The following is a 57,671-nucleotide window of genomic DNA, read 5'->3' as shown; positions in this document are numbered from 1 at the left end:
ATAACCTGGTCGCCCTCTGCTGAATCCTGGGGCCGGTGCCCGCCCGCGGCAATGCGGTGCAGGGCGCCGGTCTCGCGGAGGTAGCCGGCGATTTCCTCGTAGAGCGGCTCCCAGCCGCCGGTCAGGACCAGGGTGGGAACTCCCGGGACAATGTGCAGCGGGGCTTCCCACGGCGGTGCTTGCAGCCGGAGCCGCCGGGCCGCCCGGAGGCCCTCCGGGGTGATGTCCCCGGTTGCCTCGGCCGAGAACACCCGGCGCACGAATTCCCGCTCGAAATCCTCATTGCTGAGGTGGTGCCGGACGTCGAACAGGGGCTGCATAAGCGCCCGGTGCGCCGCCGTCGCCGGAAGTTCCGCCGTGAGCGAGAGGCAGGCCGGCTCCACCAGGGTCAGGGAATGTACGAGGTCGGGGCGCTCGACGGCGGCCATCATCGCCGCGATGGCGCCCTGCGAATGCGCCACGACGTGACCGCCCGAGGCGCCGCGGCCGTCGTCGGCCAGGGCCCCCAGCACGATCGCAGCGTCCGCGGAGAAATCCGATTCGAGCGGTTCGGCGACGGCGTCAAAGCCGTGGCGGCGCAGGAACAAGGCGTCGTAGTCCAACGCCATTCCATGCTGTTTCGGCCACGCCGCGGCGCCAAAGCTGCCGGCCCCGTGGACGAAAACTACGCGCTGCTTGAACATGATCCAACCCTATTGCACCGGTCTGACCTTGCGCCCCGGCGACATAGCGGTCCCGGCACGGGGATTGCCGGATCTGCTACTTGCTGCCGCCGAGGAACTTGTCGAAGCCCTTGGGCAGGTTCAGCTGGGAGGGATCGAAGTCTTCCCCCTGCTGGCCGAACGATGCGCCGGTGGGCAGCGCCTTCGGTCCCGCGGCACGCCGGGCCTCGGCGTCCTTGAGTTCCTGTGCGGCCTTGGCCGGGTTTCCGGAGCGGGCCTTCTTCTTGGGCGCGCTCTTGGCACCCTTGCGGGCACCTCCGCCGCCGCCCATGCCCGGCATTCCGGGCATTCCCGGCATGCCGCCGCCGGCCGCCATCTTCTTCATCATCTTCTGTGCTTGGGCGAAACGCTCCAGCAGGCCGTTGACCTCGGAGACGTGGACACCGGAACCACGGGCGATGCGGGCGCGGCGGGAGCCGTTGATGATCTTCGGCGCCACGCGTTCGTGTGGCGTCATGGACCGGACAATCGCCTCGACGCGGTCGATTTCACGTTCATCGAACTGCTCCAGCTGCTGCCGGATGTTCTGCGCTCCAGGCATCATCATGAGCATTTTCTTCATGGAGCCCATGTTGCGGATCTGCTGCATCTGGGCGAGGAAGTCGTCCAGGGTGAAGTCTTCCTGGTCGGCGAACTTCTTCGCCATCCGGGCGGCCTCGTCCTTGTCCCAGGACTTCTCGGCCTGCTCGATCAGGGTGAGCACGTCACCGAGGTCGAGGATGCGCGAGGCCATCCGGTCCGGGTGGAAGAGCTCGAAGTCGCTGAGGCCTTCACCGGTGGACGCGAACATCACGGGCTTGCCGGTGACCGAGGCGACGGAGAGCGCGGCACCGCCGCGGGCGTCGCCGTCGAGCTTGGAGAGCACAATGCCGGTGAAGTTGACGCCTTCATCGAAGGCGAGGGCCGTGTTGACGGCGTCCTGGCCGATCATGGAGTCGATCACGAACAGGACTTCGTTCGGGACGATCGCCTGCCGGATCTGGCGGGCCTGTTCCATCATTTCGGCGTCGACGCCGGTGCGGCCGGCGGTGTCAACGATCACGACGTCGTGCAGCGTGCGGCGGGCTTCCTCGACGCCGGAGCGGGCGACGGAGACCGGGTCTCCTGCGGGGTGCTCGAGCTCGGTGGAGGTGGCACCGGGGTGCGGGGCGAAGACGGGTACGCCGGCACGCTGGCCGACGATCTGAAGCTGGGTGACCGCGTTGGGGCGCTGCAGGTCGCAGGCGACCAGCATGGGGCTGTGACCCTGGGCCTTGAGGTACCTGGCGAGCTTGCCGGCGAGGGTGGTCTTGCCGGCACCCTGGAGGCCGGCCAGCATGATGATGGTCGGCCCGGTCTTGGCGAGGCGGATCCGGCGGGTTTCGCCGCCGAGGATCTCGACGAGTTCCTCGTTGACGATCTTCACGATCTGCTGGCCCGGGTTCAGCGCGGCAGAGACCTCGGCGCCGAGGGCGCGCTCGCGCACGCGTCCGGTGAATTCGCGGACCACGGGCACGGCAACGTCGGCGTCCAGGAGGGCGCGCCGGATCTCGCGGACCGTGGCGTCAACGTCCGCCTCGGTCAGGCGGCCTTTGCCACGTAGGTTCTTGAAGGTTGCTGTCAACCGGTCAGAGAGTGAATTGAACACGCGCCGTGCACTTCTTTCAGTGGATCTACAGATGGCGGCCGGTCCGGCACGCCAGCGTCGCGACTGAAGTTCGCCTGAACGAACCGCCTCGACAACGGGACTCGACTATCTAGGGTACCAAGACCCGCCCTCAAGATGGCATGCTGACTTAGATGACCAGCCAAACGACTGTGAAAACACTGCTCATCCTCGGCGCCTCGGGCGACCTGACCGGAAGGCTGCTGCTGCCGGGGCTGGCCCGGCTCGTGGCCCGCGGCCGGGCCGGGGGCCTGACGCTCGTGGGCGCCGGCTCCAATCCGTGGACGCAGGAGCAGTGGCTGGAACGCGTCGACGCGAGCTTCGCCGACGCCGGGTCCCAGGCCGATGCCAACGGCAAGAGGGAACTGAAGCGGATCCGGGGTACAACCAGCTACATCCAGCTTGACGTGACGGCGGACGGTGAGCTGGCCGGGCAGCTGGCACAGCTGGAGGGACCCGTGGCGGTGTATTTCGCGCTCCCTCCGCAGATCAGCCAGAAAGCCTGCGAGGCCCTCACCCCGGAGCAGGTCCCGCCCGGAACCCGGCTGGTGATGGAAAAGCCGTTCGGTTCCGACCAGGAGTCCGCGCGGCACCTCAACAAGACCCTGGCCAGTCTCGTCCCGGAGGACCATATCCACCGGGTGGACCATTTCCTGGGCAAGGCGACGGTGCTCAACGTCCTGGGCCTGCGGTTCGCGAACACCTTCCTTGAACCCGTCTGGAACCGGGAGCACATCGAAAAGGTGGAGATCGTCTTCGATGAGGACCTTGCCTTGGAGGGACGCGCGCGTTACTACGACGGCGCCGGCGCCCTCCGCGACATGATCCAGAGCCACCTGCTCCAGGTCATGGCCCTGATGGCGATGGAGCCCCCGGCCTCCATCGATGAGCGGGATCTCCGCGACGGCGTGGCGACCGTACTGCGCGCCAGCAGCATCAAGGCGCCTTACGCGAAGAACACCCGCCGCGCCCGGTACACAGCAGGGTCCATCAACGGACGCAAGGTCCCGGACTATGCCAAGGAAGAGGGCGTGGACGCGGCCCGGGGCACCGAGACACTCGCCGAGGTCAAGGTGGAGATCGACAACTGGCGCTGGCGGGGCGTCCCCTTCATCCTGCGCTCCGGAAAGGCGATGGGAACCAAGCGCAAGGAAGCCGTGATCACGTTCCGGCCCGTGCCGCACCTGCCCAAGGGGTTCACCGGGGTGGACTCCCCCAACCAGCTCAGGATCGGATTCGGCCCGGACACACTGCAGCTCGACGTCGATGTGAACGGGCCGGGTGACTTCCTCAGCCTGGACCGGGCCACGCTCCTGGCCGAGCTGAATGCCTCGGAGGTCCTGCCGTACGGCGAAGTCCTGGAAGGTGTCCTGACCGGCGATCCCCTGCTGTCCGTGCGGGGCGACACCGCAGAGGACTGCTGGCGGATCGTCGACCCGGCGCTCAAGTCGTGGGAGCGAAACTCGGTGCCGCTGGAGGAGTACGCCGCCGGCAGTTCCGGCCCGGACAGCCCGCTGGCCTGACCGCCGTCGTCCGCTGGACCTTGCGCAGCAAAAAAGCGGGCCGGTTACCTGTCCAGGTAACTGGCCCGCCTTTTTTGTTGCTTGGGTCTAACACGCTGCCTAGATGGCGGCCGATCCGCGTTCGCCGGTGCGGACCCGCACCGCTTCGAACACATCCATCGTCCAGACCTTGCCGTCGCCGGCCCGGCCGGTGTTCGAGCTGGCGATGATGACATCCAGGATGTCATCCGCCTGTTCGTCGGTGGCCAGGACCTCTACCCGGATCTTGGGCAGCAGGTCCACGTTGTATTCGGCTCCGCGGTACACCTCGGTGTAACCGCGCTGCCGGCCGTAGCCGCTGGCCGCGCTGACCGTGAGGCCCTGCACACCGTAGGCCTCAAGGCCTTCCCGGATTGCATCGAGCTTTTCCGGCCGGACGATTGCTGTGATCAGTTTCATGCCCCCACACTTTCCTTGCCTGCTGCTGTCTTTTTGCCGTTGGAGGACGGGACGGCTTCCCCGGCGGCCGGGGCGGCGTCCTCGCCCTGGGGCTTGCCGGTGATCAGTTCATGCAGCGGCTGGAAGCTTCCGCCGTGGCCGCCCACACCGAACTCGTAGGCCGTCTCTGCGTGCAGGCTGAGGTCCACGCCCACCACTTCCTGCTCCTGGGAAACCCGGAAGCCCATCGTCTTGTGGATGGCCAGGGCGATCACGGCGGTCAGGATCGCCGAGTAGGCGATCGCGATGCCGGCTACTGCGAGCTGTGCCCACAGCTGGGTGAAGCCGCCGCCGTAGAAGAGGCCGCCACCGACGCCCTCGACCGGGAGGGCGATGAAGCCCAGCGCGACGGTGCCGATGATGCCGGAGACCAGGTGGACGCCGACGACGTCGAGCGAGTCGTCAAAGCCCCAGCGGAACTTGAGGCCGACGGCGAGCGCGGAGGCCACACCGGCCACGACGCCGAGGCACAGTGCACCGACCGGGCTGACGTTTGCGCAGGCCGGGGTGATTGCGACGAGACCGGCAACCACGCCGGAAGCTGCACCGAGCGACGTCGGGTGTCCGTCACGGATGCGCTCCGTGACGAGCCAGCCGAGCATGGCCGCGGCGGGGGCTGCGAGGGTGTTGACCCAGATCAGGCCGCCCTGCTCCGCCGTGGTGGCTGCGCCGCCGTTGAAGCCGAACCAGCCGAACCAGAGGATTGCCGCGCCGAGCATCACGAACGGGATGTTGTGCGGGCGGTGGTTGGGGTCCTTGCCGAAGCCCTTGCGGTTGCCGATGATCAGGACGAGGATCAGCGCGGCAACACCGGCGTTGATGTGTACGACCGTGCCGCCGGCGAAGTCAATCGCGGGGCCCAGGGCCTTACCGATGGTGCCTTCCGGGCCGAACAGCCCGCCGCCCCAGACCATGTAGGCCAGCGGGCAGTAAACCAGCGTGACCCAGACCGGTACGAAGACCGTCCACGCGCCGAACTTGGCGCGGTCTGCGATCGCGCCGCTGATCAGTGCCACGGTGATGATTGCGAAGGTGGCTGCGTAGCCGACCTTGATGAGTCCGTCAGGGGTGGTGATGCCCTCCAGCCCGAAGGTGGCGAACGGGTTCCCGACAATCTCCAGGAAGCCTTCTCCGGAGCTCATAGAGGCGCCCCAGAGCACCCAGACCACACCGACCATGCCGATGGAGATGAAGCTCATCATCATCATGTTCAGTGCAGCCTTGGCGCGCGTCATGCCGCCGTAGAAAAATGCGAGTCCTGGTGTCATGAACAGCACGAGTGCCGCCGCCACCATCAGCCATACGTGACCTGCGGTAAGTTCCATGGTGCACGTCCTCCCTTGCTTAGATGCGATCTAAGGTTTGTCCTTGCGGATTGCTCCGCCTGCCCCAACGCGTTTTGCGTTCTAAGAAGAGTTTTGCCGGGCCGTGTTTCACCGGCAGAGGATTTAGATTGCCGGGTTGTTACAAGAACCTCCCGGAAGTAAATGGTGCGTCTCCGGCTTGTTACGGTTATGTTTCACACCTTCAATTCCGCCTCCCGCGGTCCCCCGATCGAGGACGACAGCACCATGAGTAAGACTCCCCGCCCCGCCGGCGGCCCGGAACCGGGTTTCACCGGCCAGGCCGACGGACGCCCCCCGGGCCGCGCCCGGCTCCCACGGGACATCAAGGTGATGTTGGTTGCCGCCTTCCTGATCGCCCTCGGCTTCGGCCTGGTGGCGCCGGTCCTTCCGCAGTTCGCCACCACGTTCGACGTCGGCGCGACGGCCGCCGCCGTGATCGTGAGCATCTTCGCGTTCATGCGGCTCGTGTTCGCCCCGGCCGGCGGGGCACTGATCGTGCGGCTGGGCGAACGGCCGGTGTACGTGGCCGGACTGCTCATCGTGGCGGCGTCCACCGCGGCCTGCGCCTTCGCCCAGGACTACTGGCAGCTGCTGGTGTTCCGTGGCCTCGGCGGCGCGGGTTCGGTGATGTTCACGGTGGCATCGATGGCCCTGGTGATCCGGCTGGCACCGCCGGAAAGCCGCGGCCGCGTCTCCGGCGCCTACGCCTCTGCCTTCCTGATCGGCAACGTCTGCGGCCCGATTGTGGGCGGCCTGCTCGCCAGCTTCGGGCTCCGGGTCCCGTTCCTGGCGTACGCGGCTGCCCTGGTCCTGGCGGCCCTCGTGGTGCAGACCCAGCTCAGCCACGTCCCGGCCGCGTCGCGCCCCGAAGGTGGCGCGGCCCCGGCCATGGAGCTCCGCGAGGCGCTGCGGGACGGCGCCTACCGCGCAGCCCTGCTCTCCAGCTTCGCGAACGGCTGGGCCACCTTCGGGGTGCGGATGGCCACTGTGCCGCTCTTCGCCGTCGCGGCGCTCGGCGCGGGTCCGGAGTCGGCCGGCTGGGCGCTGGCCGTGTTCGCGGCCGGAAACGCCGCGGCCCTGACGTTTTCCGGCCGGCTCGCCGACACCCTCGGCCGGAAGCCCCTGATGGTGGCGGGCCTGCTGGTCACCGGCACCGCCACGGCCGCCATCGGCTTCACCGGGCACCTGCCCTGGTTCCTCGTGGCGTCCGCCGTCGCCGGCATTGGCTCCGGCCTGCTCGGCCCCGCCCAGCAGGCGGCCATCGCCGACGTGATCGGCAACGAACGTTCGGGCGGCCGCGTCCTCGCCGTGTTCCAGATGACCGCGGACAGCGGGGCCATCATCGGTCCCGTGTTCGCCGGTGTGCTGGCGGACCGCCTGGGCTACGGCTGGGCGTTCGGCGTCACCGGCGGCATCCTGATCGTCGCGGCCGCCGGGTGGCTGCTGGCCCGGGAGACCTTCCGGGGGCAGTCTGCGGCGAAGGCCTGAGGCCGGGGGCGGCGCCGCGGTCCACGGGGTGCCCCGGCCTTGGCTAAGCTGGGAGGGACTTGCCAAATCTTCCGGAGGTACTGCCTTATGGCGCCAATCGACCATGCACGTGGGAATTCAGCCGCCCCCGAGCCCGACGATCATGATTCCGCGCCAGCGGGGAACAAGAAGCGGGCACGGCTGATCGCCGCCGGCGGGATCGTCGCCGTCGTGGTGGCCGCGGCGGTTGCCATACCCCTGACGTTCGGGGCGCCGGCTCCGCAGCCCGTGGCCTCCAGCCCGGCAGCCACCACCGAAGCCGCGGTCGAAACCCCGGAAGTGGGCCCGCCTGTCACGTATTACGACCAGGCCGGTCCGCCGGCCGGGTCTCCGTTGGAGAAGGTCGACCCGCTCGCCGTGAACGTGTCCAATGATCAGGTGGGCACGTCGCTGACCAAGGGGCTGACGGGAATCTCGCTCGAGGCCACCGACTTGGCCGACCCAGGCCTGAGCAGCGACAACCCCACGATGGTCAAGCTCCTCAAGGAGATCGACCAGCCGGTCCTGCGCTTTGGCGGCAACGCCGTGGACCGCCGCTTCCTTTGGACGTCCACCGGCGAAGGCCTCCCCGCCAGCTACCAGGGGGACAAAGCACACCCGGGCAGGACCGTCGGACCGGCGGACCTGGCGCGGTTGATGACGCTCCTGGAGGCAACGGACTCCAAGGTCAGCCTCACGGTGGACCTGGGCCACTACGACCCCAACCGCGCGGCGGACATGGTGAAGCACGCCTCGGAGATCTTCGGTAACCGGCTGCTCAGCATCACGGTCGGCAACGAACCCAATGGTTTCGTGTTCAACGACGTGAAGTCCAGGTCCGGCGGCTACAGCCTGGACCAGTACATCCGGGAACTGAAGGATTACGCCAACGCCATCTATGCTGTGGCTCCCAACGTCCCGATCTCCGGTCCTGGCGCGTACGACCAGAAGTGGTGGCAGCCGTTCATCGATGCGGACATCCCGCAGAAGAAGATCCTGACCTTCCACAACTACCCGCTGTACAGCTGTAACGGAGCCGACCCGAAGGGTTCGCCCACCATGGCCAACCTCATGAGCCGGCTCATGCACGACCGCGCGGCGGACTACCAGCAGAGCGCCCTCAAGGTCGGCCAGGCGGCCGGTGTGGAAACCTGGCTGCCGGAGACCGGCATTGCCGCATGCCCGGGGTCGAACGAGACCTCGCGTACCCATGCCTCCGCCCTCTGGACGGCCGACTACGCCCTCAACGCCGCGCAGCTGGGTGTTACGCGGATCGGTTTCCACAGCTCCCTGCTCACCTGCAAGGGCGGTCCGCCCATGTCCGCCATCTGCAGCGCCGGCGCCTACCCGCTGGGCAACGGCCAGATTTCCGGCCGCGCCAACTTCTACGGCATCTCGATGGTCGCCGAACTGGAGGGCGGAAAGTTCCTAAAGCTTGACAGCTCCGGCGGCGGACTGGCTTACAGCTACGCGGTGCAGAACGCCAACGGCAGCACCACGGTGATCGTGGTCAACGAGAACAACCCGGAAACCGCGGCGCAGACGGACGTGACCCTCAAGCTCCCCGGCAAGCCGCTGACAGGCACCATGACCCAGCTCACCGGACCCAGCTACGGGGCCGAGGACAGCACGTTGATCGACGGGGCGAAGACCGAACCGACCCCGCTGGCCGACCGCACCACGGTTCCGGGCTTCCAGTACAAGTCCGGGACGCAGAACTTCAAGCTGACCGCCGGCACCGTGACGGTGCTGAACTTCACCTACTGACAGTTCCTGTTCCACACAAAAATGCCTCCGTTTCCCGGCCGGGAAACGGAGGCATTTTAGTGTCCGGGGAAAGAGGCTACTAGTTCAGCAGCGCGTCGACGAAGCTTTCGGCGTCGAACGGGGCGAGGTCGTCCGCGCCCTCGCCGAGTCCGATCAGCTTGACGGGAACGCCGAGCGACTTCTGGATGGCGACGACGATCCCGCCCTTGGCGGTGCCGTCCAGCTTGGTCAGGACGATGCCGGTGATGTTGACGACCTCGGCGAAGACCCTGGCCTGGTTCAGGCCGTTCTGGCCCGTGGTCGCGTCCAGGACCAGCAGCACCTCGTCCACATCGGCCAGTTTTTCAATGACGCGCTTGACCTTGCCGAGCTCGTCCATCAGGCCCACCTTGTTCTGCAGGCGCCCGGCCGTATCGATCATAACGACGTCGACTTCCTGGTCGATGCCGGCCTGGACCGCTTCATAGGCGACGGACGCCGGGTCCGCGCCGTGGACGTCGGACTTGACGGTGGGGACGCCGACGCGCGCGCCCCAGGTGGCCAGCTGCTCGGCGGCAGCGGCACGGAAGGTGTCAGCGGCGCCCAGGAGCACATCCTTGTCCTCGGCCACGAGGACGCGGGCAAGCTTGCCCACCGTGGTGGTCTTGCCGACGCCGTTGACGCCGACCACCAGCACGACGGCGGGCTTGTCGCCGTGCCGCTCGACGCGCAGGCTGCGGTCCATCGTGGGGTCCACGAGCTTGATGAGTTCCTCGCGCAGGAGCGCCTTGACCTGCTCCGGGGAGCGCGTGCCGAGGACCTTCACCCGTTCCCGGAGGGCGTCCACCAGCTGCATCGTGGGTTCGGTGCCGAGGTCGGCGAGCAGGAGGGTCTCCTCCACCTCGTCCCAGACGTTCTCGTCTATCTTGTCCGCGGAGAGCAGGGCCAGCAGGCCCTTCCCGAGGATGTTGTTGGACTTCACGAGACGTTCGCGCAGGCGGGTCAGGCGGCCCGCGACAGGCAGCGGCGTCTCGACCGGGACAATTTCCAGGCCGGCAACGTCGTCCGGGACCTCGAGCGTTTCGAGGCCTTCAAGGTCGGTGGCCTCGGGCGTCCCGGGTTCGCGCGTCGGCGCCGGCCGGTCCTCAACGAGAGTTCCTCCCGCGGAACCTGACTCCACGGGATCGTTCTCGTCCCGCGTCCCGGGGTACCTCGTGATGTTTTTCCGGGTCTTCATGAGGACCGGAATCAGCGCACCGAGAACCACCAGGGCAGCGAGAATGGGCAGGATAATGGGGAGGATGTCGTTCACTCCCCTAGCTTCTCACACACGGGAAAGCGGCCGCGGAGGCACCGGCGGCCCGGCGGAGCCGCGGTTCAGGCCTCCGCGCCGAGACGCTGGCTGATGACAGTGGAGACGCCGTCGCCGCGCATGGTGACACCGTAGAGGGCGTCGGCGACTTCCATGGTGCGCTTCTGGTGCGTGATGACGATCAGCTGGCTGGATTCGCGCAGCTCCTCGAAGATGGTGATGAGCCGTCCCAGGTTGGTGTCGTCCAGGGCCGCCTCCACCTCGTCCATGACGTAGAACGGTGACGGCCGGGCCTTGAAGATGGCGACGAGCAGGGCCACGGCCGTGAGCGAGCGTTCCCCGCCGGAGAGCAGCGAGAGGCGTTTGATCTTCTTGCCCGCGGGCCGGGCTTCGACTTCGATCCCGGTGGTGAGCATGTCCGAAGGGTCGGTGAGGACCAGCCGGCCCTCGCCGCCGGGGAACAGCCGGGCGAAGACCCGGACGAACTGGGCGGCCGTATCCTCGAACGCTTCGGCGAAGACCTTCTGCACGCGGTCGTCGACTTCCTTGATGATGTCCAGCAGGTCCTTGCGGCTGGACTTGAGGTCCTCCAGCTGCGTGCTGAGGAACTGGTGGCGTTCCTCCAGCGCGGCGAACTCCTCAAGGGCCAGCGGATTGACCCGGCCCAGCGCCGAGAGATCCCGTTCGGCACGCTTGAGCCGTTTCTCCTGCTCTTCCCGGACAAAGGGCAAGCCGCCGACGATCTCGCGGCCGTCTTCATCCACCGGGGCGCGCAGGGCGGCCCATTTGTCCGCCGACTCCCCGGCCGGCAGGGGCACGGGCTGGTCCGGGCCGTAGTCGGCGACGAGCTGGTCGGCCGTGAGCCCCAGTTCCTCGACGCTCCTGAGCTCGAGGGCCTCGATCCGGAGCCGCTGCTGCGCGCGGGCCAGTTCATCGCGGTGCACGGAATCCGTGAGTTCAGCGAGTTCCCGGGCCAGGGCGTCATTGCCGGCGCGGACCGCGGCGAGTTCGCGGTCCATCTGCTCGCGGCGTTCCTCGGCACCGTCCCGGTCCTGGCGGGACAGCTCGACGGACACGTCGAGAAAGCCGATGACCTGACCCACCGCGGTGGACACGGCGGCGGCGCGGCCGGCCTGGAGCCGGCGGCGTCGCGCACGTTCCGCGGCTTCCTCGCGGGCACGGCGTTCGGTGGCGGCGGCGCGTTCGAGTGAGGACGCGCGGTTGCGGGTGGCCGTGAGCTGTTCCTCGGCACTGCGCAGCGCGAGCCGCGCCTCCATTTCGGCGCTGCGGGCCAGCGAGGCGGCCAGCGCCAGGGCATCACGATTCTCGGCCGACGGCTCTTCCTCGGCGGGCGCTTCCTGGGCCGCGGCGAGCCTCGCGGCCACCGCTTCGAGTACTTCCTGTTCGTTGACGATGTTCGCCCCCGCCTTGGCGAGGGACGCGGCAAGCCGTTCACTTTCGCCGACGGCGCTGCGCAGCACGGAGTTCAGGTGCCCCAGCCGCTCGGCCACGGCCGCGAGCCGGGCGTCCGAATCATGGAGTTTCTCCAGGGCGGCGTCCGCACGCTCCTGCGCGTCGGCCCGCCGTGCCTGCGCCGCGGACAGGGCGAAGCGGTTCCGTTCGAGCCCGGCCGTCACCGCGGCCAGCTGCGCGGACGCGTCGTCGACGGCGGCCTGCACCTCGAGCAAGGAGGGCGCCTTGGCGGACCCGCCACTGACAGTCCATGCGGTAAAGACGTCCCCCGCCCGGGTGACTGCCGTCAGCCCGGGCCGTTCCGTGATCAGCCGCGCGGCGGCGCCGAGATCGTCGACGACCGCGATGCCCGCCAGCAGGCCGGCCAGCGGCAGGCCGGCGTGCTGCGCCCCGGCCGACGTCACCAGCTCCGACGCCCAGCGTGCGCCAGTCGGCAGTTCAGGATCCGGCAGTTCAAGGTCAGGCAGTTCCGGGTCCGGCAGGCCCGGGGCGTCCGGGGGCGCGGCCGCCAGCAGGAGCGAGGCCCGGCCGGCGTCGTCGTCTTTCAGCCGCCGGACCGCTGCGGCGGCGGCCTCCGCATCCTGCACGACGACGGCGTCGGAGGAGGCGCCGAGGGCGGCGGCGATGGCGGCCTCGAACCCGGCTTCCACCCTGATCATTTCGGCCAGGGACCCCAGGACGCCGGGCAGTCCGGCACCGAGCACGTGCCCGGTCCCGTCCTTCCGGTTCAGGCCCAACTGCAGGGCGTCCCGGCGCGCCACGAGGGCACCGCGCTCCCGGTCGCCTTCGCGCTCGGCCGCCTTCAGGGCGTCAATTTCAGCGGTGATCGTGTCGAGGGCTTCGCTGGCGTCCTCGTAGTCGGCGTCGAGGGTTTCCTCGCCGTCCTCGACGCCTGCCACCTGGGTTTCCAGCGCGGTGAACTCGCTCTGGGCATGCCGGCGGCGCTCGTCCCCTGCCTTCTGGGATTCGCGGAGCCGGCCGAGTTCGGCCTGCGCCGACTCGACGCGGGACCGTGCCGAGCCGACCTGGCCGGCGAGCTTCGCAAGGCCCTCCCGCCGGTCCGCGGCAGCCCGGAGCAGGGCCGCGAGCCGTTTGTCTTCGGCGGAGGCGGCGTTTTCGGCGTCCTGTTTCGCGGAGCTGGCAGCGTCCAGTGCGTTGCGCCGGTCCAGGATCTGCTGCTCCAGGGTGGCCTGTTCCTCGCGGACCCGGGCGGCCTGGCGGTCCAGCTGGTCCGGGTCGCGGCCGGTGTCCGGGACGGCGTCGGAGGCGCCGAGCAGCCGACGGCGTTCCTCGGCGAGTGAGCCGAGCGAGCGCAGGCGTTCCCGGCCGGCGGAGAGCTGGTACCAGTTGTCCCGGGCCGCGTTCAGCTTGGGTGTGGCCTCTGCCGCGAGCTGTTCCAGGCGGGCCTGCCGCTGCCGTCCGAGGTCCAGTTCCCGCTCGACGACGCCGCGCCGGGTTTTGAGGGCCGACTCGTCCGCGACGTCCTGTTCCAGCGCGGACGCGAGCTGCACGAGGTCGTCGGCGAGGAGGCGGGAGCGCGCATCGCGGACCTCGAACTGGACGGTCTGGGCCCGCCGGGCCACCGCGGCCTGCTTGCCGAGCGGGGTCAGCTGCCGCCGGATTTCAGCGGTCAGGTCGCTGAGCCGCTGCAGGTTGGCCTGCATCGCCTCGAGCTTGCGGACCGTTTTTTCTTTGCGCCGCCGGTGTTTGAGGATGCCGGCGGCTTCTTCGATGAAGCCGCGCCGGTCCTCGGGCGTGGCATGCAGGACCTTGTCCAGCTGGCCCTGGCCCACGATCACGTGCATTTCCCGGCCCAGGCCGGAGTCGGAGAGGAGTTCCTGGATGTCCAGGAGCCGGCAGCCGGCGCCGTTGATGGCGTATTCCGAGCCGCCGGTCCGGAAGAGGGTGCGGGAGATCGTGACTTCGCTGTAGTCGATCGGCAGTGCGCCGTCACTGTTGTCGATGGTCAACGAGACGTGGGCGCGGCCCAGCGGCGGGCGCCCGGACGTACCGGCGAAGATGACGTCTTCCATCTTGCCGCCGCGGAGGGTCTTGGCGCCCTGCTCACCCATGACCCAGGCCAGGGCGTCCACCACATTGGACTTGCCCGAACCGTTGGGGCCGACCACGGCGGTCACGCCTGGCTCGAATTCGAAAGTCGTCGCCGAAGCGAAAGACTTGAATCCCCGGACGGTCAGGCTCTTGAGGTGCAAGGTGGTTCGGTTCTCCTGCTCGGCGGACGCGGGTGGTGGGGACAGCCACGGATACCTACAATCTACTGCGGGGTAGGGACAATTCCGCGCAAAACCCCGGCAAAGACTGCGCAGATGTGCCAATCTGCATATGCAGGAATGGATCGGCACCGGGCATAGTTAGGCTCTTGGGCTTGTGCTTGACGGAGCGGTAACCCGCCGGAGCGCAGGACGGACACGAACAGAGGCTTGATTTTGATAGGGAATGCAACATTCCGGCACCGCAACACCGCCCTGCTTTCGGTGACCAGCGTCGAAGCTCCGAGGATCGTCAGTTCCACAGAGTTCGACCTCAAGTTGGCGTCGACCCTGCGCCGGTTGAAATTCCCCCCGAAGCTGCTCGAACGGGTGGCTGGCGTCACGCACCGGCGGTGGTGGGCCCCCGGGACCTCGTTCGATGACGCCGCCATTGAGGCGGGCGCAAAAGCCCTGGCCGAATCCGGCATCGAAGCGTCCGAGGTGGGCCTGCTGATCAACACGTCCGTAACGCGGCGGAACCTCGAACCGTCTGTCGCGGTGAAGATCCACCACGGACTGGGCCTGCCCTCGTCCGCCATGAACTTCGACCTCGCCAACGCCTGCCTCGGATTCGTCAACGGCATGACCTTGGCCGCCAACATGATCGACTCCGGCCAGATCAAGTACGCGGTGATCGTCAACGGCGAGGATGCACAAGCCACGCAGGAGGCCACGCTAGCCCGGCTGCAGAGGCCGGAGACAACCCGTGAGGACTTCAACCGCGAATTCGCCACGCTGACCCTGGGTTCCGGGGCCGCTGCGGCCGTCCTGGGACCGGCGGACGAGCACCCGGGGGCGCACCGGATCCTCGGCGGTGTGATGCGCGCCGGGACCGAGCACCATGAGCTGTGTGTCGGCGGCATCGACGGCATGGCCACGGACACGAAGGGCCTTCTCGACGGCGGCCTGCAGCTCGTTGTCGACGCCTGGCACGAGGCTCAGCAGGAGTGGGACTGGGCCTCGATGGACCGTTATGTCACGCACCAGGTAAGTACGGCCTACACCCAGGCCATCGTCGACGCTATCGACTTGGACCCGGACAAGGTGCCGATCACCTTCCCGCACTGGGGCAATGTGGGCCCGGCGTCCCTCCCCATGACGCTGGCCGCCGAAGCGCAAACTCTCGGAACCGGGGACCGCGTGCTGTGCATGGGCGTCGGTTCGGGCCTCAACACCGCAATGGTGGAAATCGTTTGGTAGCCGCCGACTGGCCGGGCGTCGACCCGGAATGGTCACGCGAGATCGAGGTGGCGTCCACTTCCGCCGCGGATGAGCCCGGATCCGTGCGCCGCTGGCACTTGCTCGACAACGGCGCCCAGCTCCGCCGCCGCGGCTTAACTCCTGCTGGCACCCTGCTGTGCGTGCACGGCAACCCGACCTGGTCCTACCTGTGGCGAACCCTGTTGGCCGCCGGATCCGGCCCGGCGCAGCCCTGGCGCGTGGTGGCGGTGGACCAGCTGGACATGGGCTTCTCCGAGCGCACCGGCACGTTCCGGCGCCTGGCGGACCGGGTCAACGACCTCGGCGACCTCACCGCGGCGCTCGGGCTGGACGGCCCGGTGGTCACCGTCGGCCACGACTGGGGAGGCGTGATCAGCCTTGGTTGGGCCCTGGCCCATCCGCAGCAGCTGGCCGGTGTGGTGCTGACCAACACGGCCGTCCACCAGCCGTCCGGCTCGCCCATCCCGCCGGCGCTGCGGCTGGCCCTGCACCCCGCAGTGCACCGCTGGGGCACGACGACGTCGGACGCATTCCTGCGGGTGACGCATTCCTTGGCCCACCCGCCGCTGGCCGCGGAGGTCCGCCGCGCCTTCATGGCCCCCTACCGGGGCGCCGGCCGCCGCGACGGTGTGGGGAACTTCGTCGCGGACATTCCCGCCGATGCTTCCCATCCCAGCTTCCCTGCGCTCAGCCGTGTCGCTGAAGGGCTGCGCGGGCTGCGGGTTCCAGTGCTGATGCTCTGGGGACCGAGGGACCCGATCTTTTCCGACCGGTACCTGAAGGACCTCATTGGTCGGCTACCGTCCGCGAAGGTGCACCGCTTCGAGGGTGCCGGCCACCTGGTCGCCGAAGATCGGGATATCGCCACTCCTGTCTTCGATTGGCTCGCCGGGTGCGGCCGGGACAATGGACCGGCCGACGCCCGGACGGTTGCCCCGACGGGGGCGGCCGGCACCGGGTCCCCACCCCTGTGGGCGCCGCTCACGGAGCTTGCCTCGGGACCGGCCGGCGGGGACACTGCCGTCGCGGAAATGGCCGCAGACGGCACTGTCGCCCGCTCGCTTAGCTGGCTGGAGCTGGAACAGAACATCGCCGCCGTAGCAGCGGGACTCCGGCAGGCCGGCGTCCGGCGAGGCAGCCGGGTGAGCCTGATGGTTCCACCCGGCGTGGACCTGACCGTGGTCCTCTACGCATGCCTCCGGCTCGGCGCGGTGGTGGTCGTGGCCGATGCCGGGCTAGGCACCCGCGGCCTGAGCCGCGCCATCAAGGGCGCCACCCCGGATTTCCTGATCGGCATCGACAAGGCCCTCGCCGCCGCATCGGTGCTCGGTTGGCCGGGACGGCGCATCAGTGTGCGGGACCTGCCGGCCGCCCGCCGCCGGCTCCTCGCCGTTGAGACCTCCCTCGCCGCCTTGGCCCGCCGCGGAAAGCTCCAGACTGGGACGGCGCCGGCACCGCAGGACCCGGACGCGCCCGCGGCAGTGCTCTTCACATCCGGATCCACCGGCCCCGCCAAGGGTGTGCAGTACACCCAGCGGCGGCTGGCCGCGATGCGGGACACCGTGGCCGCGACGCTGGGGATCCGCCCCGGCGCACGCCTGGTGGCGGGCTTCGCGCCCTTCGCCCTGCTGGGACCAGCCCTGGGGGCCGCCTCCGTGACGCCAGCCATGGACGTGACGGCTCCGCGCACCCTTACGGCTGGCGCACTGGCAGATGCCGCCGCGGCCATTGACGCCACCGTAGTCTTCGCCTCCCCCTCAGCGCTGCGCAACGTCCTCGCGACCCGGGATGGCCTGAGCCGGGCCGGTCACCAGGCCCTGGGACGCGTCGAGCTGCTCCTTTCAGCCGGCGCGCCCGTCGCCGAATCCCTCCTCGCGGACGTGCAGCGGCTGCTGCCCGAGGCCTCGCTGCATACCCCGTACGGGATGACCGAGGCGCTGCCGGTCACTGACATCAGCTTTGAACAGATCCGCGCCGCGGGGGCCGACGCGGCCGACGGAACCATGGCGGGGGCCGGCAACGGCGTGTGCGTGGGCCAGCCGGTGCACGGCGCCCGCGTGGCCGTCATCCCGCTCGCCGCGGACGGCACCGCCCCTGGGGACCGCCCCGTCACGGAGGCGGGAGTCTCCGGCGAGATCCTGGTGAGCGCCCCGCACGTGAAGGAAACCTACGACAGGCTCTGGCTGACCCAGCGTGAGAGCACCCGCACGGCCGGCTGGCACCGCACCGGCGACGTCGGCCACTTCGACGCGGCCGCCCGGCTCTGGGTGGAAGGACGCCTCGCGCACGTCGTGACCGCACCGGGTACCGTGGTGACGCCCGTGGGCGCCGAACAAGCCATCGAACGCCTGGACGGCGTGGGACTGGCCGCCGTCGTTGGTGTCGGCCCTTCCGGGACGCAGGTCGTCGTCGCCGTCGTCGAAACGGTGCCGCCCGCCCGCGGGGCTGGCCCTGCCTCGCCGCAGCTCGCAGCGCGCGTTCGGGAGGCGGCCCGTCAGGCAGGCGCCAGCGTCTCCGCCGTCCTGGTTGTTCCCGCCCAGCCGACCGACATCCGCCACAACGCCAAGATCGACCGGTCCCGGCTGTCCCGTTGGGCTTCGGCGGTGCTGGCCGGCGGCCGGGCCGGCACGCCATGAGGGTCCTCGTCACCGGCGCGAGCGGCCTGCTTGGTCGCGAGGTGGCCCGGCTGCTGGTGCGCCAGGGCCACGCCGTCACCACCTTCCAGCGCCGTTCCGCCGACGTCGAGGGCGGGACGGACCTCGCCGGTTCCATCACGGACGACGACGCCGTCCGCCGCGCCGTCGCCGGTGCCGAGGGCGTCGTCCACCTGGCAGCCAAGGTCTCCTTTACCGGCCAGACCGCGGAATTCGACGCGGTGAATGTGGAAGGCACCCGCCGCCTGCTCCGGGCGGCCCGCGAGGCCGGTGTGCTGGACCTGGTGTTCGTCTCCTCCCCGTCCGTGGCCAACTCCGGGGCCGCGATCGCTGGACTGGGCGCCGAGCCCGCGGACCCGGCCCGCGCGCACGGCGACTACTCCCGTACCAAGGCCGAGGCCGAACTGCTGGCGCTGGCTGCCGACTCTCCGGAGTTCAGCGTCGCGGCGGTGCGTCCGCACATCGTCTGGGGCCCCGGGGACACCCAGCTCGTGGAACGGGTACTGGACCGTGCCGGCCGTCGCCAGCTGCCGCTGCTCGACGCCGGGGCGGCCCTGATCGACACCACCTACGTGGACAACGCCGCCTCGGCCATCGTCGCCGCGCTGCACCGCATGGAGCACATCCACGGCCGGGCGCTCGTCGTCAGCAACGGCGAACCACGCCCGGTCGGCGAGCTGCTGGCGGGCATCTGCGCCGCGGGCGGCGTCCCGGCACCGTCCTGGTCGGTGCCGGGCGGGCTCGCGCGGACGGCAGGATCGTTGCTGGAAAAGGTCTGGACCCGGGCCGGCCGGGCAGGGGAACCGCCGATGACCAGGTTCCTCGCTGAGCAGCTTTCCACCGCCCACTGGTACGACCAGCGCGAGACCCGCCAACTCCTCAACTGGGTCCCCGCTGTGTCACTTGACGAGGGCCTGGCGAGGCTGGCCGGGCACTACCGCCCGCAGTAGGCCGCCTGAATCACCGGCGCCGCCCTGTGCTAGGACTCCCTACCAGCGGCCGTTGCGGGGCTTGGGCTGGCACACCGGGCAGGTGTAGGAGGACCGGTTCATGAACTGTTCCCGCTTGAGCAGGCTCACCAGTCCCGCGGCCGCGCAGCGTTTGCATTCCTCGCCGGCGCGTCCGTAGGCGTTGAGGGAACGGTCGAAGTAGCCGGAGGCGCCGTTGACGTTGACGTAGAGCGCATCGAAGCTGGTCCCGCCGGCGGCGAGGGCCTCCGTCATGACCTCGCGGGCAGCCTCGAGCACCCGCTCGGCGTCGGCCCGGCGCAGGGTGTCCGTGGGGCGGGCGTAGTGCAGCTGCGCCTTCCAGAGGGCCTCGTCGGCGTAGATATTGCCAATCCCGGAGACGAGCCCCTGGTCCAGCAGCGCCCGTTTGAGTCCGGTCTTCCGTGCCCGGAGGCGGCGGTAGAACTCGTCCAAGGAGAAGTAGGGGTCCAGCGGGTCACGGGCAATGTGGGCCGCTTCCTCGGCGATCAGCGGAAGCGGGGTTTCGGCGAGCCCGCCGGGACCGCCGTCGGACGTGGCGATCAGCGAGGTGAGGAACAGTCCGCCGAATATGCGCTGGTCCACGAAGCGGAGCTGGTCAGGCATGCCGTCGGCCGGGCTGAGCCGCAGCCGCACTTTCAGGTGTTTCGCGTCCGGAACGCCGCCGTCCTGCATGAGGAGCTGGCCGGACATGCCCAGGTGGGCCATGAGCGCCACGGCCGGCGGGGCAGCCGCGACGGCTCCGCCGTCCAGTGCAGCTCCGACGGGTGCGCCGTCCGGTGTATCGGCCAGCGGCAGCCACAGGAACTTCCCGCGCCGGACCACGTCCAGCACGCGGGCGCCTTCGAGGTTGCCGGCGAAGTCCTCCGGGCCGAGCGCGTGCCGGCGCACGGAGCGCGGATCCACCACATCAACGGACGTGATGGTCCGGCCCCGTACCCAGCTCACCAGGCCGCGGCGGACAACTTCGACCTCGGGCAGTTCGGGCACGGAGTGTGCCTAGCTGCCGGTCTGGCTGTTCAGCTGCCGCGGATCGGACGCCGTCCCGGACGGTGCCGAGAGCCGGCGCCAGGCGTCGGCGGCGGCTTCCTGCTCGGCTTCCTTCTTGGAATTGCCCGAACCGGTGCCGTAGTCGTTGCCGCCGATCCGCAGTACGGCCTCGAAAGTCCGTGCATGGTCCGGGCCGGAGCCCTCGACTGCGTAGTTGATCGTCCCGAGCTGGCGGCTGGCCGCAAGCTCCTGGATGCTGGTCTTCCAGTCGGTGCCGGCGCCAAGCGCGGCGGCGTCCATCAGGAGGGGCCCGATCAGCCGCATCACCAGTTGGCGTGCGGTTTCAATGTCGTTGGAGACATAGGTGGCACCGATCAGTGCCTCCATGGTGTCTGCCAGGATGGACGCCTTGTTTTTGCCTTCGGTGAGCTTTTCGCCCTGTCCGAGGTAGATGTACTCCCCGAGGCCGATGCTCCGGCCGATGCCCGCGAGGGCACGCGTGCTGACGACGGCGGAGCGGCGCTTGGCCAGGTCCCCTTCGGGCAGCGTCGGGTTGTCACGGTACAGGGCATCCGTCACGGAGAAGCCCAGGATGGAGTCACCCAGGAACTCGAGCCGTTCGTTGGTCGGAATGCCGCCGTTTTCGTAGGCGTAGGAACGGTGTGTGAGCGCAAGACGAAGCGTCCCGGCGTCAATAGAGACACCGAGACGCTTCAGAAGCTCTTCAGTTGAAGACATCCTAGTCAGCCTGTCGGCGGATTAGACGTCTGCGACCTTGCGGCCCTTGTATTCAAGGAACAGCGCGGTGCCAGCCGAGTCGGTAACGACCTTTGCCTGGTGCGGCAGGCTGTACGTGACCTGGCCGTTCTCGACAGTCTTCACCAGGTGGGGGGCAGTTGCCTTCCACTGGGAGCGGCGGGCGCGGGTATTCGAGCGAGACATTTTCCGCTTCGGGACAGCCACGGCTAACTCATTTCTCTCTAGAAAAACACTTACAAATCAGTTTTGCCGGTCAGGCTTAGCCAAGTCAGCTAGGGCAGCCCAGCGAGGATCTACGATCTCGTGGTGATGCCCCGGCTCGTCTTCCAGGCGTACTCCACATTCGGAGCAAAGGCCCTGGCAGTCTTCCCGGCACACCGGCTGGAACGGCAGCATGGTTACAACTGCGTCCCGCAACACCGGCTCAAGATCGATCAGATCGTGCTCGACTCGACGTTGCTCTTCTTCGTCTTCTTCGTCGGAGAATTCAGCATCCTCGTAGAAGAAAAGTTCTTGCACATTGACCTCTTGGTCATACGCAAGGGGATCCAGGCATCGGCCGCATTCGCCAGTTACTTCGACGTTTGCGGTTCCTGATACCAGAATTCCTTCGTGTACGGCCTCCAGCCGCAGGTCCAGCTCGACATCCGAGCCTTCCTGCACGCCAATGAGTGCCACACCAAGATCACCTGGTGCGGGTACATGTTCCGTCAGCGTCCGCATGCTTCCTGCGCTGCGCCCGAGGTCCTTGACGTCGAACGCCAAGGGCGAACTAGCATCTCGTTTAATGAGAACTCCTGTTGAACATATGACCGACGTACTATCTTAGCCTGATCTTCCGGACGGACTCAAACCGGGCGCGGGCCCGCGGTTTCCACCGCAGTCCAGCCCCGATGAGGGCCGCGTAACCGGCAGCAGGCCGCCGAGTACCGATCAAGCTTACCCTCTGCGCGCCTGATCGCGGACAGGCTCGCCCGCGTGCAGCCGTTTCAATACGGATCGGGGGACATACTCGGAGACGTTGCCGCCCAGCGTGAAGACTTCCTTGATCAGCGTGGACGACAAATGCAGGTAATGGCCTTCTGCCGGGAGGAAGACCGTTTCGACGCCGGTGAGCTGCCGGTTCATGGTGGCCATGGGCAGCTCGTAGTCGAAGTCCGAGGACGAACGCAGGCCCTTCACAATGGCGGAGGCGCCCCGCTGCTTGCAGTACTCCGCCAGCAGCCCTTCCCCCACCGGCTCCACGACGATCCCGCGCAGGGACGCCAGGGTTTCCCGGGCCATGTCAATCCGCTCGTCCAGGCTGAAACGGTACTTCTTCGCGTAGTTCGTGGAGACTGCAACAATCACCTCGTCGAAGAGCCCGGCGGCCCTGGCGATGACTTCCAGGTGTCCATTGTGGATGGGGTCGAAGGAGCCAGGGCATACGGCGCGTCTCATGCTCCGAACCTACCGTATTACCGGGCCGGGATACCATGACAGCATGCCAGCAACGATCATTCCCTTCAGCGTGGCCGGAGGTGTGGTTCTCGTGACGGGAGCCGCCAGGGGCATGGGCAGGCTCTACGCGCTCCGCGCGGCCCGCGAGGGCGCCGCCGTCGTGATTCTCTGGGACGTGGACGCTGACGGCCTGGCGGCCACGGCCGCCGGAGTGGCAGCCCTCGGAGCGCGGGCGGTGGTCCGGCGGGTGGACCTCGCGGACCGGGAATCGATCGCCGCCGCCGCGGCCGAATGCGCGGCCGAGGGCCCGCTGGCGCTGCTCGTCAACAACGCGGGGATCGTCCGCGGCGCGCTCTTCTGGGAACACCGACCGGAGCAGGACATCGCCCTGACCATGGACATCAACGCGCTCGCGCCGATGTACGTCACCCACGCCTTCCTGCCGGCCATGATGGCCGACGCCGGCCGGCCGCGCCGGATCCTGAACATCGCCTCCGCTGCGGGCACCGTCTCCAACCCCAGGATGAGCGTCTACGCGGCGTCCAAGTGGGCCGTGATCGGCTGGAGCGACTCGCTGCGGCTGGAACTCGAACAGCAGGGCCACGGGCACCTGAAGGTGACCACGTTTTGCCCCAGCTACATCTCCACCGGAATGTTCGACGGCGCCAGGGGTCCGCTGCTGACCCCGCTGATGACCCCGGATGACGCCGTCGACCGGGCGTGGCGCGCCGCCGCCGCCGGGCAGCCGCTGCTGATCGCCCCCGCCATGGCGACGCTGGGCAAGGTCCTGAGGGGAATCCTGCCGGTGCGGGCCTGGGACTTCGTTGGCGGAAAATTGTTTGGCATCTACTCCACGATGGACAAGTTCACGGGGCGGACCGTCCCCGACACGAAGGCAGGCTCCCGATGACCGCTCCGCTCCAGTTCCCATGGCAGCGCGCCGCGACCGGCGCCAACCTGCTCTCCGCCGAAGGCACCCTGGGTGTCACGATCTTCGAGGAAATGACCACCCTGGCCCTGCAAACCGGCGCCATCAACCTTGGGCAGGGTTTCCCGGACGAGGACGGCCCGGCGGAGATCAAGGCCGCGGCCCAGGCGGCAATCGCCGCAGGCTATAACCAGTACGCCCCGGGCAAGGGCATCGTGGAGCTCCGCGACGCCATTTCCCTCCATCAGGAGCGGTTCTATGGCCTGACCCCGGATCCGCAGACCGAAATCATCGTCACGACGGGCGCCACCGAGGCCATTGCCGCCTCGCTGCTCGCCCTCGTGGGCCCCGGGGACGAGGTCCTCACCTTCGAGCCGTTCTATGACTCCTACGGCGCCATCATCGGCCTCTCAGGCGCCCGCCACGTGACCGCGCCCCTGCTGGCACCGCACTTCATGCCGGACCTGGACGCGCTTGAGGCGGCGTTTAACAGCCGCACCAAGGTGGTGCTGGTCAACAACCCGCACAACCCGACCGGTGCGGTGTTCCCCCGCGAGGTGCTCGAGCGCGTCGTCGAACTGGCGACAAAATATGACGCCGTCATCATCACCGACGAAGTCTACGAACACCTGACCTTCGGCGTCCGCCACATCCCGATCGCCACCCTGCCCGGAGCCGCCGAGCGGACGCTGACCATCTCCTCGGCCGGAAAGACGTTCTCCTTCACCGGCTGGAAGATCGGCTGGCTCAGCGGCCCGGAACACCTGATCGCCGCCGCCCGGACGGTCAAGCAGTTCCTGAGCTACAGTTCGGGCACCCCGTTCCAGGGCGCCATCGCGGTGGGCCTTGGCCTCCCGGACGAGTTCTACGCCGGGATCGCCGACACCCTCCAGCTCAAGCGGGACATCCTCAGCGACGGCCTCCGCGCGGCCGGGCTCGACGTCTTCACCCCGCAGGGGACTTACTTCGTGAACGTCGACACCGCGCCGCTGGGCATCTCGGACTCGCTGGAACTGGCGCGCCGGCTGCCGGCGCTGGTCGGCGTCGCCGCGATCCCCGTCCCGGTCTTCTGCCACCCGGAAGGTGCCGAGCGGACCCGCAGCCTGCTGCGCTTCGCGTTCTGCAAGCGGATCGATGTCCTGCAGGAGGCCGCCGAACGGCTCGCGACCCTGCGGGACAGGCTTTAGCGGTGGCGGACGCACCGGCTGCGGCGTCCCGCTTCCTGCGCACCACGGGCCAGCACGCCACGATCGAGCCCGATGACTTCACCGAGGGCGGGTACGTGCTCAGCATCGGCGGCGCGGAGCAGTCTCACGTGAACCTCGCGGACCCCTCGGACATCTTCTACGAGTACCTGCGCCGGATCGGGCACGTCGTGGACCTCGCGGCGCCGTGGGGTGAACCCGTCAGCGCACTCCACCTCGGCGCCGGTGCCCTGACGCTGGCCCGCTACATCCAGGCCACCCGGCCCGGCTCCGTGCAGTGCGCCGTCGAACTTGAGCGGGAGCTGCTGGACTTCGTGCTGCAGCAGTTGCCGCTCCCCGGCGGCACGGATCTGGTCACGCTGATCGGCGACGCCCGGGATGCCCTGGCCGAGCTGCCCCCGGAGCAGCGCTTCGACGTCGTGATCCTGGACATTTTCTCCGGCCCCGAGGCTCCCGCCCATCTGGCCTGCACGGACTTCTACCGGGAGGCCGCTGCGAAACTGACCCCGCGCGGCGTGCTGATCGTCAATGTGGGCGACGAGCCCGGGCTGACCCTGGTCCGGAGCCAGGTGGCGGCGCTGCGCCGGGCAATGGCGGACGTGTCGGCGTTCGCCGAGGCCGGCATGTTCAGCGGCCGCTACCCGGGCAACATCATCCTGACCGGGACGCAGGGTCAGTGGCCGGAAATGTGGACCGCGGCACTGACCGCCCGCGGGCCGCATCCTGCCAGGGTGCTCTCCGGCGTCGGACTGGACACTCTTTCCGACTAGTCCCCTGCGTAGTCCCCGGGCTGGTCTTCCGGCTCGGGCGCGGGCTGTGCTGCCGCGTCCGGCTCCGGGCCCTCGACGCCCGGCTCGGCGAACCAGAGCCTGGTCTCGCCGTATTTCCGTTCGGCAAACCGTTCCATGCCGTCCGGCCACCCCGGTTCCGGGGTCCTGGACGACCGTTCCACCACCACGACGGCGCCTTCCGCGAGGTGCTGTGCGAGCTTGGCCAGGACAGCGGCCAGGGCCGGTTCGTCCAGCGGGTAGGGCGGATCCAGGAAGACGAGGTCCCAGCGGACGGCCTCCCCGGTCCGTTCCAGGAACGACTCGACCTTGGACCGGTGCACGGAGACCACCTTGCGGCGGGCGACGGTGTTGACGAGGTCCGCGTTGCGCTGGCACACCTCGCTGGCCTTGGCGTCGAACTCCACGAGGTCCACGGATTCCGCGCCGCGGCTGGCGCTTTCCACGCCCAGCGAACCGGAGCCGGCGTAGAGATCCAGGACGCGGGCATCCCCCACGACTTCGAAGGCATCCAGCCGGGAGAACAACGCCTCCTTGACCCGGTCCGTGGTGGGGCGGGTGAGGGAACCGGGGACGCTGACCAGCGGCGTGCCGCCCGCGGCGCCGGCGATGATGCGGCTCATCGCCGCGCCCCGGTGGATGCGTGGATTCTGTTAGCCGCGTTCAAGGAACGCCTCCTTTTCGGGGTTGAGGTATTCGTCGATCGCGCCTGCCAGCTCCGGGTGGGCCGCCAGCGACGGGTCGGCCGCCACGATCCGCTGGGCGTCCTGCCTTGCCCGGGCAATGATGTCTTCGTGTTCGAGGACCCGCAGGAGCTTCAGCGTGGACCGCCCGCCTGACTGGGAGGCGCCCAGGATGTCGCCCTCGCGGCGGAGTTTGAGGTCCTCCTGCGAGAGTTCGAATCCGTCGGTCGTGGCCGCGACGGCGTCGAGCCGGCGGCGGCTGGGGTGGCCCGGTTCCAGCGTGGTGACAAGCAGGCAGGTCCCGGGCAGGCCGCCGCGGCCCACCCGGCCGCGGAGCTGGTGGAGCTGCGAGATGCCGAACCTGTCGGCGTCGAGGATCACCATCAGCGTGGCGTTGTGCACGTCCACCCCGACTTCAATGACGGTGGTGGAGACCAGCAGCTGGGTGTCGTTGGCGGTGAAGGAGGCCATGGTCCCGGACTTCAGCGCCGGGTCCTGGCGGCCGTGCAGCGGCGCCACGGTCACCCCGGCGAGGGCCGGTTCGTCCTTGAGGTGTTCGACGACGCCGGTGACGGACGCCAGTTCGCGTGCGGCGCTGCCGCCTTCGAGGTCCGCGGCGGACGGTTCCGCTTCGCCGGGGCTGAAGTCGCCGTCGTCGTCGGTGCCGATTTTGGGGCAGACGACGTAGACCTGGTGGCCGGCGTCGATCTCCTCACGGGAGCGGGACCAGATGCGGCCCGCCCACGCGGGGTTTTCCGCCAGCCCGACGACGTGCGTGGTGATCGGCGCGCGGCCCGCCGGGAGCTCGTCGAGCACGGACGTTTCGAGGTCGCCGAACACGGTCATGGCCACGGTCCGCGGGATCGGGGTGGCGGTCATGACCAGCAGGTGCGGGGGTTTGCTGGCTTTGGAGCGCAGGACGTCGCGTTGCTCCACGCCGAAGCGGTGCTGTTCGTCCACCACGATCAGGCCGAGGTCGTAGAAGGAGACGTTCTCGCTCAGCAGGGCGTGCGTGCCGATCACAATCCCGGCCGTTCCGGAGGCGGCGTCGAGCATGGCCTGCTTCCGCGCCGCGGTGGGCATCGACCCGGTCAGCAGGGTGACCTGGACGGCTTCGGAGCCGAAGCCGCCCAGCAGACCGTCCCGGGACAACGGGCCGAGGGTGCGGCGGATCGACTCGTAGTGCTGGGCGGCCAGGACTTCGGTGGGGGCGAGCAAAGCCGCCTGCCCGCCGGCATCGACCACCTGGAGCATGGCGCGCAGGGCCACGATCGTCTTGCCGGAGCCGACCTCGCCCTGCAGCAGCCGGTTCATCGGCGAATCCTGGGCGAGTTCCCCGGCCAGGGTCTTGCCGACGGCGGACTGGCCGGCTGTCAGGGTGAACGGCAACTGGCTGTCGAAGGCGGGCAGCAGGCCGGCCGCGACCGGGCGGCGGGCCGTGGCTTCCTCGGCGGCCAGTTGGGCGCGGCGGCGGGCCAGGGCGGCTTGGAGGACCAGGGCTTCCTGATAGCGGAACCGGTCGCGGGCGCGCTGCCAGTCCGGCGGCGTCTGCGGGGCGTGGATGAGCCGGTAGGCGTCCGCGACGGGCAGGAATTTCTCCCGTGCGGCAATGTCCGCCGGCAGCGGGTCCGCCAGGGCCTCCAGCTCCACGGTGTCCAGGAGTGTCGAGATGACCTTCTGGATGGACCAGCTGGTCAGCTTGGCGGTGGCCGGGTACACCGGGATGGGCATGGCGGCGAGTTTTTCCGGGTCCATCCCGGGGGTCTCGGGGTCCTCGTCGAGCAACAGGAAATCGGGGTTGGTCAGACCGAGCGAGCCGCCGTAGCGCGTGACCTTGCCGGAAAACATGGCACGCCGGCCCGGCTGGAGTTCGGCCTTGGCCCGGAAGCCGTTGAAGAAACTCACCTTGAGGGTGCCCGGCAGGCCGGCCCCCGGGGGCCGCACGGCATTGCCGGCGTTACCGGCCGCCCCGGCGTCGTCGGAGATCACGACGTCGGTCAGCGAACCGCGGCGGGCGCGCATGGGACGGGTGCTGTTGGAGATCACACGGGCAATCAGCGTCACTTCCTCGTCCAGTGGGATCTCGCTGATGGGGGTCAGCTCGCCGCGGCTCAGGTAGCGGCGGGGAAAGTAGTTCAGCAGGCCGCCGACAGTGGTGATGCCCAGGTGCTTCTCAATGACCGCCGCGGAGCGCTTGCCGATCCTGCGCTCGAGGCCCAGGTCCAGCTCAGCGTCCATGTCCGTCCGGGTCCCGCGGCACGGCAAGCTGGCTGACCGAAATGTCCGAGGGTTGGCCGAGCGACTGGATCAGGGCAACGGCGGGATCGGCGTCCAGGACGTGGACGTGGACCCGCCACCGGTATCTTCCGGACCCGTCGGCCTCGCCGCCTACCTGGCTCATGATGACGGAGTCGCCCATTTCGTCGAGCCGCTGGCGCATCATGGCGGCATCCAGCGGCGAGAGCGAGATGGTGCACATGACCTCGACGCCCTCGTCCCGGGGCATGGCGGCGTGGATGTGCGGATCCTGGACGTCGTAGCCGTGCAGGCCGTCGAGGAGTTCGCTCTGCAGTTCCTCGCCGAGGACGGCGGAGCGCAGGCAGTCAAGGATCAACAGCATCCCGACGCCGCCGGCGTCCACCACGTGGGCGGCCTGCAGGGTCTCGAGCTGTTCCTCGGTGCGGACCACGGCCGCCAGGGCAGCTTCGACGGCGGCATCCAGTGCCAGTCCGAGCGTGTGGTTGCTGTCGTCGCCGTCGTGCGCGGAGTCCACGGCGGCCGCGGCGCGGGCTGCGGCTTCCATGACGGACAACATTGTTCCCGGCACGGGGTCGCTCAGCGCGGACCAGGCCCGGATCTGGGCCCGGTTCAGGGCGGCGGCCAGCAGCGGGGCGCTTAGCCGCGTGTGTCCGGCGAGCGGCTCGGCTGCGGCGCAGAGGAAGACGGCGAAGAGCGTGCCGGAGTTGCCCCGGGCCTGCTCCATGGCGGCCCGGCCGGCCCGCGCCAGGACGACGCCGACGTCGCTCTGGACCAGTTCGGGCGCGCCCGGGGCGTGGCCGGCCGGGTCGCGGGTGACCAGCGGGATGGAGGCCGTGGCCGGGTTGGTGCCTGTGTTTATGCCTGTGCTTATGCCTTGCAGGCCCAGCGCCGCGGCCCGGACCGTGAGGTACAGGTTGGTGCCGGTGTCCCCGTCGGCGACGGGGAAGATGTTGATGGCGTTCAGGCGGTCGCTGTGGTTCCCTAGCGTTGTTTCCGCCTTGCCCAACCACCGCTTCATCGCTTGCGCGTTGGCGGCAATCTTAGTCTGCAAAGTGATCCCATCCCACAGTGTCAGCGGGCCTGCCCGCTATCGTGACGCCCGAGCTGTTCATTAGTGCCGGGGCTTCTACCGAGCCTATCGCAGTGAAACCGGGAGGCAGCTGAAGGCCTGCGGGGAATGTGGCGAGCAGTCCGTGGTCTTCCCCGCCGCCCAGGACCCAGGCCAGCGGGTCCGTGCCGAGCAGCTTCGAGGCCGGCAACAGCGGCACGGCAAGGTCCTTCAGCGCAGCGGCGTCCAGGTTGAGCACGGCCCGGCTGGCTGCCGCCATCCGGCCGCCGTCCCGCACCAGTCCGTCGGAAATATCCATCATCGCCGTGGCCCCGGCTTCCCGGGCCAGCGGTCCCGCGGCGAGCGGCGGCCACGGCCGGCACTGGGTGTCCATCAGCGCCCGCTGTTCCCCGGTGAGCGAGCCGACGCCCGTGCCGGATTCAAGCAGGGCCAGCCCCGCGGCCGCACGCCCCACTGTTCCGGCGAGCGCCAGGGTGTCCCCCGGGCGGGCGCCGGACCGGAGGACGGGCTCCCGGCCGTCCAGGGTCCCCAGGACCGCGACGGTGACCGCCAGCTCACGCCCGCGGCCGAGGTCGCCCCCGGCCACGGCGCAGTCCGGGGCGCCGAGTTCCCGGATTCCGGCGGTGAGTCCGTCCGCGAAGTCTTCCACCCAGGCGACGGCAGTTTCCGGCGGCATCGTCAGGCTCACCACCATGGAGGTGGCACGGGCCCCCATGGCATTGATGTCGCTGAGGTTTTGCGCGGCGGCCTTCCAGCCGACGTCGTAGCCGCTGGTCCGGTATCCGTTGTTCCATTGGAGCCGGAAGTCCTGGTCCGCCACCTGGGTGTCGATGCTGACCACCGTCCGGCCGTCCGGCGCCGCCACGATTGCGGCGTCGTCGCCGGGCCCCAGCAGGAGCGCAGTGTTGTCCCCAAAGCCGCGGTTGAGCCGCGGGAAGATCCGTTCGAGGAGCTCGGACTCGGAGAGCCCGGCAACGGTCAGGGAAGCCTCCGGAACAGCGGCATCGGTTACGCGGGACTCGGGCTCAGTCGTTTCAGGCACAGCCCTACGCTACCGCGGGGCTGCGACGCAGCAGGGCCTGGGGTTCATCAGGCCAGGATCTCGTCGAGCCACTGCCCGCCCGTGGACCGCATGTCGAACCGCTGGACATATTCGGCGGCCGCCCTGGCTTCTTCCTCAAACGCTTCCGGGGAGCTGTTGAGGGCGGAGACGAACGCCCGGACCTGGGAGGTGGTCTCCCGGGTCCAGCGGCCGCTGAATATCTCATCCACTCCCGGCCGCTGCCAGAACAACGGTATGGAACCCGATGCCATTCCCTCAGCGGGGGCGAGGTGGAAGCTCTCATCCGAGCTGGGCGACAATACATAACCGATCTTGCGCAGCCAGGACGCCATGTCCGGGCCGAACGGTTCGAAGACCACGGCATCCCGCAGCGCCGGGGACCGTCCGATCCGGTCAAAGATTTCCAGGTACGCCTCCCGCTGGAACGGCTTCTTCCACTCGTAGGCGTATTCCCACGGCATTCTTCCGCGCACGTGCAGTGTGTACCGGGGGTCCTCTGCCAGCAGTTCCTCCAGCAGGTCCAGGGCCCTGTCCAGCCGCTTGCGCATCGGGACAATGCCCACCAGGCCCAGGCGGAATCGGTGATCCGGCTCCTTGGACCTGCGGAGGTCCATAACGTCGACGGCGTTCGGAATCACCCGGAAGTCGGTATCGGTCCAGGCCGTACTTTCGCGCGTACGGTCAACGTAGAGCTGCGAGACGCAGATCAGGGAGTCAATGTTCCCGGCAGCCACATCCTTCATCCAGGGGCCGTTGAGCTCGAACATGTGAAGACGCACAATGAGCTTCTGCCGCCGCCGCTTGTTATTCGAATACCAGACGGCGTTGGGGCCGCACCATTCGCAGATGATGACGTCGGCCCAGTCCCTGAGCCGTTCGGACTCCTGGACATCGTGGTGGTGCAGCGACTTCCAGTGGTCGAAGGCAAGTTCGATGTCATCCCGCATTTCGAGGACGGAAACGAGCTCGCCGGCGAACTTGAGATCGTGGCCGGCAATCAGGACCCTCGTCTTCTGCTTGGCCCGCGGGCTGCGGACGTAGTCTCCCTCGGACCGCTCGAAGTAGGTTTTCAGCCGGGCCGCCGCCGACGAAATCGAGTAGTGCCGGACACGGTTGCTGACGTCCTTCTTCAGCCCGGCCAGGTGGTCCCTGGCGTCCAGGAGGGTGCTGATAACGCCTTCCGTCGAATCGTCATCGACATACAGCGGGTAGTCGGCGCCGAAAAGCTCAAGGTGCTGCGCATTGCGGTTCACCATGGGCGGCACCCCGAGGGCAGCGTATTCGAGGACCTTGGTCGAGATCTCGAGGCTCGCGTCCATGCTTCGGTCACGCCAGCTCAAGCCGACGTCGTGCCTGCTGACCTCCTTCGCGGCCTCATCGCGGGACATCCCGCCCAGCCAGTCGATGCCTGGCGAGCCCACAGCTTCCTCCATGGAAGCCGACCACGACGGGTCCTGGTGATCATGCTGGAATTTGTCCCCGATCATCGTCACCGCCAGGGGCAGGTTCTGCTCCCCGGCCGCAACGGGGAGGGAGCACATCTCCAGGGTGCGCCACTTCCTGGCGAACTTGCCGGAGTAGACGGCGCTCAGTTTCCGGCCGGTGGCCGGGGAACCTCCCCGCAGGTCAAAGTATTCGTCCGGCACCATCGGCGTGAGGACGAGCGTTTTGCCGGCAGCTTCGGGAATCGTCGCTTCAACATAGGAACGGGCGGCCTCCGTCTGCACGAAGAAGCGCCGGCATTGCCCGACGGTCCGCCGGAGCATCGCCAGGTCTTTCTCGGAAAGCCGGGAACTGGGATGCGCGATGTCCGTGATGTAGAGCCACGACTTGGGACCCAGGACTTTGGAGTTCGCGACGTGCGCCGCCACCTGGGTGCCGCGGGCGATCACCACGTCGAACGGTCTTTCCGCGTCGAGTTGGGCCATACGCTGGGCGGCTACCCGTGGCTGCAGCGGCTCCATGCCCGCGGTTTCGCCCGGCTGGGCGATTTCCACTCCGGGCAGGTCCGCGATCCGGTCAAGCAGCCGGGTCTTCGTGACCTCGGTCTTGAGGAGGACGCAGACCTCGGAGCCCGTCAGTGACAACGCTTCGGCCATGGATACGAGCCACACGGAAGATCCGTCGATGATGTTGAGGTCAACGTCTCCGTAGAGGAGGATGGTCCGCGCGGACCCGGTGGTCTCAGTGCGATCCAAGGAGCACTCCCCTATTCATTTTGGCGAAAGTTTCGAGTGAATTGAGCAGGCCGAATGTGTAGTCCTCGGTCCACCCGTCCATGGAGGACCGATCCGAAAACACAACATCCGATGCAGCTTCGAAATCCGTGGTGTAGATGTCGGCTCCCCGCCGTGTCCGGACAAAGTAGACCGGCATACCCTGGGACCGGCACTCGGCGAGCGCCTGGAGGATTTCATTTGCCAGCAAGGTCCCTGCCGCGGAATCGGCTCCGAACCAGATTCCCGCGGTGAAGGCGCTGTCATCGAGGATCAGCGCCGAGCCGCTCCCGTTCGCGAGCTGGGCCGCTATTGTGCTCGGACGCAGGGATTCGAGCGCGTGTGCGTCGCCCAGGTACTGGTGCAGGTCCTGGCCCGCGATCGCGTAGACGATCCGTCCGCCCCACGGCGCCGTCGGAGGCGCTCCGAGGTAGCCGAGAATTTTGGCTTGACGGTCCCCGTCATCCGTGACGGCCGCTGCGAGCCGGCCGATTGCCCGGCCGCCGGAAGCTGGAGCCGCGGGCGAGGCCGGCTTGTGCTTCTCCGCCGGGGCGGCGGCCGTTTTCGGAACCTGCTGCACCGGGGTGGAAAGCGCGGCCAGCATGTCGCGCAGCTCGCGGAAGCGCGAGCGGGCCTTCCTGGCTTCGGTCTCCTGGAGCCACCGCATGCTGACCAGCTGCGATACGGCCAGCACCGCCATGAGCGTGAACAACGCAAGGGACACAACCGCGAACGCCGGATGCCCGAGCACAAGGTAGAGGGATCCACCGAGTACGGCGGCCACCCCGCAGAGGGCCATCGCAATGACCCCCCGGCTCTTGAAGGCCGTGCGTATCGCCTGAAGTATTCGAAGGATCATGAGCTGAAGACCCCCCGGGTATCGACGAGGAGCTTTCCTGCCAGGACTTCGGGGGGCAGCGCGCGGACGGCGTCATGGTCAACCAGCACCACCACCAGCGAGGAACGGCTGACGGCTTCCTCCAGGGGCACCAGCCGGACGTTGTCCTGGCGCTGAAGGCGCTCCGGCAGGCTGTCGATGTGGGGCTCGGCCACATTGATCCGGGTGGCTGCCAGCGATTCGGCGATGGCCTGGGCAATTTCAATGGCGGGCGACTCACGCAGGTCGTCGATATTCGCCTTGAACGCCAGTCCCAGGACAGCAATCTCGGCGTTCTTGGGCAGCTTGGCGAATGCAGCATGCACCTGGTCCAGGACCCAGCGGGGCTTCTCGTCATTGACGGTCCGGGCTGTCCTGATCAATCGCGACTCGGCAGGTGCCGCAGCGACGATGAACCAGGGATCTACCGCGATGCAGTGCCCGCCGACGCCGGGTCCCGGTTGCAGGATGTTGACACGCGGGTGGTGGTTGGCCAGCCGGATCAGTTCCCAGACGTTGATGCCCAGGTTTGCACTGATGACCGAAAGTTCATTGGCGAACGCAATATTGACGTCGCGGTAGGAGTTTTCCACCAGTTTGGCCATTTCCGCGGTGACGTCGTCGGTGACCAGTATCTCGCCCTGGCAAAACACCGAGTACAGGTCTTTCGCGAGATCGGCGGCCCGGCGGGTGACGCCGCCAACAATTCTGTCGTTGGTGACAAGCTCGATCATGACTTTGCCGGGCAAGACCCGCTCGGGGCAATGGGCCAGGAGAATCGCAGGCCTGCCTTCGGCGCCGTCCAGTGACAAGTCCGGGCGCAGCGAGACGATGTACTCGCCCATGTGGCGGGTTGCCCCTGGGGGTGACGTCGATTCCAGGATGATCAGTTCGCCGCCCTGCAACACCGGCGCGATCCCGCGTGCGGCCGCCTCGATATAGCTCAGGTCGGCGTTCTTGTCGGCAGTGAATGGCGTTGGGACGGCCACAATGAACGCGTCTGCGGCGGGCGTCTGGGTGGTTGCCTTGAGCCGGCCCTGGCTGACGGCTCCAGCGACGTGGATCCCCAGGTCCGGCTCAACAAATGGGACACGCCCATCGTTGACTGCGTCGACGGTCCGCTGATTGACGTCGACGCCGATGACGTCAAGTCCGTTGGTCGCCAGGATCGCGGCTGTCGGCAGCCCGATGTACCCAAGTCCAATGACCGCGATGGTCTGAAAGCTAGTCAATCTGTTGGCCCCTATCAAAGCGTGATGAATTCACGTGGATTTTCGAAAATTTGAATCTCGCCGGCAGCCGCGGGGCCGCCGTCCGGTACGCCCCGGCCGTTCCCGTCTCCGGGGCGCATCCGGCAGTAGTTGAACCTGTCGGCCGAGTAGATGGAGCCCTTGGCCGCCGCGACGGACGTGAGGAAGGCGGTGTCCTCGCCGTGGCTCAGCGCCTCAAACGGGTGCGCCTCGAAGACCTCCCGGGGTGCGGTGATGGTCGGTCCCATCACGCGCCGGCCGAACCGGTGCTCCTGGGGTGCGCCGCGGAGCACGGTGGCCCGGCTGGAGGGCACGTGCGTGTAGTGGGACTGCTTCCCCACCACGTCCGCCCCGGAGTATCGCAACGCGTGCAGCAAATCGAAGCAGATAGTTCGGGGCGTAGTAGTCGTCGTCGTCCATCCGCGTGAGCACTGCCCCCGTCGATGCTTCGACGCACCGGTTGAGGCACTCCCCGGGAGTCAGGGCGGCCGGGGCGACGAGTACTTTGTACTTCACCACGCCATGGGCGCGGGCCAGCCCGGCGAGCACGTCCCCGGCGGCTTCGAAGCCGCGCGTCAGCAGGACGAGTTCCAGGTCGACGTCGGACTGGTCCCCGACGGTCTGGAATATTTGCCCCAGCTGTTGCGGACGGCTTGTGCTCACCAAAGCACTGACGGAGGGAAGGCCGATGGGCCTGCATCGCTCCGGCGCGACCGCCCGGACGATGGATTCTGCCCGGTGCGCGTAGGTATGCTCCCGCCAGATACGGCGCTGGGCCTTATGGACCACCCGTTCATTGAAGTCTGAGTTGGAGGTCAGCTTCCGCAGCATGTCCTCCGCCTCAGGCCTGGCGGCGGCAACCAGAACCTCATCGTGCTCGAAGAACTGCGAGATCGCAGCGCTTGGCGTGGAGACAACAGGCGTGCCCGAGGCGGTGATCTCAAATATCCGGCGGGCGCACATGCTGGGCGAGCCGATCACGGAGTTGACGTTCAGAAACGCCTTGTACGCCCGGTATGCGGTCAGCATCTGGGCGTAGGGCAAGGAGCCGACGACGTGTTGGTCAAACGGCTCCGGGAACTGGTAGTTCCGGTCCCCTCCCAGCTGGCGGGAGAATATTTCCAGCTCGGCGCCGCCCGTTCCGGCCGCGGTCATGGCGGCGCCGAGGAGCATGTCCATCTGGGCGCGGCGTTGCGGGTATTTGTGGGCAAAATACATCCCCGCGAAAGCCACGCCGCGCGAGTGCCATCCGTGCCCCGGCCGGACCGGGTTGTGGATGGCCGGCTGCGCGGCAAAGGGAAGGGTACCGACCCTGTTGTGGCCCAGATCCCGCACGTAAGCAGGAATGCGGTCCGAATCACTGGTGAAAACGTGGTCAAACAACTTTGCCGCCGGAAGAAAGTCGTCGTAATGGGGAGGGTCTTCCTTGTTCCAGAAAACGGTCGGAATTCCGTTGGCACGGCACCACTCCACGAGTCGGACAAACTCGACGCCCGGGCCCGTGGCACCGGTGAGCTGATATTGCCAGGAGCCGGAATTTCCGTTCCAGGCAGATTCCACGAACAGGAAATCGATGCGGGTCTGGCCCAGCTGTTCACGCCACTGCTCCCTGCGCAGCTCAAGCAGGTTCCATTCGAACGAAAACGAAGTACGCGTGAAGTCGTCAAGGATTACGCCCACACGCAAATCCGGACGCCGCGGTCCTTGCCGGGAAAATTCGTACGGGGTGAACTGCAACTGCCGGTTCGGTCCCCGGCCCGCCCACTCGCCCGCGGAGCCCTCGCCGCCGGATCCCAACCGCCGCAGTGCCCTTCGTACGTCGCCGAAGACGCCCATCAGTCCCGGCCCCTGAGGGCCGGACCGCCGTCGCACGGCGGTATCGGGTTCGACGTCGCATTCCCCAGGCACCAGTCGGTTCTCCTCAATGGTTGTTCATTTGTACTTTCATCCGAACGTAGGGCGCCCGGGTAAAGGGGAGGGCGGTCCAAGGTGAACTCAGGGCTAACGCCGGCCGGAGAGCCGGTGACATGTTCCGGTTCCCTTTGCGTGGCCGCGGCCACAGCCATATGGTCGGCGGAATCACCCGCCATTTCGCCCAGGCAACAGCACGTGAAAGACTCTCACCCGTGCCTCCCTCCGTCCCCGCGATGAATACCGCATACCGCAAGGCGCTGGCCTTCGTTGCCGGGGGCCTCATGCTGTGGCTGATTTTCTCCGTGCAGCTGTTCACCAACACCGACCCGCTGACCGTGCACCGGACAGACGCCGTCATCATGCTCGGCGGCGCCGCTTCGGAGCGGCTGCCCGCGGCACAACGGTTCCAGCAGGACCTCGGCATCCCCGTCCTGGTGCTCTCCCGCACGGACACCTTCGGAAACAGGGCCGCGGACGGTGTCTGCGCATCAGCCGAGTTCCCCAACCAGTCTTTGGTCTGTTTCCGGCCGCCGGACCTCGACACACGCGGCGAAGCGCGGGCAATTTCCCGCCTCGTGGAGCTCAACGACTGGAAGTCCGTGACCGTAATCACGTCCAGCTACCACGTGACCCGCGCCGGCCGGCTGATCAGCCAGTGCACGACGGCGGAAGTACAGATGGTTGCCTCCCACCCGGACCTTGACCTGGGGCAGTGGTTGCGCCGATTTGTCATCGAAACCGGGGGGCTTATCGATGCGTCCCTCCGGCCCGAATGCGCGGATCCACCGGCGGCAATGTAAGAATTGAAGGACATCAGGTTGAAGCCGTCAGCCAGAATTATGTGCCAATGAGGCGAGGAGGACGTGACCTTGGAGAACCCTGCCGACGGCACTCCCCCGCTGGTAGCCGCCCCGCGGCACCTGCGTCGCCGCCGACTTTACGGGGACATCCCGGACCATCTCCTGGTTCCCGGCATCCAGCCGCTGCCGTTCGAACCGGACCGCACCGCGCCCGCTAAACGCGCCGCTGAGCTGGACCTGGACGACGAGGAAGTGACGCACAGCCGCAAACGCCTCGCAGCGCTGGTGGCCGTCATATTCGTTGCCGTCAGCGTCCCGGCGCTGATCATCGCCCTGCTGCTTCTAGGCTGAAGCTTCCTTACAAACCACCGCTCGCGCTTCTTGGGGGAAATCCATGCACAGCATCATGCCAATCTTCGGGACCAGGCCGGAGGCCATCAAGATGGCTCCGATCGTCAGCGCCCTCCAGGAGTCGCCGCACTTCGACTGCATCGTCACCGTCACAGGCCAGCACCGAGAAATGCTGGACCAGGTCAACGAGCTGTTCGGCATCCTCCCGGACCACGACCTGAATATCCTGCAGCAGGGCCAGTCCCTCTCCGGCATCATGACACGCACCATTGACGGCCTGGAGAAGCTGTTCACCCATACCCGGCCCGACGCCGTCGTCGTCCAGGGCGACACCACAACGTCCACCGCCGCCGCCATCGCTGCCCTCTACCACGGCATTCCCGTGGTGCACGTGGAGGCCGGACTGCGCAGCGGTGACCTGCTCTCTCCCTTCCCGGAGGAGGCCAACCGCAAAATCACGAGTCAGATTACCCGCCTGCACCTGGCTCCGACCAGCACCAGCCGCGCCAATCTGCTGGCCGAAGGCATCAACCCGGCGAACGTCGTAGTCACCGGCAACACAGTGATCGACGCCCTGCTCGCCACGGTGGACAAGCAGCTCCCGTTCTCAGACCCACGGCTCGAGGACCTCGCCGCGGCCGGCCGCCGGATCCTGCTGGTCACGACGCACCGCCGTGAGAACCAGGGCGACGCCATGCGCGGCGTCGGACGGGCGCTGGCCCGGATCGCCGAGGCCGAGCCCGACCTGGTGATCGTCCTCCCGGTCCACAAGAACCCTGTGGTGCGCGAGGCGGTGCTGCCGGCGCTCGAAGGCAAGGCCAACGTCCTGGTCACTGAACCGCTGGCCTACGGTGAGTTCACCCGGCTGCTGTCCGTGGCCCACGTGGTCCTGACCGATTCAGGCGGCGTCCAGGAGGAAGCTCCCAGCCTGGGCAAGCCCGTGCTGGTGATGCGGGAGAACACCGAACGGCCCGAGGCCGTCGACGCCGGCACCGTCCTGCTGATCGGGACGGACGAGGACCGGATTGTGGACGAGGTGGACCGTCTGCTGCACGACCCCGCCCACTTCGCCGCCATGGCGAACGCCGTCAACCCCTACGGGGACGGCAAGGCAGCCGCACGTACCGTGGCGGCAATCGAAGAATTGCTCGGCGTCGGCGCACGGATCGGCGAGTTCGCCGGCGGGTAGGCGCTGCTAGAATTTCCGGACGATCCTGTCCCGGCGGATGCCGGCCTTCAGGGCAGTAGAGGCGACACCAAGACGTGCGACAGCGGGACAAGATGCAAGTATCACGACGGGACGCCATTCGGTGGGCATCAACTGGCGCGATCGGGTTCACGGTGCTGGGGTTATCCGAATCCTCCGGGGTACAGCTGCCCGGATCCACGACCGTAAAACCGCCCGAAACCCCCAGTGCGGCAGGTACCAAGCTGCAGGTTGGTGCGCAGCTGACCACCCTCGACGCCACTGTCACGTTCGGCTCCCGGCGGGTGCAGCGCCTGCCCTACCGCCTGCTCACCCGTGGACCGGCCGCCAAGACACTGGTGCGCGAAGAGCTCTGGGCCCGGACCGGGCCGCCAAACAGCCGGCGCACGGCCCTGGCCACTTTCGGCCACCTGACGGACAGCCATGTGCTCGACGCAGCCAATCCGGGCCGGCTGACCTTCCTGTGGCAGTACTTCGACTTCTCGGAGGAATTCCCCAGCTCCACGAGATTCCGGCCCCAGGACCTTTTCACCGTCCATGTGCTGGACGCCACGATCCGGAAGCTCAACGCCGTCGGGCGAGGCCCCATCAGTCGACGGCCGCTGGACTGCCTGGCGATTACCGGTGACCTGACAAACGCCTATGCGCTCAGCGAATTGTCGGCAGCGATCGGTGTGTTCGGGGGCGTTCCGGTGACGTCGCACCCTGGCGGCGGGTATCAGGGGATCCAGGATCACGGCCCCGCCCCGCTCGAACTGTCCAAGAGCATCTGGCATCCCGAACCGGAGACCACGTTGATACCGCCGGACAACTGGAAAACGCTGCACGGCTACCCCACGGTTCCCGGACTCCTCGCCTCCGCAGTCAAGCCGGTTGCGACGGAGGGGGCGAACTTCCCCTGGTACATCGGCTTCGGCAATCACGATGAATCAGGGCGGTCGTTCGCTTCGCCCAAGAATGACTTCGTCGACACGCTCAGGGTCGGCAGCCGGCTTCCGACCCGGCTGCCGCGAGGCATGGACACCTCGGATTTCTGGAACACGGTCGAGGGTTCCAGCGACAGTGAACGCCGGACGCTCATCGATTCCATGCCTTCCCGGACGGTGCGTGCCTCCACGCTCCGTCGCCCGTTCAGCAAGGCTGAATTCGTGGACACTTTGCCGTCGAATGCGGCCCAGGCCACGGTCGGCTCGGGCAAGAACTCCAAGGCCGTGCCCTATTACACCTTCGAAGTCTCGCCCGACGTCCTCGGCATCATGCTCAACACCGCCAGCCCGGACGGGGGCACGAAGGCCGTGCTGGACGCCGCCCAGGCGAAGTGGCTGGAGGACCAGCTGAGGCGGGTCTCCCGCCGGTCCTACGACGCCAAGGGCAAGCCCACCACCTCGAACGTCAAAGATCGTCTCGTGATTTTGTTCAGCCACCATCCGCTGTCCTCCTTTGACAAGGAGGAGACCTCGTCCGACGGCGGCCCGCCGCCGCTGAACCGGCAGGCTCTCCTGGAGCTCGTCACCCGTTTTCCCAATGTGATCGCATGGCTGAACGGCCACATCCACAGGCACAGGGTGGTTCCGCACAAGGGGAACTATGAAAACGGCGGGTTCTGGGAGATCACGACGGCGTCACTCATCGACTACCCGCAACAGTCCAGAATCATTGAGGTACTGGACAACGGAGACGGGACACTTTCAGTCGCTGCGACCCTGGTGGACCACTCCATCCCGGAGAGCGTGATCCACGAAGGAACCCAGACTCCCCAGTCTCTGGCGGCTTTGAGCCTCGAATTGGCAGGCAATCGGCCAGGACTGGACCGCGACCACATGCTGGGACGCAGCCTCGACCAGAACGTCGACTTGATCGTGCGCAAGCCTTTCTGACCGGCTCCCTCCGGTCCAGTCAACTAACGGAGAGTTAGCTCGGCCTTAACATACCGGGACGAGCCATATTGGGTGTCCTGTTGCTGGACCGTTATGCTTGGACGTGGGGGAAGCACCCTGTGTGCCGTACCTACGGTTTCTGGGTGGTCTCGAGTGATGCCACGGCTCGCCGTTCCCGCCATAAGGTTCGCTCGTCGAAGAGGAAAAAGACACATGAAAATCCAGGCCGTAATTCTTGCCGCCGGTATGGGAACGCGGCTGGCGCGTCCGCACCCGAAGCCCATGACCGAACTTAACGATGGCCGGACCATCATGCACCAGCAGGTCCAGAACCTGCAGAATAAGTTTGGCAAGCGGCTGCGCCTCACCATTGCCGTCGGTTTCAAGCTCGAGATGATTCTCGAGCACGTTCCCAACGCGTCTTTTGTGTACAACGAGAACTTTGACCAGACCAACACCTCCAAGAGCCTCCTGAAGGCGATCCGCAACTCCGCCAAGGGCGGCGTGCTGTGGATGAACGGCGACGTCGTCTTCGATCCGGACATTCTGGATCTGCTGGCGCCCTACATCAAGCGTGATGAATCATTCATCACGGTCGACGTCTCCTCGGTCTCCGATGAGGAAGTCAAGTACACCACCGACGCCGACGGCAAGATCCAGGAGCTCTCCAAGCGGGTTCCCGCGGATGTTGCCCAGGGCGAGGCCGTCGGCATCAACTACGTCAGCTCCAAGGACAAGAAGAAGTTCCTCAAGCGCCTGATTGAAGTCGACGACCAGGACTACTTCGAGGGCGCCATCGAACTGACCATCAAGCAGGACGACGTCAAGTGGACCCCCGTGGACATCAGCGAGTTCTACGCCGTTGAGGTCGATTTCCCGGACGACCTGGTCCGCGCAAACGCCAGCATCTGAACACGGTGGTCTAACCACCCTGCGCGTCGACGGTGCCGCGAAGCTGATCCGTACCGTGTGGCTGGTTTCTCCAGCCACACGGCGGGTCAAGAATGACCGAACCACCCAGCGAACTGTCACTGCTGGAAAACGCTACGGAGATCAATGAGTACCTGGGAAGCTGCGTTCGCTGCCGCGCGCCAGTTTGAGATCATCGGCGACTGGCCGGCCGCGCTCGAGGGGTACCGGAACCTGTATCACAACGGGCATAACGGAGAAAGTGCCGTCGTCTTCCGTTACGGCCTGGCCCTGCTGCAGCTCGGCGCCCTGCAAGAGGCCCACGAGCTTCTCGCAGAGGCTGTCTCCATGGAACCGGACAACGACGTCTGGCGGGAACGCCTCACGCTTCTGCGGAGCGATTCAGGGGTCACTGTCGGCGTCTCGAAATCACTCCCGGATCTGGCACCGCCCATGTCTGGACCACATGGGCGGGCTGAGCCAGCCAGCGACACTGCGGTGGACACAATTGCCGGTGGGCCAGCAGTAGATCATTCAGCTCTCGCAGCCGGATACAAACGCGCAGGTCAGCGCTGGCAAGAAATCCAGGTGCTGGAGACCGGTCTCGAGCTTCACGGTGCCGGTGCAGCATGGCACATTCGGCTTGGCGAAGCGCGCGAGGCCATGAACCGCTACGAGCAAGCTGCCGACGCCTACTCTGCAGCCAACCGTTTGGATCCGAGCTCGGCCGAAATTCACTTCAGGGAGGGCTCCTGCAGGGAACGGAGCGGGGATCCCGAGACGGCGGCGGCGCTGTTCGCCACGGCCGTCGCACTGGACACGAAGCTCAACGCCGCTTCGTTCGGCATTGGAGTCTTCTACCAGCAGGTCGGCGACTGGCTACGGGCAGCGAATGCGTATGCCGACGAACTGAGCCATCGGCCCCACAACGCGGCGCTTGCGTATCGAGCGGCACACGCGCTCGAAAAGTGCTATGAGTGGGAAGCGTCGGCCGACATGTACCGCCGGGCAACCGCAATGAACCCCGCGGAGGCTTCGTGGCATTATCGACGGGGGTTCGTTTACGAACGCCAGGAGCGTTGGGCAGATGCCGCCGAGGCATACGCGTTTGGCCTTGCGGCAAGTTCGAAATCCTCCGCCTATTGGGCCTACCGGTGCGGATTCGTGCTCGAACACCTGGAACGCTATGAAGAAGCTTGCGAAGCTCACCTGAAAGCCAAACCTGAACTGAATGAGAACGTCGACGCCTTCGGTGGCCGTCGAAATGCGCTGTCAGGCTACGCCGAAAAACACGTCGACGACGCTCTTGAAGCAGCACTGCGAAATCCGTCGTCGCTCGCCAGCATGGCCGTTGCTGAGAAAGCCGCAGCCCTGGGCCTGTATCGGCAGGCCTCGACTGCCTATCAGGCTGCGATAGATCGCAGCAACGAGGTCCACTCGGATTGGTATTACCGGCTCGGCAAAGCCCTGACACTCGCAAACGACTTCAAGTCAGCAGCGGCAAATTTCCGGATGAGCAGAGTGTTTGATGATGCCCATGGGGTTGATACGACGGGCTACCGAAAAGACAAGGCTCTTCTCGACGTCATGTACTACACGTCGTGGCGGGAAAATCTACCGCTTAGGGAAGATGTCGTTCTCTACGAAAGCTTCCACGGCGATTCCATCAGCTGCAATCCCTTGGCGATCTTCGAGGAATTAACCCGCCGTGAGGAATTTGACGGCTACCTTCACGTGTGGGTAGCCAACGACAAGGTTTATGTCCCGAGCGCCGTCAAGACACACCCGAACGTCGCAATTATCACACGCAATAGTGCGGGATACAGGCGACATCTGGCTACTGCCAAATACCTCATTAACAACGTCACTTTTCCTGCCTATTTCGCCGCTCGAGCAGACCAGCAGTACCTGAACACTTGGCACGGCACTCCGCTGAAAACCCTCGGCAAAGACATCGGGACTGGTTTCCTCGAGCACAAGAACGTTGCGCGGAATTTCCTCCACGCGACCCACGTTTTGGCAGCGAATCAATTCACGGCGGACATCTTGACGCGTCGCTACGATGTGGACACGATGATGTCCGGGCGCCTGGCAGTTACGGGCTACCCGCGAGTCGACCGAACGCTCAACGCTTCGAATGCGACTCGCGCCAGATTGAGGCGCACACTGGGGATACCGGCGTCCGATTCGCGTAAAATCGTCTTGTACGCACCGACATGGCGCGGAGGTTTGAATTCTACGCACTTCGACTTGGAGCGACTCAGGTCCGACCTGGGCAGGCTGGCAGAGCTGGATTGCAATGTGATTTTCCGCGCCCACCACAGGACGCAGGAACTGCTGGCCGGTACGGACCTCAGCGTAACGATCGTTCCTGAGAGCATCGAAACCAATGAACTCCTCGCCGTCGTCGATGTACTCATCACTGACTACTCGAGCATTGTCTTTGACTTCCTCCCCACCGGCAAACCCGTTGCGATGTACACCTACGACCTCGACGAGTATCGCGATGAACGCGGTCTTTACATAGATCCAAGCGCAATGGGTCTACCTACCGCCAACACAATCGATGAACTTGTTGGGATTATTTCGCAGCAGATATCAAATGGCGGTCAGGACGAGATCCACGCTACGTTGGTCGAGAAATATTGTCCACGGGAAGATGGAAATGCGTCCGCCCGCGCCGTGGATTTCTTCTTCTTCGGCAACAATTCCGACGAACTGACTAAAGCCGTGGCCAAGAAATCCCTTCTGTTCCACCACAGCTTCATTCCTAACGGAATCACATCGTCGCTACTCAACCTGCTGACCCACATCGACCCTGACGAGTTCGATGTCACGGTCGTGCTGCCGGTTGATGATACGGCAGCACATCCGGAAAGAGTGGAAAAGTTCGAGGAGCTCCCCCCTAACGTCCGGGTCATCGGCAGAGTGGGACGCCAACTTTTCACCCCAGAAGAGAAATTGGTCGTGGATCGCCTCAACAAACACCGAGTTCTGACAAATGATGCGCAAATGAAAATCTACCAGCGTTCATTCGAACGAGAGTTTACCCGACTCTTCGGGCAGCATAAGTTCACGTCTGTAATAGAATTTGAAGGATATTCCACTTTCTGGACTGCCCTTATGGCGTCTGCGCCCAGGCCTTCGCGCCGCGTAGCTTTTTTGCACAACGATATGCGTAGCGAATGGTTGGGAAGATTCCCGCACCTTGAAGCGATCTTCCGCGTTTATCCGGCTTACGATGCCCTCGTTTCCGTGTCCGAAGTCATAAGCGAAGAAAACCGTGATCATCTGGGGTCGCTGCTGTCACTGGCAGACGAGAGGTTCGTACACGCGGTGAACCAGATTAACCCTGCCAAGACACTGGAGTCGGCCGATGCTGATCTGGACGACGATTTGCTGGATTGGTTCTCACCTGACTTCAAGACCTTCATCTCTTTGGGCCGGATGTCTCCGGAAAAGGATCACGAAAAGCTCATCCGCGCCTTTCGTGAATTCCAGAAGATAGACCAGACCAGCCGCCTGGTGATACTCGGAGACGGACCCCTCCGGCAGACTCTCGAGCATCTGATAGCTGCCCTTGATCTAACGAACAACGTCTTGCTGGCTGGCCTCCGAAGCAATCCCTTCCCGGCTCTTGCCCGCGCGGATTGCTTTGTGCTTTCCTCAAACCACGAAGGCCAGCCCATGGTGCTGCTGGAAGCCCTCACGCTCAAGAAGCCCATAATTTCCACTGACATCATCGGGGCAAGGTACGTCCTTCAAGACGGGTACGGACTACTTGTTGAGAATTCAGTGGACGGCCTGCTCAAGGGCCTGCAGCAGTACGTTGAGGGCTCGGTCCCTGCGCGGGTTCTTAATATTACGAAGTATCAACAGGAGGCGCACGCCCAGTTCGTGCAGTCTGCGCTCCCGGCTGAACTCGACCTCGCGGCCGTTTCCGCTACCGATAGCTTCGACCTCTCGTCTTCGAACTGACTCCGCCCGGTCGCCAATATCTCTCACTGGGCCGGGGTGGTCCGCTTGTTGTGGCCGAAGGGCAAAAATGGCCCTTCGCATTTGAGCGTGGTTAGGGCGGTCTGAGGCTGGCGCCGTGGCGTTGGCCGTTTCCTGTGCGGCGTGGTGCGGCGGGAAAGAGGTCAGGGCCTCTTTGAATTGGTAGCGACCAAGCAACCAATATCCAAAAGAGACCCTGACATGAATAACTCTCTGTCTTGCTCCGACGGCCGGTGGTGCACGCGCGCGGATGCGCTGCTCGGCGTCGAGGGCATCCACGTCAACTCCGTCACGACATCCGGGACCGGACTGGTGCTGGGCGTCGAAACCGGGGAGGACGTCACTGGCTGCCCGGACTGCGGCGTCGTTGCCGTGGGCCATGGCCGCCGGCAGGTCCGGCTCCACGACATTCCCTGTTTCGGCGGCCCGGTGCGGCTGCTGTGGGCCAAGCGTCTCTGGCGGTGCCCGGACCCGGGCTGTCCGAGGACCACATTCACCGAAGAGCACCCGCTGGCCGGTCCCCGGGCGAAACTCACGGCCCGCGCCGTGTCCTGGGCTGGGCGACCGACGCGCTCGAGTGGTTCGACACTTCGGTGTCGGCCCCGGCCCACCAGCTCGGGGTGTCCTGGCACACTGCCTGGGACGGGATACGGGCTGAAGCCGCACGGCGGATCGCTGATACAGGCAGACTGACGGGGGTGGATGCGCTCGGCGTGGATGAGCCTGTCTGGTCCCACACCGGTCCGCCCGGGACCGGCATGGTCACCGGCATCGTGGACCACACCCGCGACGCTCAGGGTGGGGTTCTTGCCCGGCTGCTGGACCTGGTTCCGGGACGGTCCGGGAAGGCCTACGCCGACTGGCTCAAAGCACGCGGCGCCGGATTCACCGCCGGGATCAAAACCGCGGCACTGGATCCTTTCCGCGGCTACGCGAACGCGATCCGCGACGAACTGCCCGAAGCCATCACCGTTCTGGACGCATTCCACGTCGTAAAGCCCGGATCCACCATGGTCGATGAGGTCCGCCGCCGCATCCAGCAGGACACCCTGGGCCACCTGGGCCGCAAGGGAGATCCGCTCTACGGAATCCGCCGGACCCTGCAGATCGGAGCCGAACACCTCACGGACAAACAAGCCGGCAGACTCGATGCGAAACTCACCGCCGGCGACCCCGGCCACGAAGTCACCATAGCCTGGCAGTGCTACCAGAGGCTCCGCAACATCTACCACGCCCGCCCGGACCGGGGCAGGGAACTGGTCACCGAGGTGATCGCGTCGTTCCCGACCTGCCCGATCCCCGAAGTCGCCCGGCCCGGCCGGAGCCTGCGGGCCTGGAAAACAGCGATCCTGGCCTACTTCGACACCAACGGCGCCTCCAACGGGCCCACCGAAGCCATGCGAAGGGCCGCAAAAATCTGACCTTCTGCGTCGTGCTGCTAACGAATCGTAAGATCCTGCCGACAGTGGCCACTACAGGGTTGTAACGATTAGGCGCTGATTGAGCCTGCATGGTAGTGGAGGTGGACCGGTAATGGCATGCCCAGGACATCTTCCTCCGCGGGGGCGAACGACGTCCTGCAACACAATAATACGCTCCTATGGAAGGTCTAAGATGTTGACGCGTTTGCGAACAGGAAGACGCCCGGGATCGGGCGCTGCAGCGATTCTCATGACACTACTGCTCGTTCTGGGCATGGGAACACAAAGCGCCGTCGCCGCGACGGCACCTCCGACGGGGCTGAAGACCACATCCCAGACCACGTCCAATTACTTAAGCATGTCCTGGAACCCGGTGACCGGCGGGGTTGGATACCGGCTCATGTACTCGACGAAGTCCGATATGAGTGCGCCGTTCTACCGCAACATCGCGTCCGGCACCACCGGTGGCTACGGCGGCTTGACCCCGTCAACCACCTACTACGTTATGGTTAAGGCCTTGAACTCGGCCGGTGCGGACCTCACCGCCTATTCCGCGGCAGTGGCTGCCAAAACCCTGCCGGCCCAGCCTGCTCCCCCCACCGGACTCAAAGCCACCTCCCAAACGTCCAATTACCTGACCATGGGATGGAACGCGGTGACCGGCGCGGTCGGGTACCGGCTCATGTACTCGACGAAGTCCGATATGAGTGCGCCGTTCTACCGCAACATCGCGTCCGGCACCACCGGTGGCTACGGGGGCTTGACCCCGTCAACCACCTACTACGTCATGGTTAAGGCCTTGAACTCGGCCGGCGCGGACCTCACGGCCTATTCGCCCCCTGTCACGGCGAAGACCCTGGTTGCCCCGCCCACTCCCCCGACAGGGTTGAAGTCCACCGCCCAGAGCACCACAACCTTGGCTTTCTCCTGGGGTGCGGTTGCCGACGCGCCACAGTACCGACTCGCGTTGAGCAGCAAGTCGGACATGAGTTCGCCGAGCTACCTGACCACTACTTCGGCGTCCGGCGAAATGCGAGGCTTGTCGCCCGCAACGGCGTACTACGCGCAGGTCCGTGTGATTTCAGCGACCGGAGCGGGCATCACGTCCTATTCCCCGGTCGTGAAGGCCACCACCGCGGCAGTTCCCGTGTTGCCGGCCGTAGCCAATCCGCTGTCCGTTGCTTCCTTCAACATCCACTGCTTCACGTGCGTTGACGGAATGCCCGAGGAAAAGTCGTGGGCCGAACGTCGCGCCGCCGTTGTACAGACGATTGTTTCCAAAATGCCGGACATCATCGGCGTTCAGGAAGCTTCGCAGACTTGGCTCGACAACAGGCCGGGCGGCTACACACAATTTGAGGATCTCCGGGATCGGCTCACCGCCGCCGGTGGAGCGTACAAGCTCACCGATTCGGACCGAAACAATTGTGTCGACTCGCGTCTTCCCACGAATTGCGTCTACGCCGACAAGGGAGCCTCGGCCGGAACGAAGATCTTCTACAACGCCAACACGGTGAAGTTGATCAGGTCCGGGTCCAAGGAGCTGCCCGCAGTTGCCGCGGCGGACATCCCGCGTTTCGTTGCCTGGGCGGAAGCGGTACAGCTTTCGACCGGCAAGCACGTGTTCTTTGCCGATGCCCACCTTGAGATCGGCAAGGACGCTGCGTCCAACGACCTCCGCAAGCGGCAGGCCCAGACAGTCATGGACACCATCAAGAGCAAGAACACAGGCGCCCTGCCCGTGATTCTTGTCAGCGACATGAACTCCAACAAGTGGACCGAACCCGCCAACGGGCCTTACGACGTGATCACGAGCCAGGGTCTCGTTGATCCCCTGGGCAATACGTTCAAGAGCTGGTACCCCAGCGGCGCGGCCACCGCTGAAAAGGTTGTGAACCGGCGGGTCAACAGCTGGAACGGCTTTGAACGCGCTGTCCGCCAGGGCGCTGCCGGAACCAGCGGCGCGTACATCGACTACATTTTCACATCGAAAATGAGGGTCACGTACTACGAGAATGTCGCCAAGATTGATGCGCTCGGGAACTATGTGGGCACGTTTGCCTCGGACCACAACATGCAGTTTGCTACCGTCGGCTTGCCGTAGTTTTTGACGGTTGCGAATTGGCAGCAGATCGCGCAGGCGCTCGGCTGGCGTTACTCCAGCCGAGCGTTTGCGTAGGTGGCCGTCAGGACCCCGGTCGTGGTGTTCGAGGTCTCGACCCCGCCGGGCCAGTCCCGGCACGCTCGCCGCCTACTTGCTAGGATTGACGAAGGTTGACGGCCTAGCCCTCGTAGGATCGTTGGGTTTGTTCGCGGTTCCTCCAGTGACGCACTGCCAGCCATCCATCAGCAGTCGTAACCTAAGTTTGGAGTACAAGTGCAGACGGTCAGCTTGACCATGGTCAAGAACGAACAGGACATAATTGAAGCCTTTGTTCGACACAACCTCAGGTCTATCGACCACATGTTCATTGCTGACAACCTGTCCACTGACGGCACCTTGGAGATCCTGCAGGCCCTGAAAGCTGAAGGCCTACCGCTGACGATCGATACAGACGAAGACCAGGCGTTAAGGCAAAGCCATAAGATGACGACTATGTACAGAAAGGCATTTCGTCAGAACGACTTCGACTATGTATTCCTTCTGGACGCCGATGAGTTCCTTGACCTCGATCGCGAGGAAATGATCTCGCTCCGCCGCGCGCACGGAAGCGGAACGGCCTACTACGTGAAACGCGTCAACTATTTGTACGGTGGCGAAGTCGTGGACGGTCGTGAAACGTCTTTTTTTGAGCTGATGTCCAATAGGGACACTGAGCCCGAAACTGACAAGTCAATGATCTTCCACGATGCAGCTAAGTGCCGCCGTTTCCGTATCGGCAACGGTAACCACCACATCAGAGACTGGTCCCAAGATGACGGTCCCCGTGTTTCAGTGAAGCCGGAGCGGGAATTTGCGCTCATCCGGCACTTTCCAATCCGCTCCGTTGCGCAATATATGCGGAAAGGCCTACTCGGCTGGTTCGCCATGCAGCTACGCGTGCCTGGAGCCAACGAGCCCAAGAGCACTGTGGGCTCCCACTGGCGGACTCAATACCGTCTAATCCTGGAACAAGACTGCAATGTGGGGCCGGAGGAGTTGATTGGCAACCTGTACGGTGACCGCTACGGGGCAAGGTTCGGTACCAGAGACCCGCTGACCATTGACTTCGAGCTCAAATACGAGCACCTCATACGCCAGCAGTCCCTGACGACCCTGATTGCACGTATGTACGAAACCACAATCGAGAAAATGTGGTCCACCGTACCGTCCTGACATCAAACCCGTCTGGGCGCTGACCACTTCCTGGAGGCTCGCAAGAGGTTGGCAACTCCGAACCGATAGTCAGCCCAGCGTTACGACGTCAGCAGCCGCCACCGTCGACAACCAGCCCTGCTTCCAGGTGTCAGGGTCAAAGCGCGCCGCCGTGGAGGCGGCTCCTGCACGCAACGACGACTTCAATCCTGGATCCCGAAGATACTCGATCATCGAGTTGGCAAGTCTGTCGACGTCACCATAAGGGACCAGCAGTCCGTTGTGACCGTGCTGCACCACATCACGGGGGCCGTAGACGACATCATACGAAATAACCGGAGTACCGCAGGCGAAACTCTCTGTTAGAACCAGCCCGAACCCCTCATAGCGTGAAGTCATAACCGAACAGTCAGACGCGGCAAACTGACGGAGGGGGTCGCTGGTGTGTCCTTCGAGCGTGACTACGCCCTCGAGTTTGCATTCCGAGATGACGTGTCGCAGAGATTCAGAGGCGGGCCCAATTCCGAAAATTTTGTATCTGGCCGCTGGGAATTCGCGGTGCACCTTGACAAAGGACCTTATCGCTTGGTCAACCTGCTTGTCATCAGCCAGCCGGGCAACCGTAACGAACTGCTGGTCAACGCGGTTGACGATGCGCTGCAAAGCGGCCCCCGCATCCAACGGAGCTGCGTGCGGGACAACCATCGCTGCTTCTGGGCGGCAACCGGTGTCCTCGATAAAGTCGCGCCGCTGAGTGTCCGTGAAAAAGACGAACAAACCGACGTTGTCGAGGAACTCCATATGATGCTTCATCCATTGCTTCAGCCCGTCGGCGTTGTCGCGGTTGTTCTTGTAATGAGTCGTATGGATCGAAACCACGTGAAAGACGTTCGGAGAGGAGATAGCCAGTGCAAAGCTCGTCCGGGGCTCGTCGCTGAAGACGACCGCCGGCCCGAACTCCTCAAGCTTTTCGGTCAGCCATGCGCAGTTGGCCCAGCGCATATCGTGGTGCAGTACAGGATCGCCGGACGTGTGCTCGACAGTCCGGTATTCATATCCTCCCGGGTTCACCCAAGTGGAAATGTACGGACATTCGTCCGTCCCAACGTAAGTCCTGAAGCGAACAACTCCATCGTCATCGAAGTAGTCCCGCTTGGCTATGGACCCCCCCGGCCAGCTTGTATCGCGGTAGGTCCGCAGCCACGGCCGGTCGTCATGGTGCCTTTCGACATACCGCAGCTCTCCATTGGCTGCCCTGCTCACCAGACCAACGAAAGCACCCGAAGCGAAGTAACGTCGAAGACTCCATGATTCGGAACCCTCTGATACAGACTGAAATGCTGGACTCGACTCCCACTCCGTATGCTCAAATATCATTTTCTGGGGAGAATTCCGGCTACGACGTCGAAGGTCCTGGTGGAAGCTGACTAGTTCTGCGTGCGCGGGAAGGGACCCGTCCTTCTTGAGTTCGTCGAACAGCTCTTCCACATCTGCTTGAAAGGCCACGGTCACGAGGACCGCGCGTCTTCCCTCTGACACCGCACGGAACCGGTCAAAGACCGCTCGGGTCAGGCCGCCACGATTCCTGCCCAAACTGTCGATCACCTGGACTATCACTCTGGCGTTCGGGCCCACGCCAACACTCGCATCTGTCATAACTGCCATCCTATTCTGGGATGAAGGACTTCCCGTGATTGCTGCTGCGGCGCGCACTGCGCCAACTGCCGCCGTTCGGATTGACGATGAGGTCGTGGAGACCAACCCACGGGGATCTGAAAGATTCCATCAACAGTCGATTGACCGAAACGACGCGGTCACGAGTCAGCGTGTATGCGCCCGTCACCTGGGCTGAAAGTTGATCCGCGGTAGACTCGAACCAACGACCAACGAACCTACCAAAGGCGAACTTTCCAGGATGAAAAAGGAAGAATCAGCGGCTCTTCCCGCGAGGGCCGAACTCCGCGCGGCCAAATGGACGGGAGCCCGGACGTTCACCATAAAGCTATGGGCCTACCTGCTCCCGGGAACGTCGAAGTCCGCGACAACGGAGGTCGAGGCCTGGCTGCAGGACGACAAGGGGCGTCGCACGAACGCGTTGGTGCGCCCATACACGGATCCCGCGGCCAACGACGGGAGCTCCAACCCGTCTGTGGACGTTTCCGGGTGCGCGTTTGAGGCAGTGTTCGACTTCGACAGCCATTTGGCAGAAGCCTCGGCGCGCGGCAATGTCTTGACAGCTCATGTGTCCATTTCTGACGGTCGACAGGTGCACGAATCAACTCTCACCAATAGATACAGATGGGGATCGGCTGGTGCACTTGAGGCGTGTGGCTTCGAAAACGGCGTGCAAGTCGTCCCAAGCTGGAGTGCGGACGGGTTGCAATTCAAGATTGCAAGCCGTATTGCGGTCGCCCATGCCGTCTCATTCGTAGGCGCAGATCTTAAGTTCTGGGTCAAGACCGATGCGCGTTTCACCCCGGATCTGGCTGTTCTCAGAGACGATTCGGAACGCGAGGTTCACACGTCATCGTTTGCGCGGGAGGGAAGCTGGGTCGAGTTCGCTTTCAATATGGCAGACCTTCCGGGACTCGAGGCAGATAGTCCGGAAACCTGGCGATTCTATCTGGAGGCCGGTGAACAACGCAGGCTCGTCCACTGGAACAATCTGCTCACGCCCGTCAGTGAGCGCGAGGATGGGCTCGTTTTGGCTGCCGGTCCAAGCGGCGTGGTTCGATTGGACCGTTTGCAGCACAATGTCGAGGCAAATGCCGTGGATTTCTACCCCTCGCCTAACCCCCACCTGACGATCACAGGGACTTACGCCGGAGAGTGCTCAAGGCCCGTCAGCCTGTCCCTCGAAGGGCAGCGCGACACTTTGCCCGGGACACTCATTACCAATGAGGCGGGTCGCTTTATTTTTTCCGTCCCGCTCGTCAAGCCGTCGGAGACGGGCCCCATTGCGGTTCCATCAGGCGGCTACCGCGTTGGAGTTCAGTTCGACGACGAATCGTACCTCCGGTTGCGGCCCGCCAAGGCGTTGACCGCCAGCCTGTATCGGGCCCATTATTCTGAACGCCTCAACGTCCGTCTGGAGCGCTCTCCCGCCAATGAAGTTTATGTAAACATCAGTCCGCCCCTCTTGCCCCAAGAGTTGGGTGAGTACAACCAGCGAACGCTGAGCAGTGCCAGTCGAAAAGAAGCCGACCTGCAGCCCGACAGCTTTTACTTCGAAAGTTGGTTCGGAAAAAACTTCTCCGACAGCCCCTTGGCTCTCTTCCAGGAAGCCCGGCGACGGCTTCCCGACGCGCATCTTTACGTAAGTGTGGCGGACCTGTCAGTTTCACTGCCGGACGGCGCCATCCCGGTGGTACGAAACAGTGGCAAATCATGGAAGGCACTTGCCGAGTCCAAATTTGTCATCACGAACTGCTGGGCGCCGGATAGGTTTGAGCGGCACCCGGAACAAGTCCTCGTGCAAACGTGGCACGGAACACCGTTGAAACTCCTTGGACTTGACCGGCCGGGCTCAAGGGTAAAAGCAGGTCGCGTGGCGAAAATCGAGCGGGAGGCCAATGAGTGGAGCCTGCTGGTTTCGCAAAACCCCCACAGCACGGAGGTCTTCCGGAAGGCGTACGCCTACGCGGGAGAGATCATACAGTCGGGCTATCCACGCAACGACGCGTTGTTCGACGTCGACAACCTCGGGCACCAAGTCCGCGAGTCGCTGAACATACCAGCCGGAAAAACAGTCGTCCTCTATGCGCCGACGTGGAGGGAGGACAGCGCCGGCTCGCCTGATCTCATCCAGGCGGGCGCCATGGCCGATGCCCTGGGCCCGGACTTCACAGTTCTCCTCCGCGGTCATTCCGTGAGCCTCCGGCGAGGCCAGAATGTTGAAGCCGCCGGTGTCATTGACGTCACGTCATTCAACGACCCGTCGGGCCTCATGGCAGCAGCCGACGTGCTGGTGACCGACTATTCATCCATCATGTTCGACTTCAGCGTTACTGGAAAACCTATGATCTTCTTCGTTCCGGACTGGGACGACTACACCGGATCAGGCCGGGGCGTGTATTTTGACCTGTCGGATAAGGCACCCGGTCCCCTGTGCCACACCCGCGAAGAAGTGATTGAAGCCCTTAAGGACCTCCCGGAGGGCCACAAAATGTACCACGAGGCGTATGCCGCCTGGCGTAAAGAGTTCAACCCCTGGGACAATCCAAAGTCCTCGATGGAAGTATTTTCCCGCATCCTCGAACTCCGGGACGCCCCCGCAAAAGGCTGAAACCGTCGAGGACAGCTAGTCAAGCAAAACAAGAGCGGCTACCGGATTGTCATCCGTTAGCCGCTCTTGCGGCTCGTCGTAATTAGCTATGGTTGGCTGGTTTTCCCGGTACGGCCGGTGGCCGCCTGCACTGAACAGGTTGCGCAAGCGGTAGTTCGAGAAGTTCCGGAACCCCGGGCAATCCTCCGGGTCGCTTCGATGACCCCGTTGACCACCGTGGGCCCGTTCGAGGCACAGTTGGTCTGGAAGTACGCGAGGATCTCCTGCTTTCAGGACTTCAGGGTGCGGCCGAGCCTGGCGATCTCCGGGACCGGGCCGGACGGGAACGCTGCGAGGACCTTGTCGACAAGGTCCCAGCCCTTGTCCGGCGGTGCGTGGTAGATTAGCGGACCTGCTGGTAGCACTGCCAGGCGACTGTGACTTCGTGGTTCGGGTCCCCGGCTTCGAGCGTGGCGTCCAGCCGGGCTGTTTCCCGCTCTGAGGCTGGGCCCCGAACTGCAGGGTCCGCCGGACCTCGGAGCGGATCACCGGTGCGCCCGCGGTGCCCCAGGGTGTCCTGCTGGACCCCTCTGCGGACTTCATCAACCATGGTGGACGCCAGCTTCACGATGTGGAAGGCGCCCAGCACCTGGATGGCGTCGGGCAGTTCGTCCCGAATCGCGTTGGCGTAGCCGCGGAAGGCGTCCAGCGTGGCGGTCTTGATGCCGGCCCGGAATTCGGGGGCGGTGAGCCAGTCCGCATATGTTTTGCCGCTGCGTCCCTTGACCAAGATCCAGCTGCCGAGCGTGGACGACACCGCGCCAGTCGCAGGTGTGGTCGATGATGACGGTGACCATTCTGGACCCCGGGACCCGGTATGGGTCCAGACATGCTCATCCACGCCCAGCGCGTCAACACCGGCGAGCCGGCCCGCGGCGGTGGTGCGGCGTTCCACCTCGGCCATGACCGGTGTCCACGACGTGTGCCAAGAGACGCCGAGCTGGTGGGCCAGGGCATATACCTAGGTGTCGTACCGGCAGAGCGCGTCCGTGGCCCAGATGATGGCACGGGCCGTCAGCTTCGCATTCGACGGCGCCAGCGGGTGGGTTTCGGTGAACGTGCCGGCAGGACAGCCGGGATCCGCGCCCTGCCACACCCGCTTGACCAGTCCAGACACACCGGACGGCCACGGTCGGGCGTGTCGTTGAGGCGGCTGACGCGGCGGCCGTGGCCGATCGAGAGCACACTACACTGCGGCACGGCGCCAGGTCCTTACCGGTCTCCACGGTGAAGACGTGTTCAGAAACGGTGTTGTCAACGGTAAGGACGTGGAGGCCTTCCTCGCCCGCGCGCGGACACCACCGCGCACCGGGGCAGCACGTAGCATTGTCCATGTCGGGGTCTCTTTCCGGGCGGCTGCTGCTCCGCGCCGGCGAGACGCTCCCGGACCGGGGCCGGGACCGGTTCCAACGGGTCTTCGACCTCGACGACTCGACCGGCGAGCCGCAGACCACGCGGAAAGTCAAAGAGCAGCTGCGCGCCTTGACCGGCTCACGGACGCCGCCCGGTCAGCGAAGAGCTCCGGGAAGTCGTCGAACACGCCGACCAGCCCCAGACGAACAAGCTCAGCGCACAGTATGCCTTGGCCTCGGGCCCGTCCCTGGACACTCGCCGCTACTTGCTAGCATTAGCGAGGATAGTCGGACCCAGCGTTCATAACAACGCTGCGCAGTTCGACGTTCCTCCGTTCGCGAGTGACGCACCAGCAGCTATCGATCGATCAGCCATAGAAAATGAAGTTCGGAGTACACGTGCAGACTGTTAGCTTGACCATGGTCAAAAATGAGGAAGACATCATTGAAGCCTTTGTTCGATACAACCTCAGGTCTATCGACCACATGTTCATTGCAGACAACCTATCTACAGACGGTACAATGGACATTCTGCAGGCATTGAAAGCCGAGGGCCTGGCGCTCACGATTACGACCGACGACGATCAAGCGTATAAGCAAAACGCAAAGATGACGGCTATGTACAGGAGAGCGTTTCAGGAGAACGACTTTGAGTATGTATTCCTTCTGGATGCCGATGAGTTCCTTGAGCTTGATCGCGAGGAAATGATCTCACTCCGCGAAACCCACGGAAGTGGAGCCGCTTTCTACGTGCCGCGCACTGGCTACTTGTACGCCGGCGAAGTTGTCGAAGGACATGGTACGTCTCTCTTTGATGTCATGTCCATAACCGACACTGAACCGGAAAGTGACAAGTCGATGATCTTCCATGAGGCAGCTAAATGCCGACGTTTCCGCATCGGTATCGGCAGCCATCATATTAGAGACTGGTCCCAAAGTGACGGTCCCCGCGTGTCAGTGAAGCCGGAGCGGGATTTTGCGCTAATTCGTCACTTTCCTATCCGTTCCGTCGATCAATATTTGCGGAAAAGTCTGCTCGGTTGGTTTGCCCTGCAGCTTCGCAAGTCAGGGGCCAACCAGCCTAAACGTACGGTCGGCTCCCACTGGCGGACGCAGTACCGTCTAATCCTGGAACAAAACTGCAAGGTGGGGCCGGAGGAGTTGATTGCCAACATGTACGGTGATCGATACGCGGAAAGATGCGGAAAAATGGACGCCCTGAGCGGCGACTTCGAACTCAAGTACCCGCATTTGATGCGCAAGCAGTCTCTTACAACACAACTCGCGCGCATGTACGAAACCACGATAGAGAACATGTGGTCCGATTCGCCGTCCTGATATCGCCGAGTATGAGCTGCACCCCGAAAGTTGGACTTGAAAAGTAAGAGTCTAGGTTTCGGAGGCACGGTCCAATGCCGCCTCGTGGCTAGCATGAAATCAGAACACGCCGTGCAGCTGTTGAGCTGTTAGAGCAGGGGCACGGCGCGTGGGAGATAGCCAAGCAGGCGGGACTGCCCCCGGTTTTGTTGACTCCTTGACCTAGCGAGCTAGTGCTCGTGGAAGTCATTTTGAAGACACCGCGGATGCGGGTCGGATATACCCCGAGTCACACGCAACGGACTGAGCACCAGCCTGCCAGCCGGCCTCAGGCCAGCTGCTGACAATTACAGATCTACCCGCTGGTCACGGATCTTGCCGCCGAAGGGATTCCCGCGCCGGTGATGGTTGGGCCCCCGTTAGCAGTCCAGCGCTTATGCGATAGCTAATTGGTTTTCTTGCGTCCAGGTTTCCCAGTAGCGTTTCGGCGTCATGCCGTC

General features: G+C 65.5%; 45 protein-coding genes (1 of these 45 running past the window's edge). 21 read left to right on the top strand and 24 right to left on the bottom strand.

Annotated elements, in window-relative coordinates:
- Nucleotides 1–683 carry the 5' portion of an alpha/beta fold hydrolase gene (locus tag ABIB51_RS18115; protein WP_354190502.1) on the bottom strand. 52 nt of this gene lie to the left of the window's left edge, so 683 of the gene's 735 nt are visible here — the first part of the coding sequence; its start codon is at nucleotides 681–683; its stop codon lies off the left edge, out of view.
- A gap of 76 nt (nucleotides 684–759) precedes the next feature.
- Nucleotides 760–2,349, bottom strand: coding sequence for a signal recognition particle protein (ffh, locus tag ABIB51_RS18110; RefSeq protein ID WP_354190500.1), 1,590 nt, complete (start codon nucleotides 2,347–2,349; stop codon nucleotides 760–762).
- A gap of 152 nt (nucleotides 2,350–2,501) precedes the next feature.
- Here ffh and ABIB51_RS18105 point away from each other — a divergent pair, with 152 nt between their 5' ends.
- The gene (locus ABIB51_RS18105; protein WP_354190498.1) at nucleotides 2,502–3,890 is read left to right on the top strand and encodes a glucose-6-phosphate dehydrogenase; all 1,389 of its coding nucleotides are present in this window, start codon (nucleotides 2,502–2,504) and stop codon (nucleotides 3,888–3,890) included.
- A gap of 99 nt (nucleotides 3,891–3,989) precedes the next feature.
- Here the strand turns inward: ABIB51_RS18105 and ABIB51_RS18100 are convergent, their stop codons facing one another.
- Complete coding sequence (locus tag ABIB51_RS18100; protein ID WP_264354265.1) at nucleotides 3,990–4,328, bottom strand: P-II family nitrogen regulator; 339 nt, start codon at nucleotides 4,326–4,328, stop codon at nucleotides 3,990–3,992.
- On the bottom strand, nucleotides 4,325–5,692 hold the full coding sequence (locus tag ABIB51_RS18095; RefSeq protein ID WP_354190496.1) for an ammonium transporter: 1,368 nt from the start codon (nucleotides 5,690–5,692) through the stop codon (nucleotides 4,325–4,327). Before ABIB51_RS18095 ends, ABIB51_RS18100 begins: the two co-directional genes overlap by 4 nt.
- Nucleotides 5,693–5,938: 246 nt before the next feature.
- Here ABIB51_RS18095 and ABIB51_RS18090 point away from each other — a divergent pair, with 246 nt between their 5' ends.
- Both ABIB51_RS18090 and ABIB51_RS18085 read left to right on the top strand, forming a co-directional pair.
- On the top strand, nucleotides 5,939–7,201 hold the full coding sequence (locus tag ABIB51_RS18090; RefSeq protein ID WP_354190494.1) for an MFS transporter: 1,263 nt from the start codon (nucleotides 5,939–5,941) through the stop codon (nucleotides 7,199–7,201).
- A gap of 87 nt (nucleotides 7,202–7,288) precedes the next feature.
- On the top strand, nucleotides 7,289–8,986 hold the full coding sequence (locus tag ABIB51_RS18085) for a hypothetical protein (protein WP_354190492.1): 1,698 nt from the start codon (nucleotides 7,289–7,291) through the stop codon (nucleotides 8,984–8,986).
- A 79-nt stretch (nucleotides 8,987–9,065) separates the two neighbouring features.
- Here ABIB51_RS18085 and ftsY read toward each other — a convergent pair whose 3' ends face one another.
- Nucleotides 9,066–10,277: a signal recognition particle-docking protein FtsY gene (gene ftsY / locus ABIB51_RS18080; RefSeq protein WP_354190490.1), complete on the bottom strand. Its 1,212-nt coding sequence runs from the start codon at nucleotides 10,275–10,277 to the stop codon at nucleotides 9,066–9,068.
- 65 nt (nucleotides 10,278–10,342) lie between these two features.
- Complete coding sequence (gene smc, locus ABIB51_RS18075) at nucleotides 10,343–13,963, bottom strand: chromosome segregation protein SMC (protein WP_354190488.1); 3,621 nt, start codon at nucleotides 13,961–13,963, stop codon at nucleotides 10,343–10,345.
- Nucleotides 13,964–14,197: 234 nt separating this feature from the next.
- Between smc and ABIB51_RS18070 the strand changes: the two genes are divergently transcribed.
- Genes ABIB51_RS18070 through ABIB51_RS18060 form a run of 3 tightly spaced genes read left to right on the top strand, consistent with a single transcriptional unit; the run spans nucleotide 14,198 to nucleotide 18,845 of the window.
- Complete coding sequence (locus tag ABIB51_RS18070; RefSeq protein WP_354190554.1) at nucleotides 14,198–15,220, top strand: 3-oxoacyl-ACP synthase III; 1,023 nt, start codon at nucleotides 14,198–14,200, stop codon at nucleotides 15,218–15,220.
- Nucleotides 15,214–17,877, top strand: coding sequence for an alpha/beta fold hydrolase (locus tag ABIB51_RS18065; protein ID WP_354190486.1), 2,664 nt, complete (start codon nucleotides 15,214–15,216; stop codon nucleotides 17,875–17,877). The genes ABIB51_RS18070 and ABIB51_RS18065 overlap by 7 nt, the downstream gene beginning before the upstream one ends.
- On the top strand, nucleotides 17,874–18,845 hold the full coding sequence (locus ABIB51_RS18060; RefSeq protein WP_354190484.1) for an NAD-dependent epimerase/dehydratase family protein: 972 nt from the start codon (nucleotides 17,874–17,876) through the stop codon (nucleotides 18,843–18,845). The genes ABIB51_RS18065 and ABIB51_RS18060 overlap by 4 nt, the downstream gene beginning before the upstream one ends.
- Before the next feature lie 39 nt (nucleotides 18,846–18,884).
- Here ABIB51_RS18060 and mutM read toward each other — a convergent pair whose 3' ends face one another.
- The 5 genes from mutM to coaD form a co-directional block, all read right to left on the bottom strand.
- Nucleotides 18,885–19,871 carry a bifunctional DNA-formamidopyrimidine glycosylase/DNA-(apurinic or apyrimidinic site) lyase gene (mutM, locus tag ABIB51_RS18055; protein ID WP_354190482.1) on the bottom strand — a complete coding sequence of 329 codons (987 nt, stop codon included), beginning with the start codon at nucleotides 19,869–19,871 and terminating at the stop codon, nucleotides 18,885–18,887.
- A gap of 9 nt (nucleotides 19,872–19,880) precedes the next feature.
- Complete coding sequence (gene rnc / locus ABIB51_RS18050; protein ID WP_354190480.1) at nucleotides 19,881–20,609, bottom strand: ribonuclease III; 729 nt, start codon at nucleotides 20,607–20,609, stop codon at nucleotides 19,881–19,883.
- Nucleotides 20,610–20,630: 21 nt separating this feature from the next.
- Complete coding sequence (gene rpmF / locus ABIB51_RS18045; protein ID WP_009356569.1) at nucleotides 20,631–20,834, bottom strand: 50S ribosomal protein L32; 204 nt, start codon at nucleotides 20,832–20,834, stop codon at nucleotides 20,631–20,633.
- 36 nt (nucleotides 20,835–20,870) lie between these two features.
- A complete protein-coding gene (locus ABIB51_RS18040; RefSeq protein WP_354190478.1) occupies nucleotides 20,871–21,395 on the bottom strand; it encodes a YceD family protein in 525 nt (174 codons plus the stop codon).
- A 174-nt stretch (nucleotides 21,396–21,569) separates the two neighbouring features.
- Complete coding sequence (coaD, locus tag ABIB51_RS18035; RefSeq protein WP_354190476.1) at nucleotides 21,570–22,070, bottom strand: pantetheine-phosphate adenylyltransferase; 501 nt, start codon at nucleotides 22,068–22,070, stop codon at nucleotides 21,570–21,572.
- A gap of 43 nt (nucleotides 22,071–22,113) precedes the next feature.
- On the opposite strand from coaD, the gene ABIB51_RS18030 reads away from it, so the two are divergent.
- Genes ABIB51_RS18030 through ABIB51_RS18020 form a run of 3 tightly spaced genes read left to right on the top strand, consistent with a single transcriptional unit; the run spans nucleotide 22,114 to nucleotide 24,973 of the window.
- Nucleotides 22,114–22,980, top strand: coding sequence for an SDR family NAD(P)-dependent oxidoreductase (locus ABIB51_RS18030; protein ID WP_354190474.1), 867 nt, complete (start codon nucleotides 22,114–22,116; stop codon nucleotides 22,978–22,980).
- The gene (locus tag ABIB51_RS18025) at nucleotides 22,977–24,185 is read left to right on the top strand and encodes an aminotransferase class I/II-fold pyridoxal phosphate-dependent enzyme (protein ID WP_354190472.1); all 1,209 of its coding nucleotides are present in this window, start codon (nucleotides 22,977–22,979) and stop codon (nucleotides 24,183–24,185) included. Before ABIB51_RS18030 ends, ABIB51_RS18025 begins: the two co-directional genes overlap by 4 nt.
- Before the next feature lie 2 nt (nucleotides 24,186–24,187).
- Entirely contained in the window at nucleotides 24,188–24,973 is a 786-nt protein-coding gene (locus ABIB51_RS18020; RefSeq protein ID WP_354190470.1) for a spermidine synthase, read from the top strand.
- On the opposite strand, the gene rsmD is transcribed toward ABIB51_RS18020, so the two are convergent.
- The 9 genes from rsmD to ABIB51_RS17975 all read right to left on the bottom strand — a co-directional run bounded on the left by rsmD (nucleotide 24,970) and on the right by ABIB51_RS17975 (nucleotide 36,088).
- The gene (gene rsmD, locus ABIB51_RS18015) at nucleotides 24,970–25,632 is read right to left on the bottom strand and encodes a 16S rRNA (guanine(966)-N(2))-methyltransferase RsmD (RefSeq protein WP_354190552.1); all 663 of its coding nucleotides are present in this window, start codon (nucleotides 25,630–25,632) and stop codon (nucleotides 24,970–24,972) included. The two genes, ABIB51_RS18020 and rsmD, sit on opposite strands and share 4 nt — an antisense overlap.
- Nucleotides 25,633–25,644: 12 nt before the next feature.
- On the bottom strand, nucleotides 25,645–27,912 hold the full coding sequence (locus ABIB51_RS18010; protein WP_354190468.1) for an ATP-dependent DNA helicase RecG: 2,268 nt from the start codon (nucleotides 27,910–27,912) through the stop codon (nucleotides 25,645–25,647).
- Nucleotides 27,902–28,951: a DAK2 domain-containing protein gene (locus ABIB51_RS18005; RefSeq protein WP_354190550.1), complete on the bottom strand. Its 1,050-nt coding sequence runs from the start codon at nucleotides 28,949–28,951 to the stop codon at nucleotides 27,902–27,904. The genes ABIB51_RS18010 and ABIB51_RS18005 overlap by 11 nt, the downstream gene beginning before the upstream one ends.
- 22 nt (nucleotides 28,952–28,973) lie before the next feature.
- Nucleotides 28,974–29,984, bottom strand: a complete 1,011-nt coding sequence (thiL, locus tag ABIB51_RS18000) for a thiamine-phosphate kinase (RefSeq protein ID WP_354190548.1) — start codon at nucleotides 29,982–29,984, stop codon at nucleotides 28,974–28,976.
- Nucleotides 29,985–30,091: 107 nt separating this feature from the next.
- Entirely contained in the window at nucleotides 30,092–32,263 is a 2,172-nt protein-coding gene (locus tag ABIB51_RS17995) for a glycosyltransferase family protein (RefSeq protein ID WP_354190466.1), read from the bottom strand.
- Nucleotides 32,250–33,140, bottom strand: coding sequence for a hypothetical protein (locus ABIB51_RS17990; protein WP_354190464.1), 891 nt, complete (start codon nucleotides 33,138–33,140; stop codon nucleotides 32,250–32,252). Before ABIB51_RS17990 ends, ABIB51_RS17995 begins: the two co-directional genes overlap by 14 nt.
- A complete protein-coding gene (gene wecC, locus ABIB51_RS17985; RefSeq protein WP_354190462.1) occupies nucleotides 33,137–34,390 on the bottom strand; it encodes a UDP-N-acetyl-D-mannosamine dehydrogenase in 1,254 nt (417 codons plus the stop codon). Before wecC ends, ABIB51_RS17990 begins: the two co-directional genes overlap by 4 nt.
- Before the next feature lie 14 nt (nucleotides 34,391–34,404).
- Entirely contained in the window at nucleotides 34,405–34,656 is a 252-nt protein-coding gene (locus tag ABIB51_RS17980) for a hypothetical protein (RefSeq protein WP_354190460.1), read from the bottom strand.
- Nucleotides 34,604–36,088: a glycosyltransferase family protein gene (locus tag ABIB51_RS17975; protein ID WP_354190458.1), complete on the bottom strand. Its 1,485-nt coding sequence runs from the start codon at nucleotides 36,086–36,088 to the stop codon at nucleotides 34,604–34,606. Before ABIB51_RS17975 ends, ABIB51_RS17980 begins: the two co-directional genes overlap by 53 nt.
- Before the next feature lie 446 nt (nucleotides 36,089–36,534).
- Between ABIB51_RS17975 and ABIB51_RS17970 the strand changes: the two genes are divergently transcribed.
- The 10 genes from ABIB51_RS17970 to ABIB51_RS17925 all read left to right on the top strand — a co-directional run bounded on the left by ABIB51_RS17970 (nucleotide 36,535) and on the right by ABIB51_RS17925 (nucleotide 50,199).
- Nucleotides 36,535–37,122, top strand: a complete 588-nt coding sequence (locus ABIB51_RS17970; RefSeq protein WP_354190456.1) for a YdcF family protein — start codon at nucleotides 36,535–36,537, stop codon at nucleotides 37,120–37,122.
- Nucleotides 37,123–37,185: 63 nt separating this feature from the next.
- A complete protein-coding gene (locus tag ABIB51_RS17965) occupies nucleotides 37,186–37,473 on the top strand; it encodes a hypothetical protein (RefSeq protein ID WP_354190454.1) in 288 nt (95 codons plus the stop codon).
- Between the two features lie 43 nt (nucleotides 37,474–37,516).
- Nucleotides 37,517–38,662: a non-hydrolyzing UDP-N-acetylglucosamine 2-epimerase gene (gene wecB, locus ABIB51_RS17960; protein ID WP_354190452.1), complete on the top strand. Its 1,146-nt coding sequence runs from the start codon at nucleotides 37,517–37,519 to the stop codon at nucleotides 38,660–38,662.
- Nucleotides 38,663–38,754: 92 nt separating this feature from the next.
- Entirely contained in the window at nucleotides 38,755–40,557 is a 1,803-nt protein-coding gene (locus ABIB51_RS17955) for a TIGR03767 family metallophosphoesterase (RefSeq protein ID WP_354190450.1), read from the top strand.
- Between the two features lie 213 nt (nucleotides 40,558–40,770).
- A complete protein-coding gene (locus tag ABIB51_RS17950; protein WP_354190448.1) occupies nucleotides 40,771–41,469 on the top strand; it encodes a phosphocholine cytidylyltransferase family protein in 699 nt (232 codons plus the stop codon).
- A gap of 144 nt (nucleotides 41,470–41,613) precedes the next feature.
- On the top strand, nucleotides 41,614–45,444 hold the full coding sequence (locus ABIB51_RS17945; RefSeq protein WP_354190446.1) for a CDP-glycerol glycerophosphotransferase family protein: 3,831 nt from the start codon (nucleotides 41,614–41,616) through the stop codon (nucleotides 45,442–45,444).
- Between the two features lie 219 nt (nucleotides 45,445–45,663).
- Entirely contained in the window at nucleotides 45,664–46,155 is a 492-nt protein-coding gene (locus tag ABIB51_RS17940) for a transposase family protein (RefSeq protein WP_354190444.1), read from the top strand.
- 5 nt (nucleotides 46,156–46,160) lie between these two features.
- Entirely contained in the window at nucleotides 46,161–46,883 is a 723-nt protein-coding gene (locus ABIB51_RS17935) for a transposase (protein ID WP_354190442.1), read from the top strand.
- Nucleotides 46,884–47,133: 250 nt separating this feature from the next.
- Nucleotides 47,134–48,987: a fibronectin type III domain-containing protein gene (locus ABIB51_RS17930; RefSeq protein WP_354190440.1), complete on the top strand. Its 1,854-nt coding sequence runs from the start codon at nucleotides 47,134–47,136 to the stop codon at nucleotides 48,985–48,987.
- A gap of 273 nt (nucleotides 48,988–49,260) precedes the next feature.
- Nucleotides 49,261–50,199 (top strand): glycosyltransferase family 2 protein, encoded by a 939-nt coding sequence (locus ABIB51_RS17925; protein WP_354190438.1) that lies wholly within the window; start codon nucleotides 49,261–49,263, stop codon nucleotides 50,197–50,199.
- A 69-nt stretch (nucleotides 50,200–50,268) separates the two neighbouring features.
- Here the strand turns inward: ABIB51_RS17925 and ABIB51_RS17920 are convergent, their stop codons facing one another.
- Entirely contained in the window at nucleotides 50,269–51,834 is a 1,566-nt protein-coding gene (locus ABIB51_RS17920; RefSeq protein ID WP_354190436.1) for a glycosyltransferase, read from the bottom strand.
- A 259-nt stretch (nucleotides 51,835–52,093) separates the two neighbouring features.
- On the opposite strand from ABIB51_RS17920, the gene ABIB51_RS17915 reads away from it, so the two are divergent.
- Nucleotides 52,094–54,463, top strand: a complete 2,370-nt coding sequence (locus ABIB51_RS17915) for a CDP-glycerol glycerophosphotransferase family protein (protein WP_354190434.1) — start codon at nucleotides 52,094–52,096, stop codon at nucleotides 54,461–54,463.
- Nucleotides 54,464–54,732: 269 nt separating this feature from the next.
- On the opposite strand, the gene ABIB51_RS17910 is transcribed toward ABIB51_RS17915, so the two are convergent.
- From ABIB51_RS17910 to ABIB51_RS17900, 3 genes are read right to left on the bottom strand one after another with little or no spacing between them, the layout of a single operon-like run.
- Nucleotides 54,733–54,867 carry a hypothetical protein gene (locus tag ABIB51_RS17910; RefSeq protein ID WP_354190432.1) on the bottom strand — a complete coding sequence of 45 codons (135 nt, stop codon included), beginning with the start codon at nucleotides 54,865–54,867 and terminating at the stop codon, nucleotides 54,733–54,735.
- The gene (locus ABIB51_RS17905; RefSeq protein ID WP_354190430.1) at nucleotides 54,846–55,406 is read right to left on the bottom strand and encodes a transposase; all 561 of its coding nucleotides are present in this window, start codon (nucleotides 55,404–55,406) and stop codon (nucleotides 54,846–54,848) included. The genes ABIB51_RS17910 and ABIB51_RS17905 overlap by 22 nt, the downstream gene beginning before the upstream one ends.
- 57 nt (nucleotides 55,407–55,463) lie before the next feature.
- Nucleotides 55,464–55,619 (bottom strand): hypothetical protein, encoded by a 156-nt coding sequence (locus tag ABIB51_RS17900; RefSeq protein ID WP_354190428.1) that lies wholly within the window; start codon nucleotides 55,617–55,619, stop codon nucleotides 55,464–55,466.
- A 649-nt stretch (nucleotides 55,620–56,268) separates the two neighbouring features.
- Between ABIB51_RS17900 and ABIB51_RS17895 the strand changes: the two genes are divergently transcribed.
- Nucleotides 56,269–57,192 (top strand): glycosyltransferase family 2 protein, encoded by a 924-nt coding sequence (locus ABIB51_RS17895; protein ID WP_502916171.1) that lies wholly within the window; start codon nucleotides 56,269–56,271, stop codon nucleotides 57,190–57,192.
- Nucleotides 57,193–57,671 lie beyond the last annotated feature (479 nt).

The sequence above is a fragment of the Arthrobacter sp. UYCu712 genome (genome assembly GCF_040547005.1).
Taxonomy (GTDB): domain Bacteria; phylum Actinomycetota; class Actinomycetes; order Actinomycetales; family Micrococcaceae; genus Arthrobacter.
The sequence above is the reverse complement of the archived record's forward strand: the minus strand, read 5'-3'. Positions and strand labels throughout refer to the sequence as shown.

Coding starts and splice junctions, on each gene's coding strand:
- ABIB51_RS17990 (WP_354190464.1), bottom strand. CDS start 33,140: ATGATCCTTCGAATACTTCAGGCGATACGCACGGCCTTCAAGAGCCGG.
- wecB (WP_354190452.1), top strand. CDS start 37,517: ATGCACAGCATCATGCCAATCTTCGGGACCAGGCCGGAGGCCATCAAG.
- ABIB51_RS17930 (WP_354190440.1), top strand. CDS start 47,134: ATGACACTACTGCTCGTTCTGGGCATGGGAACACAAAGCGCCGTCGCC.
- ABIB51_RS17955 (WP_354190450.1), top strand. CDS start 38,755: ATGCAAGTATCACGACGGGACGCCATTCGGTGGGCATCAACTGGCGCG.
- ABIB51_RS18085 (WP_354190492.1), top strand. CDS start 7,289: ATGGCGCCAATCGACCATGCACGTGGGAATTCAGCCGCCCCCGAGCCC.
- ABIB51_RS18010 (WP_354190468.1), bottom strand. CDS start 27,912: ATGGACGCTGAGCTGGACCTGGGCCTCGAGCGCAGGATCGGCAAGCGC.
- ABIB51_RS18100 (WP_264354265.1), bottom strand. CDS start 4,328: ATGAAACTGATCACAGCAATCGTCCGGCCGGAAAAGCTCGATGCAATC.
- rnc (WP_354190480.1), bottom strand. CDS start 20,609: ATGTCTTCAACTGAAGAGCTTCTGAAGCGTCTCGGTGTCTCTATTGAC.
- ABIB51_RS18005 (WP_354190550.1), bottom strand. CDS start 28,951: ATGAAGCGGTGGTTGGGCAAGGCGGAAACAACGCTAGGGAACCACAGC.
- ABIB51_RS17915 (WP_354190434.1), top strand. CDS start 52,094: ATGAAAAAGGAAGAATCAGCGGCTCTTCCCGCGAGGGCCGAACTCCGC.
- ABIB51_RS17950 (WP_354190448.1), top strand. CDS start 40,771: ATGAAAATCCAGGCCGTAATTCTTGCCGCCGGTATGGGAACGCGGCTG.
- ABIB51_RS18090 (WP_354190494.1), top strand. CDS start 5,939: ATGAGTAAGACTCCCCGCCCCGCCGGCGGCCCGGAACCGGGTTTCACC.
- ABIB51_RS17980 (WP_354190460.1), bottom strand. CDS start 34,656: ATGGGACCGACCATCACCGCACCCCGGGAGGTCTTCGAGGCGCACCCG.
- ABIB51_RS17940 (WP_354190444.1), top strand. CDS start 45,664: ATGAATAACTCTCTGTCTTGCTCCGACGGCCGGTGGTGCACGCGCGCG.
- ABIB51_RS18025 (WP_354190472.1), top strand. CDS start 22,977: ATGACCGCTCCGCTCCAGTTCCCATGGCAGCGCGCCGCGACCGGCGCC.
- coaD (WP_354190476.1), bottom strand. CDS start 22,070: ATGAGACGCGCCGTATGCCCTGGCTCCTTCGACCCCATCCACAATGGA.
- ABIB51_RS18095 (WP_354190496.1), bottom strand. CDS start 5,692: ATGGAACTTACCGCAGGTCACGTATGGCTGATGGTGGCGGCGGCACTC.
- ABIB51_RS17920 (WP_354190436.1), bottom strand. CDS start 51,834: ATGACAGATGCGAGTGTTGGCGTGGGCCCGAACGCCAGAGTGATAGTC.
- ABIB51_RS18105 (WP_354190498.1), top strand. CDS start 2,502: ATGACCAGCCAAACGACTGTGAAAACACTGCTCATCCTCGGCGCCTCG.
- ABIB51_RS17905 (WP_354190430.1), bottom strand. CDS start 55,406: ATGGCCGAGGTGGAACGCCGCACCACCGCCGCGGGCCGGCTCGCCGGT.
- ABIB51_RS18030 (WP_354190474.1), top strand. CDS start 22,114: ATGCCAGCAACGATCATTCCCTTCAGCGTGGCCGGAGGTGTGGTTCTC.
- ABIB51_RS17945 (WP_354190446.1), top strand. CDS start 41,614: ATGAGTACCTGGGAAGCTGCGTTCGCTGCCGCGCGCCAGTTTGAGATC.
- ABIB51_RS18060 (WP_354190484.1), top strand. CDS start 17,874: ATGAGGGTCCTCGTCACCGGCGCGAGCGGCCTGCTTGGTCGCGAGGTG.